The organism is Methanobrevibacter sp. (genome assembly GCF_045112895.1).
Taxonomy (GTDB): domain Archaea; phylum Methanobacteriota; class Methanobacteria; order Methanobacteriales; family Methanobacteriaceae; genus Methanocatella.
This window is the reverse complement of record NZ_JBGUIH010000055.1, coordinates 1-57,671: the sequence shown is the minus strand read 5'-3', so window position 1 is coordinate 57,671 and position 57,671 is coordinate 1. Positions and strand designations below refer to the sequence as shown.

Annotated in this window: 64 protein-coding genes and 1 pseudogene; 42 read left to right on the top strand and 23 right to left on the bottom strand. The window is 34.0% G+C overall.

Annotation, left to right across the window (positions count from 1 at the left end; translation table 11 throughout):
• Positions 1-236: 236 nt before the first annotated feature.
• A complete protein-coding gene (locus ACJMLD_RS09345; protein ID WP_405270832.1) occupies positions 237-2,159 on the bottom strand; it encodes an IGHMBP2 family helicase in 1,923 nt (640 codons plus the stop codon).
• A gap of 44 nt (positions 2,160-2,203) precedes the next feature.
• On the opposite strand from ACJMLD_RS09345, the gene ACJMLD_RS09340 reads away from it, so the two are divergent.
• The 19 genes from ACJMLD_RS09340 to ACJMLD_RS09250 all read left to right on the top strand — a co-directional run bounded on the left by ACJMLD_RS09340 (position 2,204) and on the right by ACJMLD_RS09250 (position 13,855).
• Positions 2,204-2,944, top strand: a complete 741-nt coding sequence (locus ACJMLD_RS09340) for a succinylglutamate desuccinylase/aspartoacylase family protein (RefSeq protein WP_405270830.1) — start codon at positions 2,204-2,206, stop codon at positions 2,942-2,944.
• Between the two features lie 71 nt (positions 2,945-3,015).
• Positions 3,016-3,738 (top strand): metal-dependent hydrolase, encoded by a 723-nt coding sequence (locus ACJMLD_RS09335; protein WP_405270828.1) that lies wholly within the window; start codon positions 3,016-3,018, stop codon positions 3,736-3,738.
• Between the two features lie 249 nt (positions 3,739-3,987).
• A complete protein-coding gene (locus ACJMLD_RS09330) occupies positions 3,988-4,302 on the top strand; it encodes a monovalent cation/H+ antiporter subunit E (RefSeq protein WP_405270826.1) in 315 nt (104 codons plus the stop codon).
• 45 nt (positions 4,303-4,347) lie between these two features.
• On the top strand, positions 4,348-4,614 hold the full coding sequence (locus ACJMLD_RS09325; RefSeq protein WP_405270824.1) for a hypothetical protein: 267 nt from the start codon (positions 4,348-4,350) through the stop codon (positions 4,612-4,614).
• A 74-nt stretch (positions 4,615-4,688) separates the two neighbouring features.
• Entirely contained in the window at positions 4,689-5,033 is a 345-nt protein-coding gene (locus ACJMLD_RS09320; RefSeq protein WP_405270822.1) for a cation:proton antiporter, read from the top strand.
• The gene (locus ACJMLD_RS09315; RefSeq protein WP_405270820.1) at positions 5,026-5,268 is read left to right on the top strand and encodes a DUF4040 domain-containing protein; all 243 of its coding nucleotides are present in this window, start codon (positions 5,026-5,028) and stop codon (positions 5,266-5,268) included. The genes ACJMLD_RS09320 and ACJMLD_RS09315 overlap by 8 nt, the downstream gene beginning before the upstream one ends.
• Entirely contained in the window at positions 5,268-5,654 is a 387-nt protein-coding gene (locus ACJMLD_RS09310; RefSeq protein WP_405270818.1) for a cation:proton antiporter subunit C, read from the top strand. Before ACJMLD_RS09315 ends, ACJMLD_RS09310 begins: the two co-directional genes overlap by 1 nt.
• Positions 5,647-7,101, top strand: a complete 1,455-nt coding sequence (gene ehbF / locus ACJMLD_RS09305) for an energy conserving hydrogenase EhbF (protein ID WP_405270816.1) — start codon at positions 5,647-5,649, stop codon at positions 7,099-7,101. Before ACJMLD_RS09310 ends, ehbF begins: the two co-directional genes overlap by 8 nt.
• Positions 7,098-7,433: a hydrogenase gene (locus tag ACJMLD_RS09300; protein ID WP_405270814.1), complete on the top strand. Its 336-nt coding sequence runs from the start codon at positions 7,098-7,100 to the stop codon at positions 7,431-7,433. Before ehbF ends, ACJMLD_RS09300 begins: the two co-directional genes overlap by 4 nt.
• On the top strand, positions 7,426-7,707 hold the full coding sequence (locus ACJMLD_RS09295) for an EhbH (RefSeq protein WP_405270812.1): 282 nt from the start codon (positions 7,426-7,428) through the stop codon (positions 7,705-7,707). The genes ACJMLD_RS09300 and ACJMLD_RS09295 overlap by 8 nt, the downstream gene beginning before the upstream one ends.
• On the top strand, positions 7,704-8,180 hold the full coding sequence (locus ACJMLD_RS09290; RefSeq protein ID WP_405270810.1) for an MnhB domain-containing protein: 477 nt from the start codon (positions 7,704-7,706) through the stop codon (positions 8,178-8,180). The genes ACJMLD_RS09295 and ACJMLD_RS09290 overlap by 4 nt, the downstream gene beginning before the upstream one ends.
• Complete coding sequence (locus ACJMLD_RS09285; RefSeq protein WP_405270808.1) at positions 8,177-8,428, top strand: energy-converting hydrogenase B subunit J; 252 nt, start codon at positions 8,177-8,179, stop codon at positions 8,426-8,428. Before ACJMLD_RS09290 ends, ACJMLD_RS09285 begins: the two co-directional genes overlap by 4 nt.
• 12 nt (positions 8,429-8,440) lie before the next feature.
• A complete protein-coding gene (locus ACJMLD_RS09280; RefSeq protein ID WP_405270806.1) occupies positions 8,441-9,847 on the top strand; it encodes a 4Fe-4S binding protein in 1,407 nt (468 codons plus the stop codon).
• Positions 9,848-10,339, top strand: a complete 492-nt coding sequence (locus tag ACJMLD_RS09275; RefSeq protein ID WP_405270804.1) for a 4Fe-4S binding protein — start codon at positions 9,848-9,850, stop codon at positions 10,337-10,339.
• Positions 10,340-10,786 (top strand): NADH-quinone oxidoreductase subunit B family protein, encoded by a 447-nt coding sequence (locus ACJMLD_RS09270; RefSeq protein WP_292752669.1) that lies wholly within the window; start codon positions 10,340-10,342, stop codon positions 10,784-10,786.
• Between the two features lie 11 nt (positions 10,787-10,797).
• Complete coding sequence (locus tag ACJMLD_RS09265; protein ID WP_405270801.1) at positions 10,798-11,925, top strand: nickel-dependent hydrogenase large subunit; 1,128 nt, start codon at positions 10,798-10,800, stop codon at positions 11,923-11,925.
• Between the two features lie 3 nt (positions 11,926-11,928).
• On the top strand, positions 11,929-12,927 hold the full coding sequence (locus ACJMLD_RS09260; protein ID WP_405270798.1) for a respiratory chain complex I subunit 1 family protein: 999 nt from the start codon (positions 11,929-11,931) through the stop codon (positions 12,925-12,927).
• 12 nt (positions 12,928-12,939) lie between these two features.
• Entirely contained in the window at positions 12,940-13,194 is a 255-nt protein-coding gene (locus ACJMLD_RS09255; protein ID WP_405270796.1) for an energy-converting hydrogenase B subunit P, read from the top strand.
• Position 13,195: 1 nt separating this feature from the next.
• Positions 13,196-13,855 (top strand): DUF5612 domain-containing protein, encoded by a 660-nt coding sequence (locus ACJMLD_RS09250; RefSeq protein ID WP_405270794.1) that lies wholly within the window; start codon positions 13,196-13,198, stop codon positions 13,853-13,855.
• Between the two features lie 54 nt (positions 13,856-13,909).
• On the opposite strand, the gene cas4 is transcribed toward ACJMLD_RS09250, so the two are convergent.
• Positions 13,910-14,704: a CRISPR-associated protein Cas4 gene (gene cas4, locus ACJMLD_RS09245; RefSeq protein WP_405270792.1), complete on the bottom strand. Its 795-nt coding sequence runs from the start codon at positions 14,702-14,704 to the stop codon at positions 13,910-13,912.
• Positions 14,705-14,839: 135 nt separating this feature from the next.
• Positions 14,840-16,318 (bottom strand): sodium-dependent transporter, encoded by a 1,479-nt coding sequence (locus ACJMLD_RS09240; RefSeq protein ID WP_405270789.1) that lies wholly within the window; start codon positions 16,316-16,318, stop codon positions 14,840-14,842.
• A gap of 86 nt (positions 16,319-16,404) precedes the next feature.
• Here ACJMLD_RS09240 and ACJMLD_RS09235 point away from each other — a divergent pair, with 86 nt between their 5' ends.
• Positions 16,405-16,938 (top strand): GNAT family N-acetyltransferase, encoded by a 534-nt coding sequence (locus ACJMLD_RS09235; RefSeq protein WP_405270787.1) that lies wholly within the window; start codon positions 16,405-16,407, stop codon positions 16,936-16,938.
• Between the two features lie 17 nt (positions 16,939-16,955).
• On the opposite strand, the gene ACJMLD_RS09230 is transcribed toward ACJMLD_RS09235, so the two are convergent.
• Entirely contained in the window at positions 16,956-18,029 is a 1,074-nt protein-coding gene (locus ACJMLD_RS09230; RefSeq protein ID WP_405270782.1) for a DNA polymerase subunit beta, read from the bottom strand.
• A 96-nt stretch (positions 18,030-18,125) separates the two neighbouring features.
• Between ACJMLD_RS09230 and ACJMLD_RS09225 the strand changes: the two genes are divergently transcribed.
• The 10 genes from ACJMLD_RS09225 (at position 18,126) to ACJMLD_RS09180 (ending at position 25,113) form a co-directional block, all read left to right on the top strand.
• Positions 18,126-18,716 carry a DUF366 family protein gene (locus ACJMLD_RS09225; protein WP_405270779.1) on the top strand — a complete coding sequence of 197 codons (591 nt, stop codon included), beginning with the start codon at positions 18,126-18,128 and terminating at the stop codon, positions 18,714-18,716.
• Positions 18,716-19,234 (top strand): 6-pyruvoyl trahydropterin synthase family protein, encoded by a 519-nt coding sequence (locus ACJMLD_RS09220; protein WP_405270777.1) that lies wholly within the window; start codon positions 18,716-18,718, stop codon positions 19,232-19,234. Before ACJMLD_RS09225 ends, ACJMLD_RS09220 begins: the two co-directional genes overlap by 1 nt.
• On the top strand, positions 19,231-19,929 hold the full coding sequence (locus ACJMLD_RS09215) for a 7-carboxy-7-deazaguanine synthase QueE (RefSeq protein WP_405270775.1): 699 nt from the start codon (positions 19,231-19,233) through the stop codon (positions 19,927-19,929). The genes ACJMLD_RS09220 and ACJMLD_RS09215 overlap by 4 nt, the downstream gene beginning before the upstream one ends.
• A 62-nt stretch (positions 19,930-19,991) precedes the next feature.
• Entirely contained in the window at positions 19,992-20,927 is a 936-nt protein-coding gene (locus tag ACJMLD_RS09210) for a CBS domain-containing protein (protein WP_405270773.1), read from the top strand.
• 23 nt (positions 20,928-20,950) lie between these two features.
• Positions 20,951-21,751: a CBS domain-containing protein gene (locus ACJMLD_RS09205; RefSeq protein ID WP_405270770.1), complete on the top strand. Its 801-nt coding sequence runs from the start codon at positions 20,951-20,953 to the stop codon at positions 21,749-21,751.
• A 33-nt stretch (positions 21,752-21,784) separates the two neighbouring features.
• Positions 21,785-22,588: a prephenate dehydratase gene (gene pheA, locus ACJMLD_RS09200; protein WP_405270768.1), complete on the top strand. Its 804-nt coding sequence runs from the start codon at positions 21,785-21,787 to the stop codon at positions 22,586-22,588.
• A 60-nt stretch (positions 22,589-22,648) separates the two neighbouring features.
• A complete protein-coding gene (locus ACJMLD_RS09195) occupies positions 22,649-23,347 on the top strand; it encodes an endoglucanase (RefSeq protein ID WP_405270766.1) in 699 nt (232 codons plus the stop codon).
• A 29-nt stretch (positions 23,348-23,376) separates the two neighbouring features.
• Positions 23,377-23,928 (top strand): hypothetical protein, encoded by a 552-nt coding sequence (locus ACJMLD_RS09190; RefSeq protein ID WP_405270764.1) that lies wholly within the window; start codon positions 23,377-23,379, stop codon positions 23,926-23,928.
• Positions 23,929-23,954: 26 nt separating this feature from the next.
• On the top strand, positions 23,955-24,467 hold the full coding sequence (locus ACJMLD_RS09185) for a flavoprotein (RefSeq protein ID WP_405270762.1): 513 nt from the start codon (positions 23,955-23,957) through the stop codon (positions 24,465-24,467).
• A gap of 25 nt (positions 24,468-24,492) precedes the next feature.
• Complete coding sequence (locus ACJMLD_RS09180; protein WP_405270864.1) at positions 24,493-25,113, top strand: phosphopantothenoylcysteine decarboxylase; 621 nt, start codon at positions 24,493-24,495, stop codon at positions 25,111-25,113.
• A gap of 653 nt (positions 25,114-25,766) precedes the next feature.
• Here ACJMLD_RS09180 and ACJMLD_RS09175 read toward each other — a convergent pair.
• A complete protein-coding gene (locus tag ACJMLD_RS09175; RefSeq protein WP_405270760.1) occupies positions 25,767-26,408 on the bottom strand; it encodes a fibrillarin-like rRNA/tRNA 2'-O-methyltransferase in 642 nt (213 codons plus the stop codon).
• 3 nt (positions 26,409-26,411) lie between these two features.
• A complete protein-coding gene (locus ACJMLD_RS09170) occupies positions 26,412-27,563 on the bottom strand; it encodes an NOP5/NOP56 family protein (RefSeq protein ID WP_405270757.1) in 1,152 nt (383 codons plus the stop codon).
• A gap of 112 nt (positions 27,564-27,675) precedes the next feature.
• On the opposite strand from ACJMLD_RS09170, the gene ACJMLD_RS09165 reads away from it, so the two are divergent.
• The 5 genes from ACJMLD_RS09165 to ACJMLD_RS09145 are packed head-to-tail and all read left to right on the top strand — an operon-like array spanning position 27,676 to position 32,782.
• Positions 27,676-28,215 (top strand): glycosyl transferase, encoded by a 540-nt coding sequence (locus ACJMLD_RS09165; RefSeq protein WP_405270755.1) that lies wholly within the window; start codon positions 27,676-27,678, stop codon positions 28,213-28,215.
• Between the two features lie 24 nt (positions 28,216-28,239).
• Positions 28,240-29,151: a dihydroorotate dehydrogenase gene (locus tag ACJMLD_RS09160; RefSeq protein WP_405270753.1), complete on the top strand. Its 912-nt coding sequence runs from the start codon at positions 28,240-28,242 to the stop codon at positions 29,149-29,151.
• Between the two features lie 2 nt (positions 29,152-29,153).
• On the top strand, positions 29,154-29,954 hold the full coding sequence (locus tag ACJMLD_RS09155; protein ID WP_405270751.1) for a dihydroorotate dehydrogenase electron transfer subunit: 801 nt from the start codon (positions 29,154-29,156) through the stop codon (positions 29,952-29,954).
• Between the two features lie 14 nt (positions 29,955-29,968).
• Positions 29,969-30,991, top strand: coding sequence for an AI-2E family transporter (locus ACJMLD_RS09150; protein WP_405270748.1), 1,023 nt, complete (start codon positions 29,969-29,971; stop codon positions 30,989-30,991).
• Positions 30,992-32,782, top strand: coding sequence for a DNA polymerase domain-containing protein (locus ACJMLD_RS09145; protein WP_405270745.1), 1,791 nt, complete (start codon positions 30,992-30,994; stop codon positions 32,780-32,782). It abuts the gene before it with no gap.
• A gap of 23 nt (positions 32,783-32,805) precedes the next feature.
• On the opposite strand, the gene ACJMLD_RS09140 is transcribed toward ACJMLD_RS09145, so the two are convergent.
• From ACJMLD_RS09140 to psmB, 5 genes are all read right to left on the bottom strand, one after another.
• Complete coding sequence (locus ACJMLD_RS09140; RefSeq protein ID WP_405270743.1) at positions 32,806-35,106, bottom strand: hypothetical protein; 2,301 nt, start codon at positions 35,104-35,106, stop codon at positions 32,806-32,808.
• Positions 35,107-35,284: 178 nt separating this feature from the next.
• Entirely contained in the window at positions 35,285-36,313 is a 1,029-nt protein-coding gene (gene comC / locus ACJMLD_RS09135) for an L-sulfolactate dehydrogenase (protein WP_405270741.1), read from the bottom strand.
• Between the two features lie 27 nt (positions 36,314-36,340).
• Positions 36,341-37,360 (bottom strand): phosphoribosylformylglycinamidine cyclo-ligase, encoded by a 1,020-nt coding sequence (gene purM / locus ACJMLD_RS09130; RefSeq protein ID WP_405270738.1) that lies wholly within the window; start codon positions 37,358-37,360, stop codon positions 36,341-36,343.
• Positions 37,361-37,449: 89 nt separating this feature from the next.
• The gene (locus ACJMLD_RS09125; protein ID WP_405270736.1) at positions 37,450-39,363 is read right to left on the bottom strand and encodes a beta-CASP ribonuclease aCPSF1; all 1,914 of its coding nucleotides are present in this window, start codon (positions 39,361-39,363) and stop codon (positions 37,450-37,452) included.
• A 131-nt stretch (positions 39,364-39,494) separates the two neighbouring features.
• Positions 39,495-40,109, bottom strand: a complete 615-nt coding sequence (psmB, locus tag ACJMLD_RS09120; protein WP_405270733.1) for an archaeal proteasome endopeptidase complex subunit beta — start codon at positions 40,107-40,109, stop codon at positions 39,495-39,497.
• A 183-nt stretch (positions 40,110-40,292) separates the two neighbouring features.
• Here psmB and ACJMLD_RS09115 point away from each other — a divergent pair, with 183 nt between their 5' ends.
• Entirely contained in the window at positions 40,293-41,021 is a 729-nt protein-coding gene (locus tag ACJMLD_RS09115) for a class I SAM-dependent methyltransferase (protein ID WP_405270731.1), read from the top strand.
• On the opposite strand, the gene cofG is transcribed toward ACJMLD_RS09115, so the two are convergent.
• The 5 genes from cofG to ACJMLD_RS09090 form a co-directional block, all read right to left on the bottom strand.
• Positions 40,999-42,099, bottom strand: coding sequence for a 7,8-didemethyl-8-hydroxy-5-deazariboflavin synthase subunit CofG (gene cofG, locus ACJMLD_RS09110; RefSeq protein ID WP_405270729.1), 1,101 nt, complete (start codon positions 42,097-42,099; stop codon positions 40,999-41,001). The genes ACJMLD_RS09115 and cofG overlap by 23 nt on opposite strands.
• Before the next feature lie 2 nt (positions 42,100-42,101).
• Positions 42,102-42,542, bottom strand: coding sequence for a DUF2120 family protein (locus ACJMLD_RS09105; RefSeq protein ID WP_405270727.1), 441 nt, complete (start codon positions 42,540-42,542; stop codon positions 42,102-42,104).
• A gap of 11 nt (positions 42,543-42,553) precedes the next feature.
• On the bottom strand, positions 42,554-43,495 hold the full coding sequence (mptA, locus tag ACJMLD_RS09100; RefSeq protein WP_405270725.1) for a GTP cyclohydrolase MptA: 942 nt from the start codon (positions 43,493-43,495) through the stop codon (positions 42,554-42,556).
• Positions 43,496-43,702: 207 nt separating this feature from the next.
• A complete protein-coding gene (locus ACJMLD_RS09095; protein ID WP_405270723.1) occupies positions 43,703-44,179 on the bottom strand; it encodes an Lrp/AsnC family transcriptional regulator in 477 nt (158 codons plus the stop codon).
• A gap of 247 nt (positions 44,180-44,426) precedes the next feature.
• Positions 44,427-45,587 carry a tRNA (guanine(10)-N(2))-dimethyltransferase gene (locus ACJMLD_RS09090; protein ID WP_405270721.1) on the bottom strand — a complete coding sequence of 387 codons (1,161 nt, stop codon included), beginning with the start codon at positions 45,585-45,587 and terminating at the stop codon, positions 44,427-44,429.
• Positions 45,588-45,695: 108 nt separating this feature from the next.
• Here ACJMLD_RS09090 and ACJMLD_RS09085 point away from each other — a divergent pair, with 108 nt between their 5' ends.
• Positions 45,696-46,802, top strand: coding sequence for a DegT/DnrJ/EryC1/StrS family aminotransferase (locus ACJMLD_RS09085; protein ID WP_405270719.1), 1,107 nt, complete (start codon positions 45,696-45,698; stop codon positions 46,800-46,802).
• 17 nt (positions 46,803-46,819) lie between these two features.
• On the opposite strand, the gene ACJMLD_RS09080 is transcribed toward ACJMLD_RS09085, so the two are convergent.
• On the bottom strand, positions 46,820-47,125 hold the full coding sequence (locus tag ACJMLD_RS09080) for an MTH1187 family thiamine-binding protein (RefSeq protein ID WP_405270717.1): 306 nt from the start codon (positions 47,123-47,125) through the stop codon (positions 46,820-46,822).
• A gap of 50 nt (positions 47,126-47,175) precedes the next feature.
• On the opposite strand from ACJMLD_RS09080, the gene ACJMLD_RS09075 reads away from it, so the two are divergent.
• Together ACJMLD_RS09075 and sstT are read left to right on the top strand one after the other, a co-directional pair.
• A complete protein-coding gene (locus tag ACJMLD_RS09075; RefSeq protein WP_405270715.1) occupies positions 47,176-48,030 on the top strand; it encodes a TIGR00269 family protein in 855 nt (284 codons plus the stop codon).
• Positions 48,031-48,052: 22 nt separating this feature from the next.
• On the top strand, positions 48,053-49,294 hold the full coding sequence (gene sstT / locus ACJMLD_RS09070; RefSeq protein WP_405270713.1) for a serine/threonine transporter SstT: 1,242 nt from the start codon (positions 48,053-48,055) through the stop codon (positions 49,292-49,294).
• A 53-nt stretch (positions 49,295-49,347) separates the two neighbouring features.
• Here sstT and ACJMLD_RS09065 read toward each other — a convergent pair whose 3' ends face one another.
• The 5 genes from ACJMLD_RS09065 to comB all read right to left on the bottom strand — a co-directional run bounded on the left by ACJMLD_RS09065 (position 49,348) and on the right by comB (position 53,841).
• Positions 49,348-50,292 carry a calcium/sodium antiporter gene (locus ACJMLD_RS09065; RefSeq protein ID WP_405270711.1) on the bottom strand — a complete coding sequence of 315 codons (945 nt, stop codon included), beginning with the start codon at positions 50,290-50,292 and terminating at the stop codon, positions 49,348-49,350.
• 1 nt (position 50,293) lies between these two features.
• Positions 50,294-51,613: a hemolysin family protein gene (locus tag ACJMLD_RS09060; protein ID WP_405270709.1), complete on the bottom strand. Its 1,320-nt coding sequence runs from the start codon at positions 51,611-51,613 to the stop codon at positions 50,294-50,296.
• 22 nt (positions 51,614-51,635) lie between these two features.
• Entirely contained in the window at positions 51,636-51,848 is a 213-nt protein-coding gene (locus tag ACJMLD_RS09055) for a DUF1922 domain-containing protein (RefSeq protein ID WP_405270707.1), read from the bottom strand.
• 70 nt (positions 51,849-51,918) lie between these two features.
• Positions 51,919-53,088, bottom strand: coding sequence for a TraB/GumN family protein (locus ACJMLD_RS09050; RefSeq protein WP_405270705.1), 1,170 nt, complete (start codon positions 53,086-53,088; stop codon positions 51,919-51,921).
• 63 nt (positions 53,089-53,151) lie between these two features.
• Positions 53,152-53,841, bottom strand: a complete 690-nt coding sequence (comB, locus tag ACJMLD_RS09045) for a 2-phosphosulfolactate phosphatase (RefSeq protein WP_405270703.1) — start codon at positions 53,839-53,841, stop codon at positions 53,152-53,154.
• 39 nt (positions 53,842-53,880) lie between these two features.
• On the opposite strand from comB, the gene ACJMLD_RS09040 reads away from it, so the two are divergent.
• Both ACJMLD_RS09040 and ACJMLD_RS09035 read left to right on the top strand, forming a co-directional pair.
• Positions 53,881-54,399: a hypothetical protein gene (locus ACJMLD_RS09040; RefSeq protein ID WP_405270701.1), complete on the top strand. Its 519-nt coding sequence runs from the start codon at positions 53,881-53,883 to the stop codon at positions 54,397-54,399.
• 53 nt (positions 54,400-54,452) lie between these two features.
• On the top strand, positions 54,453-55,376 hold the full coding sequence (locus ACJMLD_RS09035) for a methanogenesis marker 7 protein (protein WP_405270699.1): 924 nt from the start codon (positions 54,453-54,455) through the stop codon (positions 55,374-55,376).
• Positions 55,377-55,389: 13 nt separating this feature from the next.
• Here the strand turns inward: ACJMLD_RS09035 and mmp10 are convergent, their stop codons facing one another.
• Positions 55,390-56,634, bottom strand: coding sequence for a methyl coenzyme M reductase-arginine methyltransferase Mmp10 (mmp10, locus tag ACJMLD_RS09030; RefSeq protein ID WP_405270697.1), 1,245 nt, complete (start codon positions 56,632-56,634; stop codon positions 55,390-55,392).
• Positions 56,635-57,119: 485 nt separating this feature from the next.
• Here mmp10 and ACJMLD_RS09025 point away from each other — a divergent pair.
• Positions 57,120-57,671 (top strand): annotated as a pseudogene (locus tag ACJMLD_RS09025) (methyl-coenzyme M reductase subunit beta); the annotation flags it as partial.

Here is a 57,671-nt window from a genome sequence, read left to right as displayed (position 1 = left end):
ATCACCGTTAAATAATTTTAAATAAGAATAAGTATTCAATAATAGTTTTATATTTTTAATACTATTTATAATTTTAAAAATAGTTGGCAGAAGAAGAACTCTTAATTGAGGGGTTAATTGAGGTTGAAAGTTATATGGAGTTTAGAAAAATTCACCTCAATTAAGAGTTATGGACTAAGTATATTTCATACTTATTTAATAGTTGGTCTTCATAGTATATAAAAGTTTAGGTATACCTAAATTTTAATCAATAAGTTCTCATTTTCAACAAATTCGATAAGTCTGGCATAGGTGGGGTTTGTTCTTAAAGTGTTTTTATTGCCGATTATTATCAATTTCCTCTTCGCTCGTGTTATTGCAACATTCAATCTTCTCAAGTCTTTCAAAAATCCTATATTTCCATTGTCATTGCTTCTTACGGTTGAGATTATAATTATTTCTTTTTCCCTTCCCTGAAATCCGTCTACCGTTTTAACTTCGACAGGTGTTCTTTCCTGAATCAGTTTGACCTGGTCGGCATATGGGCTTATTATTCCGATATCTTCTGCATCAATTCCGGCTTGCAGGTAATCATTAGCAACACTGACGGAGATATTAGCTTCTAGTTTATTTATAATTGATTTGGAATCTTTCAAATGATTTTCCTTATTGTCGTCAACATCGGACGTATCAATGAAGAGCAATGCTTTTTCATCATAGTCGCAGCCAAGAATATCGTTAATTGTTATATCATCAACGCTGGAATCACTTTTCAAACCGTTATTGTAGAATTCCTTGTTTGGAAACTTCATAAGCAAGCTGTTCATTCTATACTGGATGTTCAATAATTGGGATTTAAACGGATACCTTTTAATTAGTTCTTCGAATAACGTTTTTTCCAAATCTCCCGCTTTTTCACTAATGATTGTTGGAGGAAGTTGCTTGTGGTCTCCCGCAAGTATAAACCTACGCGCTTTAGCAATTGGAATTAAAATACTTGGAATTGTAGCTTGTGAAGCTTCATCAATGATTACAACATCAAAATTTACTCTGGCAATTGATTCTAAGGCTGAAGAGGAGTTTGTTGCAAGAATAACATCACTGTTATTTACAATATCTTTTATCATCCTATTTTCAATTCTCTTAATTTCATCGTGCGCCTCATCAATTTCCTGATTAATTTGAATCCACATGGCCATGGATTTCATTTTATCAGGACTTATTCCTCGCCCGCCTTTTCCTTTAGAAGCATTATACAGGATATCATAGTCTTTCAGACCTCTTCTGAATTGGGGAGTTGGTTTTGTATGGACACTTCTTTTTTCTATCAACTTGTCAATTTTTTTATGAAGCTTCTTGATTTTTTCATTCAGGTCATGATTTTCAACCTTATAAGCTAGAGTCTGTGTGATATTGTGTTTTGAAACTCTTTGGGGATGTCCAAGTCTTGTCAAGTTTAACTTTTTATTTTCCATTAATCTTTCCAGAATATTGTCCACGGCGGCATTGCTTTCGGCTGTTGCAAGCACTTTATGATTCTGTCTTGTTTCCTGTGATATCAACTCAACCAATGTTCTTGTCTTGCCGGTACCGAATGGGCCGTGAATCAAAAAGAAGTTTTCGCATGAAAGCGCATTTTCAACAGCTGATTTTTGTGATTTGTTTAAGGATTGATCAATGTAAGAAATGTAGGGGGTGGACCTGTTTTTCTTTGGATTCCTATCACTTAACATGTATTCAAGAGCATTTTTTCCCTGTAGGCTTAAATGATTTAAATTATCCTCCATCCTTCTAAATGTGATGTCATTTGCATATAAATCGAGTCGAACTTTCTTTTTCAAAGCCCACTTTGGAACTTTCTTGTCAAAAGCCACTTTTATGAATCGGGCTCCTTTTTCGGTAACAGTTCCAGTCAAATCACTTCTTAAAGGATTGTCTGTGCTTACTAAAATCATGTCTCCGACTGAAATTTCAGTATCGATTGTTTCTGACCTTCCGAATTGAACAATCTGCAGACCCAATTCCTTACCGACGTATTTCCCTTTGACCTTATTGATGGCTCTTCCAAGCTCTTCCCTTTTTTGACCTGACATTGTGCTTATTTCATGGGTCATTAGGTCAATCTCGGCATCCCTTTCATAATTAACAAGCCTGATTAAATTTTTAATATATTTTTTCATTTTCATACTTATTTTTAAATAAGAGTTTTAATGTATAATTAATTATGGTTTTTAAAAAAATTGAGGGGTTTGACAATTTAGAATTTGATTATATCTCTAATTTTTCTGGAGGATATATTTCCAGAAATGCCAATCTCCTTGAACAATTGGAGTTGAATGGTCTCACTCAATTAATCTTAGAAAAATCTGTTTTTGGAACACCAATCTTCAAATTGGGAACTGGTGGCAATAAAATCTTGATTTTATCGGGCATTCATGGAAATGAGTTGCCTCCTCAAATTGCAAATGTGAAATTATTGAATAATCTAATCAATGCATATTTGTTTAATACAATATATTTTATACCTTTTGCAGCTCCAAAATCTACAATGATGAATGAAAGGACTTTCAATTCAATGGATTTGAACAGGTCAGCTCATATTAAAAATTCATTAAGCAACTTGATAATTCAAAAAATCGAAGAGCTAGACATTAATTTCGTCGGTGATTTTCATTCGACCGCTCGCAACAGCACTCCCGGATTCGAATCTATTTTTTCATCTAAATCTCCAAGCCCTGAAAGTTTTTTAATGGCCAATTATGTATCTAGGGATGTTGGTTCCAAATTAATCCCATTTGATTATGCGGGTTCCTCTTATAAAGGGGCCATTGAGGATGTTTGTAATCTGAAAGGCATTCCATCAATTACCGCTGAAGTTTTATGTCCTTTTGCTAGTGTTGGTAAAGGCACTGTTGAGAAATCGTATCTGCAGATGGAAAGTTTCTTGTCTTATTTTGGAATTTGATTACTTTTCAAATGCTCTCGGATTAGCTATTTTTATTAATTAATGTTAATACTTTAAATAAGGTGATTTAAGTGTCGTCTTACAAGGGACATTCGATATTTGCATTCATACTCGCGTGCATGTTTTTTCAAAATCCTCTGTTGATTGCTTTAACCTTAATTGGTGCAAATATTCCCGATTTTGATCATGAATTCAAAACGGAAAATGTCTATAAGATGATTATCTTGGGGTTATTATTGTTCATTTCGCTTTATATACTTAAATTGCCTTATTACGTAGGGTTGATTATTGTATTTCTAGGTGTCACGTTCTATTTTTCGGAACATCGTAGTTTTACACATTCGCTTTTTGGGGTTTTAACACTAACTTCGGCAGTTAGCCTAGTATTAATCTGGGCTCTGGAGTTAATTCTTGGCGTGACGCCTCTCAATAATCAATATTTGTTAATGGCGATACTAATCGCACTTATAAGCTTTTTGTTTTTAAATAGGAAACTTTTAATGATTTTTCTCCCAATATTCTTCATAAGCTTATTTATAATTCCAAATGCTGATTTTTCATATATTGAAATTGTTTTAGGATTATTGTTAGGGGTATTTTCACATATTGTTCTTGATTCATTTACGCCAGCTGGAATTAAGATATTTGCCCCAATTTCTTCAAAAAAGGTCTATAAAAACTTTGGATTAACCATAACATTTGTATTAATTGTTTTGGCTATAATAATCCATACGCCAGTTCTTTTTAATCTATTTGAAAAGTATGTGTATGTCACTTTAAGTAGTATTGTTTAGGTTATTTTTTTATTTATCAACATTTTTATCTAATTTTAATTTAAAGTTTAAATTTTTCTTTATTTTCATTATTTCGATACAGGACTGTTCATTTAATTTTTTTGGAAATTTTTTTAATAAAAATTTGCTAATTAATCATATTTTTTAAAAAAATGCATACATTTATAATAAATAATCATGATAAATAATAATATTATTATATAGTCAATTTTTTGACTGTTATTAAAATAATGAAATGGAGCTTGTTTAATGTTTTTGACTAGAATTGGTTATGGAATTATTTATTTCTTAGACCTTATTTATGAAATCATTAAATCAACAATAGATGTTGCATTTAATGGGATTATGGGGAGAAATATTGATCCTATAGTTGTTGACATTGAAACCGTTTTAGAGAGACCGGTTTCACAGACAATTTTAGCAAATAGTATTTCTTTAACTCCTGGTACTTTGTCTGTTGATTTGGACAGTGAAAATAACATTATCAAAGTAGCTGCTATTTCTCCAAGAAGTAAAGAGGATATCATTCCTTTTGAAAAGTATATAAAGAAAATGTTGGAATAGAGAGACTCCACATTTTCTCAAGTAAAAAAATTCGAGTGAGATAGTATGGATATATTGATTATTTCAGAATATATTGTGGTTTTTGCATTAATGATAATGATGCTGGCTGCTTTAAGGGCAAGTGCATATAAATCCACATCAATGGGGCTTTTGGGAAGCTCTGTTGTAGTCAACGCTTTTGCTGTAGCATTGCTGCTTGTCGGTGATTTGTATAATCTTGAATTCTTTAGAGATATATCATTAGCTTTAATATTCTTTGGTTTTGTAGGTACAATTGCTTTCGCTGTTGTTTTGGGAGGTGATGATGAATGATAGAATATATTCAATCAGCCCTTCTTATTATAGCGGCTATTTTAACCATAATTTCTGCAATTGGTTTCCTTAGTTTGGGAAAAGACACAAAGAATGTTGTTTATGCAAGAATCCACATTGTAGGTATTTTTGATGTTGCATGCATTATTGCAATGATTGCAATAGGACAATATTTGCTTGCCGGAATTTATTTCGTTCTAGCGCCATTTATAGCACATGCAATAGCTAATGCTTATTGGAAAAAAGAAGATAGGGAAAATAATTTAGATTTACAGAATGTTGAAGTAGAAGTAGATGAAAATCATCCGTTTTTCCATCCGAAAGAGAAAATGCAAGCTTTAGAGAGCGAAAATTCAGAGAAACTTAAAGCGGATGAAAGATTTTCAGTTACTACATTAGAGATTGACGAGGATGAGTAAGATGTTAGAGTTTGTATTATGTTTGATTATAGTTTTAAGTGCAATTCTTGCTCTTATTCAGAAAGATTTACTAAAGACAGCAATCTTGACAGGATTTTCAGGCGGAGCTCTTGCAGTTCTCTTCCAGATATTGCTGGCGCCGGATGTGGCTCTAACTCAGGCAATTGTGGGTGCGGCAATCATTCCTGTATTTATTGCTTTGGCTGTACAGAAAACTCAGAGGGAGGATAGCTAATGGCACAAACACAACTTGCGATATTGTTAACTTCAGCTGCTTTAGTCGTTATTGGGCTTTACTCAGCAATTTTCGTTGATAATATCATAAAAAAGATAATTGGTATTAGTTTTATTGAAGAAGGTGCTAATCTGTTCATTGTTGCCATTGGTTACAAACCTGGAGGTGTTGTACCTATTATAATGCCTGGAATGGACACATCATGGTTTGCCGCAAATGCCGCTTACCCATTGCCTTTCGGATTAGTACTTACCAGTATTGTAATCGGTGCAAGTACTTTGGCCGTTATGCTTGCTTTAGTAATGGTTCTTTATAGAAGATATGGTACTTTAAGCACAAAAGTAATGTTGGCAGATACATCAAAACAGGAGGAATACAATGAATGAATTAATTCCGCTTATGGTTATTGTTCCTTTGATGGCTGCATTAATAATTAGTGCATTTTCAAAGTTCAATAAGGCAACAAAGATTTTTGCATTTGTTGTAGCAATTTGTCTTCCGTTGATTCCGTTGTTATCTAATTATGGATTGCATTACTTTGGCGGATATGAGCCTATTTTGGATAATGTGACAAGTTTCGTATATCATCCTGCAATTACATATTCATTTACTTTCCTACAACAGATATTCATAGCAATGGTGGGTCTTTTAACATTTTTAGTTATATTCATTTATTTAACTAAATATAAGGAAGTTTCAGGACCATATTTATTCTTATTGTTCTTAGGTACGGCTGCAGTTACTGCAATGCTATTGACTGATGATATATTCCACATGTTTGTATTTTTCGAGATATTAGCACTTGCGCAGGTAGGTATTGTTGCAGCTTCTTCAATTGATTACAGTTATGAAATGGCTTTAAAATATATGATTTTAGGGTCAATCGGTTCTCCAATAATGCTTTTAGGAATCGGATTCCTATTGGCTTTGACTGGTAGTGTAAACGTTACTGATATTGCCGCTGCGGTTCATAGGGGTTTTGTTGATGCTACCTCTCCAGTATTTTTAACTTCACTCGGATTAATATTCTTTGGTTGGTTATATGCCTCCGGGCTACCTCCTTTCCATACTATAAAATCTGGAATCTATTCAAAGGCAGAACCTCATGGAGCAGCATTGCTTCAATCATTTACAGTCATATCCATGATTTCAATCGTATTGATTATGCATAGAATCTATTCTGCATTGCCAATATTTGAAGTTCTCATAGTATTCTTCTCTATCTTGGCTATGATATTGGGCGTCTCTCTTGCACTTACCCAAACAGACTTCAGAAGAATGATTGGATTTTTAGCTGTTGGTGAACTTGGTTTCATCGGTTTAGGTATAGGTCTTGGAACTAACTATGCAATAACCGCAGGTCTGTTCCAAGCGTTAAACGAAATAATTATCACTGCATTGTTATTCATCGGTTTTGGTGCAATAGTTAATGCGACAAATGAAGTGGATACACGCAAGCTCGGAGGGCTTTTAGCATATCATCCAAAAGTAAGCATTATGCTTTTGATTGCTGGTCTGGCGATGGCAGGAGTGCCTCCATTAAGCGGATTCCAATCTAAATTAATGCTTGTTCAAGCATCTTTAAGCTGCGGATTCCCTGAAATATCTATTTTGGCCATTATGGTAAGTATTGCTACATTTGTAGTATTTGTAAAAACATTCTATGTGATGTTTTTAAGACCAAAACCAAAAGAATTGGAAGTGGAAGGTAAAGAAGTTCCTCGTGCAATGATTTTTGCAATGGGAATATTGCTGATTCTTGTCATAGGTTTAGGTTTATTCCCAGATGTGGTCGTAAATGGAATTTCTAACTTTGTAGGAGGGATATTATGAAGCTATATGATCAGATATTTGATGTTGTAAAGCAATTCAAAAAATTGTTTTCACCAGGTCCTGTAACCAATGCGGATGTTTCTGGCAGTATTACAGCTGAAATATTCCTGATTGTGTCATTAGTTCTATCAGCAATATTGCTAAGGCACGTTAATGTTTTGCTTGCAGGTTTGGTGACATTCATATTGGCAATTGTTCTGATTTCTAATATTCCACTTATTCCTAAATTTAAAATCGAACAGGAAGATTCATTGGAAAAGATGATATTTTATGCAGTTATAACACTTTCAATTATTGTTGTATTCATGTACTGGGGTGGTAATCTTGTCTGATAAAGCAACAATTCGCAGTTTAATTGCAGCAGTGCTCGCAGCAATATTTTCTGTTACTTTGTTTGATGCAGTATTTCATTTAAGTAACATGATTAACCCTGGTGTAAGTAATATTTATAATGCTTTGGGAACTCAGATAGCTCCAAACCTTGTAACTGTGGTTATTTTTGATTTCAGAGCATATGATACATTAGGTGAGTCAATTATATTGCTAACTGCTGGTTTAGTGGTTTTACTTATATTTGGTAGAGGATTATTGGGGGATAAACAATGAGTCAGGGAAGTGTAATTTTAAAATTGATATCTTTACCAATTTCAATCCTTTTAATTTGTTTAGGTATAATGACTATCCTTGGAGGACACATCACTCCTGGTGGAGGCTTCCAAGGAGGGGCAATGATAGCCAGTGGAATCATATTGTCCGTTATTGTTTATGGATTAGGCAACTCTCCATTGGAATTGTCCCATTTGTATATTGAAGTCTTTGAATCTATAGGTGCGTTAGGATTCGTAATCTTTGGATTGATTGGTTTGTTTGTTGGTGGATTTTACTTATACAATTTCGGAACAGACTTGTTGAATGTGGTTCCGGCAGCAATTCAAACTGTTTTCCACTATCCTGATGTAACAAATGCAGGTATTATTCCATACCTCAATATATTTGTAGGTTTAAAGGTATTTGCAGGTTTATCCTCAATTGTTATTGCATTTGCAGGATTTAAGAAACTAGTCGAGGAGGGTGAATGATGATAAGTTTAGGACCAATAATATTCGGATTGATATTAGGTTTAATTATTGGATCTCAGATTAGACTTAATGTTAGTGATGCAAAATTCACTACTGCGTCATTTGCCGTGATATTTATTGCAGTAATTCTCGTAGCATGGCAATCTGGCAATTTTCCATTTTACACAGATGTGCCAATTTCTACAGCATTTTTATCTGCAGCAATAGGAATTTTTGTAGGTCAACTACTATTTGCAAGGAGTAAATAAGGAGTTTTTATAATGTTTTTAACAACTAATACATGTGAAGGAAAAAGAGATTGTATAAAACAATGTCCTACAAAAGCTATTAAATTCATCAATGGTAGAGCTTTCAGCTGTCTTACTTGTGGAATATGTTATAAAAACTGTCCTAATGGAGCAATATTCCAAAACAGCTATGGAGGATATGTTGTAGACAGAGCCAAATGTAATGGCTGTGGAATGTGTATGTACAATTGTCCTACAAACAACATTACAATTGAAGATGGAATTGTTTATGGTATCTGTTCCCGCTGTGGCGTATGTGCTGAAACCTGTCCGAATCGTGTTGATGGATATGAAATGGAAAAGGATAAACAACTTAATTTGATTGAGTCCTTGAAAATATTATATCCTCCTTTAGATGATGTTCCGCACAAAACTGAAAGCAAAGTCAAAGAGGTTACAAGAAGTTACTTCGGAACTGACATAGAGAAATGTATTTTCTGTGGAAGATGCCAGGAATATTGTCCAACAGGCGCCATTCATGTTAAAATTGATAGAGATGAAGGAATTTGTAGGGAATGTAGGATTTGTAGCGATGTTTGTCCAAATGAGTCAATGAACAAATATCAAATCGTAAATAAGACCTCATGTACACTTTGTCTTAATTGTATGAAGGCATGTCCTAACAATGCAATTTCTGTCGAGGACTTTGAGATTATTATCAATAAATTAAATCAGAAACCTAACGGTTCAATCGTTTCATGTCTAAATTGCGGATTATGTGCAGATTTATGTGAAAATGATTCACATAAAAACGTCGATGGTAAATTAAGATATGACCCTTCATGCGATACTGAAAATACAACTCACGAAATTGCAGTCAGCTCATGTCCAGTTCACACATTACGCGAAGACGATGAGATGTTTATCTATGACGAGTTTAATGATGAGGAATTGCCTACATTGGCAGGATTCTGCGTATCCTGCGGTAAGTGTGCGCAAGTTTGTGATGAAGTTGGTGCACGCCAATACATGACACGCACATGGGATGGAAAAGTCACTGATGATTGCATAAGCTGTGGAATTTGTGTTGAAGTCTGTCAGGAAGAGGCAATTACATTGCATAGGGGAACAATATCCGTTGATTTGGATAAATGTATCTTATGTGAAAATTGCGCAGTACACTGTCCAGTTGATGCTATTCCAAAATCAACAATGTATAAGAATGAGATTAAAGATGGATTTAATTTCATTGAGCAGCAATTGTGTATGCACTGCGGATTGTGTCACAAGACCTGTTCATATGATGCAATCGATGAAGTTGATGGTCAATTCATAGTTAATGAAGAAAAATGTACCTACTGCGGAGCATGTAAAAACGCATGTCCTGCAAGAGCATTTTTATTCGAGAGAAATTTTAAAGATTCAATAGAGGGTATTTAAATGAGAAATTTAATTAGAATAGCTTTGGAAGGAGCTTTCACCAACTTTAAAAGAATCTTTTTTGCAGCTGATAGGGTTACGGATATGGAACTTAGAAGACAGATATCCACACTTTCAGTTGAGGTAGATGATAGAGTTGATGAAAAAGCTTGCATTGGGTGTTCTGGTTGCGCTAATGTTTGTCCGACAGGGGCAATTGAGATGAAACCATTAGCAAATCCTGTTAAATTAACAGATAATTGGACTAAAGATAAAGTACCCGAAATTAATCTTGAAAAATGCGTGGTATGTTATTATTGTCATGATTTCTGCCCAATATTTTCATTGTATGGGCAAAAAGGAACTGTACACCCAAGCTGTGTTGGCGATCAGGAAGTTGAAATTTCCGAATTCCTTGATCAACCATTTAAGATATCTGATGATAAACTTAAGATTATTGCACAGTATTTGTCAGACAATACTGTATTAAAAAATAGAGAGGAAGGTGATTAGATGGGAATTAAGTCATTTTCAAGAGCAAGAGCAATACATGTCATGCTGGTTTATACCGGTGGGTGCAATGGATGCGACATTGAAATTGTAAACTCCATATTATCACCTAGATTTGATGCTGAGCAATATAATGTGTTCTTAACTTGGAATCCTCGTGAAGCCGATGTTTTGGTTGTAACAGGGCCAGTTACACATTTGAACAGGAAACCATTAGAGAAAATTTATGAAGCTATACCTAATCCGAAATTGGTTGTAGCTGCAGGAAGTTGTGCTTTAATGGGTGGTGTTTATAAGAATTGTTATGGTGACATTCCTTCCGAAGAGATTGAAGGACCAGTTGAAAATATTATACCGGTTGCCGCAAAGGTTCCTGGTTGTGCCGTAAGGCCTCAAGATGTTTTGGCTGGAGTTGTATCACTTTTACCTACATTATTAGATGCGGACTGAGAGGGGATTAAATGGATAAGAAAGTACCAAGAAGCGATATTATTGAAACTGAAATTCCAATGGGTACAGTTCACCCCGCTGCATTGGAGCCATATAGGGTAAGGTTTTTTGTAGAAGATGAGATAGTTCAAGAAGCTGAAATAACTATTGGTGTTAATCATAGGGGTATTGAAAGGATCATGGAAGGACTTCCAGTTCAAAAGGCTAATTCACTTACAGAAAAAATATGCGGAATCTGTTCTAATGCACATATATGGAATTCATGCAGAACTGCCGAAATGGGTTTAGGCATTGAAATTCCAGAAAGGGCTATGTATATTCGTGTAATCATGAGTGAACTTGAACGTTTGCATTCACATTTCTTGTATTTGGCTCACGGCTGTGAAGTGTTGTCTCATGAAACCTTTTCAATGAGAATGTTCTACTTAAGAGAGATAGTGATGGAACTGCTTGCAATGATTGGGGGAAACAGAGTACAATATGGCTGTTCAGTCTTGGGAGGAGTAAGGCCAAGATGTGAATTGGATGAAGCAAAAATATTAAGGCTTAAAGAGGATATGGATAAAATAGAAGAAGGCCTTACAGATTTTGCCAACAGATTTACAGCAGACCCAATCGTAATGTCAAGGATTGCCGGAATTGGTGTATTGCCACAAAAGCAAGCTATCGAATTGGCAGTTACCGGACCAACCTTGAGGGCTACCGGTGTTGCAAGAGATTTAAGAACAACCATGTTTGAATATGATAATTTTGATTTTAATGTAGTCACCCAACCTGATGGCGATGTAAAATCTAATTTATTGATGAGAGCATTAGAGTCTTTTGAATCAATAAAACTCATTAGACAAGCTATTGCGAATATTCCGGAAGGTAAACTGGTCAATCATGACTGGGAAATGGTTGATACAGATATAACTGAAAGTTACATTGAAGTTCCAAGAGGAACTTTGTATCATTCCTATGCGCTTGAAAGCGGAAGAGTAAGGCACTGTGTAATAAGAACTCCATCAATGGCAAATATTGGTGCAATGCAATATGCATGTATTGGAGATCAAATCACAGATGCCCAATTATGTATTGTACAATGTGACCCTTGTTTTACTTGTACAGACAGAGCAATTGAAATAATCAGGAGGTAAATCATGTTTGAAAGTACAGCAATAAATTCAGTTCTTGCAGTAATTCTTACAGTGATAGTCTGTTTTGTAATTTCAACATTGCTTCCAGGAATTGAGAGAAAATATATTCATGCTAGAATTCAGCAAAGAATCGGACCGCTTGTAATTTCTCCAGGAATTATGGCTCCATTGAAATTCATGTTTAAGGAAAATGTAGAGATTTCATCTCCTGTTCCTAAATTATACAAAGCATTGCCAATCATCTGTTTTATTGTGGTTTTATGTGTTTTTGTTACATTAACTCCGCAAGCTTATCAAATTCCGGCACTTGCAAGTTTAGTGGCTATTGTTGGATTCTTGAAAGTGGAAGAAATCTGTTATGTGTTAATGGGTTCATTGTCCAAGTCCGTAATGTCTTTAAGAATGCCGTTCCCGGACCTTGTAAAAGGTGGAGCGCATTTGAATGTTCAAAGGTCATTTGTTGAAGATATAAGTGCAAAAAGATCTCTTAGAATGATTACATACGGTTCTTTCCCATTGTATCTGGCATTATTTGCTCCGGTAACTGCGGCTAGAAGCATTTACTTAAAAGATATTGTTGCATATCAACAATTGCATGGACCATTCTTGTTTACCGTAGCCGGTGGAATCGCAGCTATTGTATTCTTCATCGGATATATGATTATACTGAATGAATATCCATTTTCAATAATCAAAGCAAAGTCCGATGTGATTGAAGGACCGTATATGGAATATGCTGCAAAATACAGATCAATTGTCTATCTTACAAGAGGATTTTTCATGTTCGTACTTGGATGTGTCTTTTCAGTATTGTTCATTGGAATTCCACCAAACATATTCTCAGTGGGAATTTTAGTAAATATTGCCGTTGCATTGATATTCGTATTCCTGATGGGAATCTTATCAGCATTCAGCCCGGTATTTACAAATAGACAGTTGTTGCCTACAATATTAGGCGCTACATTACTTGGAGTATTAGCAATCGTACTTGGATTATTATAGGAGGAATTATTTATGAAATTTGTTATGAGACCGTATCACATGGTGAGTCTTGGAGGATACATTGTTGAGTGGGATTTTCCTTACAGAAATTTAATAGTTGTAAATAAAACCTCCGAACCAATAAAAATTGAAATACCTGTATTTCATGAAGAGTGGATTCAAGAACATAGGGAATTAGGTCTTGAAGTAATCCCTGTTACTAAAGAGGATAATTATTTGAGCATGTGGAAAAGGGCACATGCAGAATTAGATAAAGTAAGGCCATAAAATGAGTGATTATACATTAACTATTAAAGCTGATGAGAAAAAAGGCGTATTGGATGATATTACTGATGTTATCACCAATCATGGTGCCAACATTAGTTATGTTCATCTTTTCGTTGAAAAGAATAATGTCGGCTCCATTAATCTGGAACTTGAACATGTTGAAGACATCGATGAATTGGTTTCAGATTTGAAGGGAATTCCTGAAATAAAATCGGTTGAACTACATGGTTCACAGCTTGACATTTATGGAAAACGTATTATCATCATTGGTGGCGGAGCGCAGGTGTCTCAGGTGGCGATGGGTGCAATTACCGAAGCAGATAGGCATAATATACGTGGTGAGCGTATTAGTATAGACACAATTCCATTGGTCGGCGAAAAGAATTTAGCCGAGGCAATTGAAGCCATTTCAAGATTGCCTCGTGTAAGCGCTTTGGTTTTGGCAGGTTCGCTCATGGGCGGAGAGATTACCGAAGCCGTCAAAAAAGTTAAAAATGAAAGCAATTTGATTGTGATTTCCCTTAATATGCCTGGAAGTGTAACCAAATATGCTGATTTGATTATCACTGATCCAACTCAAGCAGGTGTTCTGGCAGTAATGGCAATCGCGGATACCGCTGTTTTTGACATCGAAAGATTAGGCGATAATATTAAATTTTAAATAATGTTTATGGACATATAGGGGAGTTATTTTAATAACTCCCTTCTATTTTTATTAATTTTTTATACAAATATCTTTGTATTCACATTTTCCACATTTTTTCTCATTCATTTTAACATTAGGAAGTCTCTTATTGTCAGTTATTTCTTTGACTTCACGAATCACATCAAACAATGCTTTTCTGAGATTGACATCCATCACAACAGGTCTTCTGTCGCCTATTTTTTCATAATCAACAAATCCAACAAAGACTTCTGTGTCAAACTCCTCTTCAAGAAGTATTGCATATGCCACTAACTCAACTGCATCTTGATCCCAAACTCCTTTAATTGGAGGATTTGAACTTTTAATGGCTACAGGATAGTATTTGCCGTCAATAATCTCAATCTTATCGCACATTCCAATCAATTCAAGCCCTGAATCTTTTAACAGGTAGGAATACATGCAGTTTGGAAAGAACATGTCAATTATCTCGAAAGCATTCTTATCCAATATTGCCATTGCCCGTTTTACTTTAGCTGCTCTGATTTTGATGTTGAAATAGGTGTCATCAATTATCTCATTAATCTTGTCATCTCCAATCATCAATCTCATTGATTTGATTGCATCTGTTGTACTTTCAATATATGAGTCGATGTTCTCTGATAGGATATTTTCAATTTCAGTCAAACTCATTTCCTTTTTGATTTTACGCATGTTTTTCTGAATCAAATCCTGAATGTCTATTTTTAACTTTTTAATCTCAATTGAAAGCTGATAATCTTTGTTTTCTTCTACATCAATATGATTTTGGATGTAGAGTTTCATCGGACAGTACATATGTGTTTTTATTGAAGATATAGTCATCATGTAATAACCTCTAAAATTAACTAATATTACTTTAAAATTAATGATATAAATATTTAGAAGTTATAAAAGGCGTAAATTCTTTTAAATAAAATAAAAAAAGTAAATAGCTAGTAATTTAGCTATTTAAAGTAAATTTTAAGCATCGTAGTAATGTTCATTTATTGCAGGCAATTTTGCAAAGATAATAGGAACCACTATCAACACGACTGTCAATATCAACATGATTGTAGCACTTAAGCTATCTACAGTTGAAATTGTGGATAACACTCCCTGAATCCAAAGGCCAGCGATACAGATAGGTAAAATGTATTTGATGACTGTTTTCCAGGTTTTGCCGACTTTTATTGTCGAATTGTTGTTCAATGTTTCAATCAAGTCATCAAATTTGTAAATCCAACCAAAGATTATACATTCAAGAAGTATTGCGAACAGCAATGCGAAATTGTTTAAGTAGGCATCGAACACTCCTAGGATTGTACTTCCAGCACTTGTGGTAAATAGGATTGAAATTAAAAATCCAACAATACAAACTGCTGTAGCGGTCTTTTTACGTTCAATGAGGAATTTTTCAGAAATTGAATAACAAACTCCTTCAAGAAGTGCAATTAGTGATGTAATTCCAGCAAATAGTATGCATATGAAGAATAATGGTCCAATAATGTATGCAACATCTCCCATTATATTAAATACTTGTGGGAAAACAACAAATGCAAGTCCTGTTCCTTCAGTTACAAGGTCGTTAAATGGAATTCCTGTAGTCAGTGCCATAAATCCTAAAATAGAGAATGTTCCAATTGAATTGAATACTTCAAATCCGGAATTTGAAAATGCTACGATTATTGCATTGTCAACCAATTTAGAGCCTTCCGGCAAATAGCTGGCATAGGTCATAGCAATAGCCATACCTAAGCTTAAGGAGAATATGATTTGCCCAAATGCCGCCAGCCACACATCCAAATTGGTTAATGCTGACCAATCTGGAGTGAATATTTGTGTATATCCAGTTGATGCGCCAGGCAATGTCAAGGAAAATGCAACAATACCAACAACAATTAAACAGAGCACAGGTAATAAAACTTTACTTACATTACCAATACCGTCATTCAAATCTCTTTTAATAATAAACCAAGCCATAAACCAAATTGCAAAAACGGATACAAATACCATCGGAACTATTGTAAATATTCCGGATATTGAATCTGTTGCTTGCAGGACATTATTTGCAAAGAATAAATCTGGATTTGATCCCCAAGCTTTTGTCAAGCTCAAGAATATGTAAATCAAGTCCCATCCAACAACACAAACGTAATATGTCGCAATCAGGAATACAATCAATAGAATGAACCATGCTACGGGCTCCAGCTTTTTGTTTACTGCAAACAATATTCTTGCAAGTGACCTTTTGAATTTGAATCCGACAGCATATTCCACCAAAACAAATGAAATTCCTAAAAGGAATAATGAAACGATATAAGGAATCATGAATGATCCTCCTCCGTTAGAGTATAGGACATTCGGGAAACGCCAAATGTTTCCAAGACCCACAGCGGAACCAATCATCGCCATCATAAATGCAAAATTACTATTCCATTCTGATTTTTTAGTCTCTGTCATTTTATCACATTATTTAATATTACTATATTTGTGTTTAAGGTTTAAATAATATTACTTTATATGCCATTAATTTAAGAGTATATTTGATGTTATTGAATGAAAAAATGGAAATCATCGAATTGAGGGATGAAGATATATTCTTGTTTAAAGAATATCTGCAGGAGGCCTTTCAGCAGGGATATGAGTCAGTGTACGGCAAATGTGAAGAATTGGTTTTACCTGAAAATGACATTGATGAATGTTTGGAAAGAGAGGATAGTCATGCTTTCGAACTCATTAATCAAAACAATGAAATTCTCGGTGGGGCTGTTGTCACAATTAATGAAAAAACAAATCATAATCATTTAGATTTCTTATTTGTAAAAGCAGGTATTCAAAATCAAGGATTAGGACAGTTAATTTGGGATGAATTAGAAAAAATATATCCTAACACTGAAATATGGGAAACTTGCACTCCCTATTTTGATAAAAGGAATATTCATTTCTATTTAAATAAATTAGGATTTCATATTATAGAGTTTTTCAATGATAAACATCAAGATTTAGAAAATCCAATAGATAATTTCTCACTAGAAGAAGGAATGTTCAGATTTGAAAAAATAATAAAAAAAGGAAATTAATCCTTTATTCAAAAATATTAAGCAGGGCTTTCCTTAAGTTTCAAATACTCGTCAATAGCTTCACGGGTAGTTCCAACCACCAATCTATAATGATCATCTTTACCATTGATAATGACTTTTTCCACTTTTCCCTTAGCTATTACATGTTCGCCGTCAATAACTTCGCCGGCATAAGTGTGTGTGAATGAAACTACTTCAGTCAAAGGAAATTCAACACCGTCTAGGACTTTTACATTCTCAATTGTATAAAGTGAAGGATTGTCAAATGCTCCAAGTGCACTTACAATGTCACATTCGATTTGGGCGATTCCTTGAGGTTCGTATACGGTATCTCCCCAGGTTCCTTCAATCTCATTGTAGTCCTTAGTGGCCAGAATATCAAAGAGGGTGCCGTTGATTGTTCCTCTGTTCGCTTTCCTGTTTTCATACCATCTGAATTCCTCTTTGGTAAGGCTTTCATCAAACATCCTTTTGTCGTATACGAAATCCCAGTAGTCGTTGGTGATTCCTTCAACGGTAATGTGTTTGTCAACTTCTTTGATATAAACCTCTTTTCCTCTGTGTTCCTTAAATGCAGCTATTGCCCTTCTGTGGTTGTCAAGACCATATACGACAAAGTCAAGGTCGGATACATCACTTTTTTGAAGGCCCGGCAGGATGGATCCTGAAATTCCAAGATGGTCATATGGAATGTCTGCCATGAAATGGAAAAAGTCAGCAACATCCATCAGTTTTGCAATCAGTTCTGGGTTTTTGACTTCTCCTCCGCTTTCAAAGGTCTCCTTAAGGCCTAAAAGTCTCATTTCAGGTTTGATTATTCTTACGACCTTATCCAATGGAACGCCCATCATTTCAACGTTAGTCACATCGCTGAAGTATAAGTAATCAGGGTGGTTTTCCCTCAGATATGAATAAGCTTCTTCAGAGCCCACTTTCCTGTATCTTTTACCGTCCTTTTCACGGTCTCCATTAGGGTCGGGCACATATCTTAAAAATGAAATCACTCGGTTTTCTGGGTGAATGTAATTTGTTGATGCGAAGTATAAATCATCGCTTGTGTAAATAAAGTCTCTTGTTCTTACTTGTTCCATGGTATTGTCTCCTTGAATAGTATTTTAATTTACATCTTAAATTAATTTTTGATTTTAAATTAATTATTTATATTAAGTAGTATCTAATAATAACTTATGACTATAACTCATAAGCATGTTGATGAAATATTTGAATATGATGGAAGTCAAATCAATCCGTCATGGGCTTTCCAGGAGTTTGGAATTTACGGTTCTTCAATCATTACTTGGATTGGTCCGGTTAACATTACTCCAGATAACTTAAAAGATTTTGCAGATGTGGGTTTAGAAATCAAATCCAATTATATGGTCAATTTCATTTGCGAATTCTTTGACCAGCAGCCTCCGAATATGAGGATTGCCTATTTAAGACAAAGGCTTCTCGTAATGATTTTTAGAGAAATCTTAACTGAATATGGAATTCAGACTAAAAGGGAAGGTGATGATATCTTTGTTGAAGATAGAAAGTTATCCATTTCAATAGCCAGTGTTTCATTAAGCTCTGCAAAAATCCATTTTGCGCTTAACATAGAGGATAAGGGCACTCCTGATGATGTGGATACAATAGGATTATTTGATATTAAAGCAAATGATAGGCAAATATTCAACAAGGATAATTTGCTGGATTTAATCAACGAAACTGTAACTATATTTATCGATGAATTGGAAACAATTGAAAATGATATAAGTAAAACCAAGGTGTTATAATGAAAATATTAATTAACGGTATTCAATCTAATTTAAGGTTCTCCTCAGCTCACATTATCCCGGGCCATGAGTCTTGCGGATATATTCACGGTCATTCTTATTTTGTCGATGTTGAAATTGAAGGTGAGCGAGCCGGAGATTTTGATTTTGTAGTCGATTTCAAAGATGTTAAAAAATACACTAAAGCGATGTGCGACGAATTGGACCACAGAATGCTGATTCCTGTCTACAATGAACTGATTGACATTAAAAACTTTGATAAGAGTAAAGATTCGATTTTTGATTTGAAAAAGGAATTGACAGTATATTTGAAGATTGACGGTAAGGGATATTCCCTGCCTTCAGTAGATTGTGTATTTTTGCCTCTTCCCTATACTTCAGCAGAAGAGTTATCCAAATTCTTTGCTGAATCATTAGCCAGGAAGCTATCAGAAGATTATGACAATCTTGAATATGTTTCCATTTGCGTTAATGAGGGAATTGGTCAAGGAGCGATGTACAGGGCAGATATAAAATGAAAGCTCCAGTCATTGAAATCTTTTCATCTTTTCAAGGTGAAGGATTATTAGTCGGCGAAAGACAGATTTTTGTACGTTTTGCAGGATGTAACTTAAACTGCAATTATTGCGACACCAATGATAGTAAATCCGAAAGATCAGGAAAGTTAATGACCCCCGAAAAAGTTTCAGAAGAAATTAACAGAATTTTAACTCCTGATTGCAAGACCATTTCATTTACTGGAGGTGAACCGAGTTTATATCCTGACTTCATTAATGAAGTCAGCAAAAACTTTAATTTGAATATCATGCTTGAAACCAATGGGACTTTACCGGACAATATTGATTTGATTGATAAATTAGACATTGTTTCTTTAGATATTAAGTTGCCAGAGCATTTTGATGGCGATTTTAATCAAGAAATTTTTTTAAATGAGATTAAATCACTAAATTTATTAATGGCGAAGTCCATAAATGTATATTGTAAAGTAGTTATATTGCCATCAACAAAAATAAAGTCATTTAAAGGGGTAGTTGAAAAATTATCAGAGAATATTTCAAGCAAAAGCAACCTTAAAATAATTATCCAACCTTCTAGTCCGTTAGGAGAATGGAAAAACATTAATTATAAATTATTCGAGTTTTCCGAAGTTGTTGGGCAATATTTTGAAGTTTCCACCATTCCTCAAATCCATAAAATTTTGGATATTGAGTAATTTTGTTTTTAATATTTTTGATTTTATTTTTTTGATAGCGATTGTAAATTAGAGGTGTGAAAATGAAAGATAAAACATCCATTAATAGAAAATCAAATACAGGTGCAGTTGAACACGAAACAAAAGTTCACGATAGAGAAGGGGACATAATGGCTATCGCAACCAAAGATGTTGTGTCAATCCCTCCAACCAAATCTATCAAGGATACTGCAAAAGTAATGATGGAACATGAATTCAGAAGATTACCAATCACAGATCCTGGTTCTGGTAAATTGTTGGGTATTGTAACAGTAATGGATATATTAGATTTCTTTGGTGGAGGAAAAAAATTCAACATTATTGAGAAAAAATATGAAGATAATTTCCTAGCAGCTATTAATGAACCAGTTAAAGAGATTATGACCCGTGATTTAATCACTCTATCTACTAAAGCTTCTATTGGTGAAACTATTGAATGTATGTTAGACCACCAATTAGGTGCTATACCTCTTATTGATGCTGATGATAAACTCGCAGGTATTGTAACTGAAAGAGATATTGCTTTATCCTTAGCGGGTATGGCTGGTAAAGAAACTGTACAAGATTACATGAGTGCTAAAGTATTCACTACCACACCAGGAACTCCTCTTGAAGGTGCATGCAAAATCATGGTAAGAAACGGTTTAAGAAGAATTCCAATTGTCGGTGGTGAAGCAGACATTTCTAAAGCAGCTAAAAAATTATTAGGTATCTTAACCTCTACTGATGTTATCAGATTCTTAAATGCAAAAGAACTATTCGATCATTTAAATTCAAATTTAGCAACCGACGTGTTAAAAACAACAATTTCTGAAATCATGGTCAAAGACCCAATAACCGTTGAACCGAATATGGTCATTGGTGACTTGTGCGAATTGTTCGCAGAAAAAAATATTGGTGGAGTGCCTGTTGTTAAAAACGATGCTGTTGTTGGAATTATAACTGAAAGAGATATTTTAAGAGCAGTTAAAAGAATCTAAACACATAATAAGGAGATGATAATATGCAAATTAAGAATTTGATGTCTGAAGATTTAATTACTGTAGACAAAGATCAAAATCTTTCTGATGCATTGAAGTTGTTTCGTAAACACAATGTTTCTCGTTTACCTGTAACTAATCATAAAGAATTGGTTGGCATTATTTCTGAAAGGGACATAGCAAACAAGCTAGGGTCTTCAAAAGCCGAAAATATGCCTGCATCAAGATTCCATATTTCATCTGTAATGGTTAAAGATGTAATTACAGTACCTGAAACAATGCAATTGGCAGAGGTAGCAAAAATAATGCTGGAAAAAGGAATAGGTTCTGTTCCAGTCATGAGGGATGATGAAATGGTTGGAATTGTTTCAAAAGCCGATTTCGTTACTCTAGCTGTTGGAATTGCATTTGATAAGATTGCTGTAAAAGAAATAATGTCAAAAGAGGTAATTGAAGCTTATCCAACTGATAGGCTTGTTCATGCAAGAAGAAAAATGTTGGATAATAATGTTGGAAGATTGCCTGTTGTCGATGACGACAAGCTTGTAGGAATGATTACTTCAAAAGATTTGATGAGAGCATTCATTGACTTTAGAAAAAATGTTCCTGAAAAATATCAAAAATCTCAAATCAAAGAGGTTTTAGTTGAAGACATCATGTCTTCCAATCCGTGTTATGTTTCAAAAGAAATGTCAATATCTGAGGTTTCTAAAATAATGATGGAAACCGGATTCAATGGACTGCCAGTTCTTGAAGATGGCAAACTTGTTGGAATCATAACACAAACTGATATATTAAGACTAATTGAAAAATTAGAATCTTAATTATCTTTTTTTTATTTTTTTGAAGGTATTACCATGCCATTAATCTCATTTTTAGGACCAAAGGGAACTTTCACCCATGAAGCTGCCAATATCATGGGGGATAATCTAATTTCCTACTGTACAATTCCAGCAGTTATGGAAAGTGTTGTAAATGGAAAATCTTCATATGGTGTTGTTCCAATTGAAAACTCAATCGAAGGGCCTGTTGGAATTACATTGGATTCTTTAGCCCATAAATTTGATTTAAAGATTTTTAAAGAAATCATTATTCCAATTAATCAAAATTTAATTGTAAATCCCGGTACTGAAATGGAAGATATCGAAGATGTTTACTCTCACTCACAGGCTATAGCTCAATGTCAGGAGTTCATTAGCCATAATAAAATTCAGCCGCATTATGCCATCAGTACTGCAAATGCCGCCAAAAGCATTATTGGAGATAAGACCAAAGCAGCCATTGGTAACTCAAAAGCAGCGGAAATATATGATTTGGAAATTCTCAAGCATAATATCCAAGATACTGATAATAATGAAACAAGGTTTGTCGTGGTTTCAAAAGAAGACCACGAGCCAACAGGTGCTGATAAGACTTCCATTATCTTTTCCATATATGAGGATAAGCCTGGAGCGTTATATGATGTTTTGGGAATTTTTCAAAAGAATGGGATTAACTTAACAAAAATTGAATCCCGGCCTTCTAAGAAGGGTTTGGGGAAATACTTATTTTTCATTGATTATATTGGCCATAGAAAGGATGCTATTTTTGAAGATATTATAAATGAAATCGATGAAAAAACTTATTTTTTAAAAGTTTTAGGTTCTTACCCACAACTTTAAGTAAACTTTAAATTAATGTTATAGTATAAATTATATTATAATAATTCAGGGAGGGCAGGCATGCCAAATGATAGAGACAAACTTCTACAAATTATGGATAGTTTAGAATCTGATTATGAGAATGGTAAAATTTCTCCAGAAAAATATAGTTATTTTAGATCTAAATATGAAGATAAACTTAATTCTATCGATGCAAATGAAGCGACTAGAAGAATAAGGTCTATGCAAGGAAAATCCCCTTCTAGTGAATCTAAAAAGAAAAAAACAAAAAAACCTATCAGAAATAAAAAAAATAAAGAACAGGATTTGGTTCAGAAATATATTATTAATCCCAAAAAATCTGATGCCAAATACAACAAGAAGAAGAAATCCATGGATAGCAGCACTTTTAAGCTATTGTTATTGTTGGTATTGGTTTTAGGTTTCACTGTGGGCGTAGGTTATGGTGTTTTTAATTTAGATTTTGATAATATATCAGAAACAAAAACTGTTGCTATTGTTACAGATACTGCATTCCCTGATATTACTGAGGATGTTGTCGTAGATACAACTAAAACTAATTCCTATGACTACTCCTATTATGATGATTCTGATAATGATGTTGAAACTACACAGGATTCGTCATATAGTTCGGATTACTCGTCAAGTAGTTCTTCAAGTAGCTATGAAAGCGATTATGGTTCCTATGATAGCAGTTCATCAAGTAGTTCCTCAAGCAGTGATTATGAATCAAGTGACTCCGGAGGCAGTGAAGAATAGTTTAACTATTCGTTAATGAAGGTGATTTTATGAAAAGTAATTTGAAAAAGTTTATTTTAATACTTTCACTCATAATTGTCATTATTGGTGTTGTTTCATGCGTCAATGCTGCAGATAGCACAGATTCCTCAGAAGTTACCATGTTGACTTTATCAAAAGGAGGTTTACTTATTCATTACCCTTCCAACTGGGGATATTCAGAGTCAACTTCTAATTATTCCATCATGGCGATATCTAAACTGGATTCAATAGATTCATCTGATGTGGGTCAAGTCAATATCAACTTTGAGAAAAAGCCTATTGAAGGGGAATTTTATACTTATGTAAATGATACCTACAAATCAATGCAAAAGGATTCTTCTTTTGAGTTGATATCATCAGGTGGGGTCATGGTTGGAAATATTAATGCGGTTGAATATATCTACTCTTCCAACCAAGACGGTGTTGAAAAGGAACATAAGGCGGTTTGGTTTGAAAAAGGTGGACAGGCATATGTTCTATTATACAGTGCGCCGCCTAAAGATTTTGAAGATAGTTTGTATATCTTTGATTATATCTTATCAGATATTCAAGTTACATAATCTTTTTTAATAATAGGGGTTTTATCATGATTATATTATGTGTGACAGGCAGTATTGCAGCTACTGAATCTATTAAATTGGCCCGTGAGCTTAGACGTAATGATGTTGAAGTGAAATGCTTCATGAGTGATGCGGCATGTGAAATTATACATCCTAATGCTATGGAGTTTGCAACAGGAAACGAAGTTGTAACCAAACTGACAGGCAAAATTGAACATGTTAAATATTCGCAGGAGGACCTGATATTGGTTGCTCCCGCTACTGCTAATATAATCTCTAAGTTTGCACATAAAATAGCTGACGATCCAATATCCACATTATTAATTACAGCTTATGGTCATGATACGCCAATTTTATTCGTGCCATCAATGCATGATTCAATGTATAAAGCAATTAGGGAGAATATTGATAAGATCAAGAATGAAAACTCAGCTAATTTTATCAAACCAAGAATGGATGAAGGAAAAGCAAAATTCCCGTCTAAGGAAGACATAGTCCTTGAATCGTTAAGAACAATTAATTTAAATAAGAAGGATTGATTATATTAAAGGAAAAAAAGTTTTAATTAGTCTCGGTGGGACATATGAGCCTATCGATTCAGTTAGGGGAATTACCAATAAATCTTCTGGAAAAATGGGTTTGGCACTTGCAAAAGAGGCGTATATTAGAGGTGCTGATTTAACTTTGGTGGTCGCAAATGTTAGTGTTGAAATCCCTTCGGTTTTTGATGTCATTCATGTTGAAACCAGCAGTGAAATGAATGAGGTTATTCTAGGTTTGGTTCCTGATTTTGATATTTTTATAGCTACTGCAGCGGTTTCCGATTTTGAATTTAAGGATAAATATGATAAAAAAATAGATTCTGAGAGTTCTTTATTTTTAAATTTAAAACCAACTACCAAAATTATTCGCCAGGTTAAAAAAATCAATCCCGATATATTTTTAGTGGGCTTTAAAGCTGAATTCAATATCTCAAAAGAGGATATAATTTGCTGTGCTAGAAAACAAATTGAACAGGCGGGTACGGATTTGGTCATTGCTAATGATATATCTAAGAGTGATTGTCATTTTGGATCTGACAGCAATGAAGTTCTAATAGTTGATGATGAGGTCCTTTCAGTTCCTTTGGCATCAAAAAGGGAGATTGCAAAAATAATTTTTGACGTAATTTCCAAAAAGATATAAGTTCATGTATACTGGCAGATTATTTAGATGTTTTCCATACGCATAGTTGCACCATCTTTATTTTTTGATACATAATTTTTAGGGATGTCCTGTTAATCTTATTTTTAATTTGTTACAAAATCAAAATTTATGGTAGTGTTTGTTTTTTGTATTGTCATTCATCTTCAAAAAATTGAGGTTTGACAAAAGTCTTTTCTATGGGGTTAATTTTATCAGAACTTTTTGGCATTAATTTTATTTTGAAGTTGTAATATTGTATTCGGTTGAAAATTAATTTCATTGTTCCACTTCAAATGATTTAAAATTTTGATTTTATATCTAATTCTATATTGAAATATAAGCTCATTTGAGTAATACTTTTTAGAATAAAATAAGCAAAATCGTCTAAAAAAATAAATCTTCTAAAAAACAGTATTTTAATAAAATAAGTTCATGCCTTTAGGCTTTAGTTAAATGGAGTGATTAATAGAGTGAATCAACCTAAAGGACGCTTAAATGAACTTTTATTTTATTTGCATTAGCATATGTAATATTTAATTTTCTAGTATAAAAAGGTATCTAAGTATTACTTTTTTGGTGTTTCAGTAGTAATTTTTTAATTTTCTTAGAGCTATTTTTTTGCCCGTTATCTAGTGAAAATTTGTTATTTTTTTTTAAAAATTTTTTTCTACTAATAATGCAATATGGTCTTTCTCGTATGGTTCCAGTTTTACTTTTTCAATAATCTTAAAACCTTTTTCTTTCAATTTCTTTTCTTGTTCCTTGAAAATCTTTTTAGGTTTTTGTACTACATCGATACTTCTAGCTTTAATCATTAAAAGTCCAACACCATCATCCTTTGAAAATATGTTCATATTTCTCATAAACAATTCACTTTGTGTTGGTTGGGCCACATCACAGTACACTAAGTCGACCTTTTCGACTATGTTGAGATATCCTTTGGGTTTGGTTGCATCACCTAAAATCGGAGCAATATTAAGCCTTTGTCTTGAAAGCTGAACTAGTTTTTTTGCTGTTGTTGGTGAAAATTCAACGGCATATATTCTCCCATCAATCACAATATCAGAAATATGTGAAACTGTTGTTCCAGTTGATGCACCAAGATATAATACTTTTGAAGTCTTCTCGAGCTCTAAATTTTTTAACCCGTTTAAAAGAGCTGCAGATAATTTTGAACGTCTAGGATTCCAGATTCTATATTCAACATCTTCTTTAATTAATTCTTCACCATAAACTGATACTCCAGGATTTAAATTTTTAGTAGTGATGTTTCCATCCTTAAAATAAACATTCATGCCTTATCTCCTCTTTTTATTTTTCTTGCCTTTTTTCCTACTTTTTTTGGATTTGGACTTTTCTTCTTTCCTTTTTTTAGCTGTTTTTGTTGGAAATGGATTATTTTTTTCTATTTCTTCTACTCTTAATTTAAATTCCTCAGCAATATTCTCATCAAAAGTTTTAGTGAACACGTCTCTTCTAACGGCTAGGGATATCATTCCTGCAAGCATTCTTGCAATTTTTCCACGATTCCACCATTTAGCGCCCCTTACTTGGGGGTGTTGATAGATCAATCCATATTTAGGGGGTCTGTCTCCACTTTTTAAATGTCTGAACAATGCCTTTTCAGCGCCCATTATCTGAACGGTGCTTGAAGGGTACATTGCAAGTCTTTTGAGCCCTCCTGCATGGGAAATTAATTTAGCTCCTAGTGAAGAACCAACCAATAGTCTTAAGTTTGGAGCAATTGATTCCATTTTCAAATCAACATATTCTTCAAGGTTTTTCCTAGATTTTTGAAGTTCATAAATTGCATTTGCGTAATTGTTCATTATTTCCAGGTCATTTGGATCAATGTCTTCATCTATGTCAATTATTTCACTTGGGAATGCGTCTGGCTTTGATTCGATAATCTTGTCTTTTGTTTTATTTTGTGAAATCAATTTGATGTAGGTTTCATTGTTCTTGATTGTGTCCATTTCAGGGAAATATAATGCATACCACTCTCTGATTCTTTCAATTAGTTTGGAAATGCTCTCATCAATCTCATCAATCGAATTAATGGCTTGGATTAAATGTTTGTCTTCTGAAGCGGATGCTTTTTTAATATTGTATATTGCCAGATTCCTATAAATTTCAGTAATCTCTTCAGGATTTAATCCGAATTCATCATAGTTTTCTCGTAAATAGTCTCCGCCCTGATTTGGTGTTTTGATGATGATCTTTTCATTATCATAATCGGATAATCTTTTGTTTGACTCAATAAAGATTTCATCGTAATCTGATGATAACTCTTTAATTATTTCCAATTCTTCTTCAACAATTTTTTTATCATTAATTTCAGCTAATTTTCGGATAATTTCATTACTTGGAAATAATTTCTCACAAATTAATTCATTTTCATTATTAAAGGCATAAAATCCTTTAACACTGTAAGTAATATAGCATTCCATAGAATTAAATATTTTTTTCATTTCTAATAAGTATTGCCATGATGAAAAGATTTAATTTATTTAAAAATTAAATTAAATTCATTGAATTATTTCTATTTTTGGATTTGTAATCATGTCAGAACAAAGCTTTAAGGATTTAGAATATGAATTGGAATTAAAGAATGCTGAAATCGATGAGCTCAATATGGAACTTCAGGATAAAATTGAGCAAATCAATAAGCTAAAATTATATTCCACCAAATTAAAATATGCAAATAAGAATTTAGAGGATAAACTAGATACCAAAATAGATTACGATAAGGCCAGAGTTAAAGAACTCGATGATTTATCAGAAAAGATTAAAGAGAAGGAGGAAATCATTGAGGATAAACAGGACCAAGTCAGATATTTGAGGTCTTTGATTGATGATTATAAGTCTCAGTTGAATTCCAACACTGAAAATTTAGACTCTCAGCTTAAAAGAATCGCAAAAACTTATGAAGATTTATTGAAGCAAAAAGATGCAATAATTGAAAAACAGGATGAAGAGATTGCAAATTTAATCAAATCCAAAGAAGAAATAATTAAATCTAATAAAACTAATGTAATAAGTTTAAAATTACAAAACGAAAAATATCAGGAAATCATTGAAAAATTAACAAAAACTAATTAAATAATTAATTACAAAGTTGATATTATGTTGAAAACAAATGTTTGTGGAGTGGAATTTAGAAATCCTTTGATGTTGGCTGCAGGAATTATGGGGAGCAATGCTTCATCAATGAACTGGATTTTAAAATCAGGTGCTGGTGGTGTTGTTTCAAAATCATTTTCCTTAAATCCTCATCCGGGATATCCAAATCCAACAACAGTTGCAGTTGAAGGAGGCATTTTGAATGCAATTGGACTTTCTAATCCTGGTGTAGAGAACTTTAAAGAAGAATTAAAAAGGATTGAAAGGCAAAACAATGTAGTTATAGCTTCAATTTATGGGGCAAATCCCGATGAATTTTCCACATTGGTTAATGAAGTTCAAGATCATGTTGATATGATCGAGTTGAATATTTCATGCCCTCATGCAATGGAAGGCTACGGAGCATCAATAGGTCAGGATTGTAATTTAAGCCATACTATTGTTTCAGCTGCAAAGGATGCTGCTAATGTTCCGATCATCGCTAAATTAACACCTAATGTAACTGACATTACTGAAATTGCGAAAACCTGTGAGGATGCAGGTGCTGACTGCATATCATTAATCAACACATTGGGTCCTGGAATGAAAATCAATATTGACGTGGCCCGTCCGGTTTTATTCCATAAGTCTGGGGGAATGAGTGGTCGTGCAATCAAGCCAATTGCAATCAGTAATGTTTATTCAGTTTATGAAGCTGTAGATATCCCATTAATTGGTGTTGGTGGAATCTACACTTGGGAGGATGTTGTCGAATTCATTTTTGCCGGCGCAAGAGCAGTTCAAATAGGAACAGCCATTATGGATGAAGGAGTAGAAGTATTTAGCCGTATTAATGAAGGATTAGAAAAGTTCATGGCCGAAAAGGGTTATTCTTCTATCGATGAGATGGTTGGACTTGCACATAGGGAGTTGTAATTATGATTAACGAACCAAAAATTGTTGAAATAAAAGAGATTATTGATGAAACTCCTACAATTAAAACTTTTAAATTTGATTGGGATATGGATGCATTGGGAAGGTCAAATCCTGGCGAATTTGTAATGGTTTGGAATTTTAAAAATGAAAAGCCCATGTCAATTGCACAAATCAACGATAATGAATTAGCTATCACCGTTAAAAATATCGGTGAATTTACATCACAATTGCATGATTTAAAAATTGGCGACCAGATAGGCATTAGAGGCAGCTATGGCAATGGCTTTAATAATTCTTTTGAAGGAAAAAACATTTTGGCAATTGGTGGCGGTGTTGGAATGGCACCGGTCAATGCTATTGCTTCTGATTTGCTTAAAAAAGGAAATAATGTTGATGTTGTCTCAGCAGCCGTTACTAAAGACGAATTGCTTTATGGTGATGCACTTGAAGAGTTAGGTGCAAATGTACATTATTGCACTGATGACGGAAGTTTTGGCTTTAAAGGATTTGCAACCGACTGCACTATCGAATTGCTTAAGGGTTCCGATTATGATTATGCATTTGTCTGTGGTCCTGAAATAATGATGAAGGGAATATTTGATATTCTCGAAGCATCATCCATACCTGCGCAGTATTCTCTTGAAAGATATATGAAATGTGCTCTTGGAGTATGCGGCCAGTGCTGTGTTGATGGTGAAGGCTGGAGAATATGCGTTGAAGGACCGGTTTTTGAAAATGATAAAATAAACCAAATCACTGAATTTGGAAAATATAGAAGAGACGCTTCCGGCGTGAAATACTAAATAAGGTTGATAATATGGCATTGGACATTAAACAATATTTCACTCCACCTGTTTTGTTAATTATCCTACTGTTAGTTATTTCATTAATGTTTATTTTTCCTGTTTTAAACATGGTTCTATTAGGCGCTGTTTTAGCTTACATAGTAAAGCCCATTTCCTGTAAAATCCAATCAAAGTTAAATTATTCATCCATTTCTATTATAATCGGAATGATTATTGTTCTAATTCCATTAATTTTGTTATTTGGATATATTACTTATGAAATTTCATCAGTTATTACTTCAATTCTTGCAGATAGTTCTTATAGTGGTGTAAATTCATCAATTTCTCATTTATTATCTTATTTGCCACTAAATATTGATCCAGATTCTCTTACTTCATCACTTGATTCATCTTTCAAGGATATTGCAACATTTATCTTAAATTATCTTGTCAGTTTTCTCGGTAAATTTGCAAATATCATTTTGGACTTATTTATTCTTGTCTGTTCAGTATTCTATTTCGTTCGTGATGGAGATAAATGCTTAAGCTTTATTAAGGACTTTGTGCCTGATGATTCCAAGGGATTTTTTGATGATACTGTAGAATCCGTTAAGGACGTATTGAAAAGCATATTTTTTGGTCACTTTTTAACTTCAATAATAATAGGCATATTCGGATGCATTGGATATACAATTTTGGGATATCCTTATGGAATATTCCTAGGGGTCATAACAGGTATTTTGCAATTGATTCCGGTTTTCGGGCCATGGCCAATTTATTGGGGATTATTCTTTATAGACATCGCTTCCGGAAACTATCCGAGAGCTGTTATTGTATTGATTTTTGGATTCTTCCTCAGTACTGTGGATATGTATATCAGGCCCGCTCTTTCAAGCCACTATGCCGATATCCATCCGTTAATCTTATTAATTGGATTCTTATCCGGTCCTTTGGTTTATGGAGTTGTTGGATTTATCATTGGTCCATTGATTCTGGGAATAACCTATGCAGTATTGGATAGCTTTAGAAAAGAATATCTTCTTGGGGATGGCTGAATGCAGAGAAACGTTGTTATTTTGGACATCGATTATGTTACTAAGGATGAAAAACCAGTGATTAGGCTGTTTTCAAAAGATAGGGATAAAAACGTAGTTTTGATAGATGACACCTTTGAACCATACTTGTATGTCTTATCTGATGATTTGGATGATTGCATAAAAGAAATTCAGGATAATATAGAGGATGTTCTCATTGAGAAAGTCCTTAAAAAGGATTTTCAAATTGAAACAGAATTTTTGAAAGTCACATTTAAACATCCGCAGGAACTTGCAAAAAAGAGAGACAGTCTGAGGGATCTTGAAAGCGTTATCCAAATCAGGGAGTTCGACATTCCATTTTATAGAAGGTATTTGATGGATAGGGATGTCATCCCAATGACTGAAGTAACGGCTATTGGAGAAGAATTAGATTCATTTTTAGATTTGGATTCATCAAAGCATGATGTTGAAATAATAAAACTAACAGAAAGCTTAAAACGGACAGAAAATTATCCTCAAAATTTCCGTATTTTGAGTTTTGATTTGGAAGTCAGAAACCCTCATGGGATGCCTGATTCCGAAGAGGATGAAATTATCATGATTGGTGTGGCAAGCAATTTTGGCATTAATCAGGTCATTTCAACCAAAACAAACTCTCCTGATAGAAAAGACTTTGTAAAGCAAGTTGCATCCGAAAAGGAAATGATTGAAGAGTTTGTAAATATTATTAAGGATAATAATGTCGATATTATTGTCGGATATAACTCAGACAATTTTGATTTCCCGTATCTTAAAGACAGGGCCAAAATATTCGGAATCGATTTGGATATCGGGATGGACGAATCGGATGTCAGATTTATAAGAAGGGGCTATGCGAATGCCGCTTCCTTTAAAGGGCTGATTCATGTTGACTTATATCTTGTCATGAGAAGATACATGACTCTTGAGAGATACACTTTAGAAAGGGTATACTATGAGCTGTTTGGTGAAGAAAAGATTGATGTTCCCGGCGATAGAATTTGGGAATTTTGGGACAATGAGGGAGAAGAATTGGACAATCTGTTTGATTATTCTCTTGACGATGTTGTTTCCACTTTAAAAATAGCCGAACAAACCTTACCTCTTAATTTGGAACTCACTCGTATTATCGGCCAGCCATTATTTGATGTTTCCCGTATGGCAACAGGTCAGCAGGCGGAATGGTTTTTGGTAAAGCAAGCATATTTCGATGAGGAGATTGTTCCAAACAAGCAGGGATCCAACTTTGCCGACAGGGCATCAGCAGAGGATAATGAAGGAGGATATGTAAGGGAGCCTGAAAAGGGATTGCATGAAAATCTCGTCCAATTCGACTTCAGAAGCCTGTACCCTAGCATCATCATCTCAAAAAACATATCTCCCGATGTAATGTTTTTGGGAGATGTGGAAAATGAAGAGGAGTACAATATCGCTCCTGAACATGGCATTAAATTTAAAAAGGAACCTCAAGGATTTATCCCGTCCGTCATAGATAAGATTTTGCAGGAACGTTTCAGAATCAAACGTGAGATGAAGGCCTGTGATGATGAAACAGAAAGAAAAGCTTTGGATGTACAGCAGCAGGCCATTAAAAGATTGGCAAATACAATGTATGGTATCTATGGATTTCCTCGCTTCAGATGGTACTCATTTGAATGCGCAAAGGCGATTACTTCTTGGGGAAGACAATATATTAAATCATCAATCAAAAAAGCGGAAAAATTCGGTTTCTATACAATATATGCTGATACAGATGGCTTTTATGCGAAATATGTAAAAGAAAAAAAGTAAGAGAAAATTAATTCTCTTTAAATTTATTTTTTGGTTATTTTTATAGTTGATTTAGCAGCTTTTGCTGTAACGTATTTGTTTCCAGAGCTGACTACTACCTTATGGGTTCCAACTTTCAAGGATTTGACATTAAGATTTGCAATTCCTTTTGCGTTAGTTTTTACAGTGTAAGTTTTGTATTTTTTGCCTGTGTAAACTTTAATTTTTACTTTAACCCCTTTGATTACCTTTTTGGTTTTTGTGTTTTTCACGGTAACCTTAAAGTATTTTTTTGCTCCTTTTTTGGTAGTTAACTTTTTAGGAGTTAATTTAGCCGGTGCCTTTTTAATAACAATTTTTGTTGTAACTTTTTTGAGTGCAAAGTTTTTAGTGTCTCCGCTTGTGATTACAACTTTGTATGTTCCAGGGTTTAAGCTTTCTAGTGATAATCTGATTTGACCGTCTACACCAGTCGCTCCTTTGTATGGGTAATATTTGTTAGAAGTTGTGAATAACTTAATGTCAAGTTTCGCATCATATATTGGGTCTTTTTTACTGTTGGTTAATTTCACAGTAAAGACTTTATCCCCTTTGTAATAGGTAATTACTTTAGGAGCACTACATTTTGCAGTTATTTTGTTATTTGTAATGGTTTTAGTAACATCTGCACCATAATAACGGAGATCGTTATTGCTTACAGTAATTTTATGTTTTCCAACAGTTTTTATTTTTATAGTTCCATCATTATCTGCTTGACCATAAAATGATTTATTTTTATTTTTATCATATTTAATTATGACATAAGCTCCAGCTACTTTTTTACCAGTTAATTTATTTTTCACTGTAATAATTCCAGTTTTACTAATTGTGTATTTTACAGGAGTTCCTATTGTTACAGTTACTTTAGTATTATTTTTATAATTATTTGAGCTAGCATTTACTAAAGCATAAACAGAATATTTTCCACTTCTTAAACCGCTCATTGGAAGTTCAACAGTACCTTTGTCATTTGTGGTTAATGTATTGACTTTTACTGTAGTATTGTTGCTGCCGGTTGTTGTGAAAACAACTTCCTTTTTGTTGGAATCGGTCATGTTAAAGAACACGGTAGCTCCACTTATAGGTTTTCCAGTTTTCTCATTTACAACAGTGATTGTAAGCTTTTTGGTAGTCCCATAATTCTCATTAAATGGATTGACTGTAATCTTTGAGTTAATTTTTTTGATTTTAATATTTGTTTTATATGCACCTTTAAGGTCATCCATTCCTGAGAAAGTTAATTCATAAGTTCCTACTGGAGAATAAATGGTGTTTGATGTGAATATCACATTAGGGTTAAAATTGACGTTTGGGATTCTTATAACTCCATTTGAATCAGTAGTGAGTTTTTTACTGGTACTTAAACTAATTTTGCCGCCAGATTGTTGTATGTCCCAATAAATGCTTGAGTTACCATATTTTCCGCTGACACTAATATTTTTATTTGCAAGTATTTCATTTGTCTTATTGTCCACGATTACAAATGAAAAATTACCGTCCTGATAATCAGCTTCAGTAACTAATGGAATAAGTTTAATTGCTGTTAATCTGATTAATTTACTGGATGAGGATACTTTAGTTTCATTATCCTTGTAAGTAATTTTCATGTTGTAATTTTTTACATTATCAACTAGTTGCGCATTGAATATTAATTTTTCAGTTTTATAATCAAATTCTGAGATATTAATATACTTGGTTTTTCCATCAGTGTCTTTGTAGCTTATTGTAACATTAAAGTTATCTTTGCTTGGTTTTTTAGTATCCACTCCATTTGTAACTTTAATAGGAAGTTCAACTTTGGTAGTATCTGGGTTTACATAAGTTGGAGATTTTAAATCAAAGTTGTAATCCCCAAATACGGATAAAACTATTTTTTTTGTTGAATTTTTATAAACATCATTTCCTAAATAATTGATATTTAAAGTATGTTTTCCTTTCGCTAATGGATTAGAAAGGGTTATTGCAGAATTTTTATAAGTGAAATTAAGTTTTGTTGTTCCTTCAGTAACTGTTAGATTTTTATTAGTTATTTTAATGGCTTTTGATTCGTTATCTTTTACAGTTACGTCAATCTTCTGTGTTGCATTCTCTTTAATTTTAACATCTTGAGAAACGATTTCTGTTGTGATCTTTTCTTTTTCAGTAAATGTAGTTGCATCTTCATCAGCTAAAACTACATCGGATCCATCGTCTGCTAACTTCATATCGGCATCGGTTGCATTTTCGCTAGCGCAAACAGACCCTATGCTTACTAATAGGAATAGTGTCATTACTATTAATAAGATGTGAGAGTTCTTAAGTTTCATAGCTTATTTTCCTCCTTTAAAATAAAATCATATAGTATCAAAATAATAATTTCTAATAATAAAATATGTATTTTTAACATTTATATTTTAGTGATATACATATATAATCATTTTTATTTTAAAAATTTTCAATGTAAATTTTAATAAAATAAATAAAAAAAGAATTGAAGAATAAGATTTATTCTTCCAAGTAGGAATCCAAATCAACGTCAAGTTCATCGCAGATTCCTTTTAATTGCTCATATAATTTTTCATCAATGCTTATGCCGTTAGCTTCAGCTTCAGCAATTCTTTTAACTTCTAAATCCCCAGGGATTGCTACATTTTCACCTGTGGCCCTGACTTGTGAAATGAAGTTTTCAGTATTGCTTACGAATTCTCCAAAGTCGACAAATTTAGTTGGGTCGATTACAACATATAAGTCTCCTTTGGTACAGTCCTTATCAGGTGAAGCGGTACCGGTTACTCCATGGCCATATCCTGCCTGCACTAACGGTCCGGTTAAAATTTCAATTAACAATGATAATGCATATCCTTTAAATCCTCCAAACGGCAAGATTGATCCTTCAAGCGCCGCATCAGGGTCATTTGTTGGGTTTCCATCTTTATCCAATGCCCATCCATCAGGCAAATCCAATCCTTTTCTTTTGGATTCAATGATTTTTCCACGTGCGGTAATGGAAGTTGCCATATCTACAGTAATGTAGGATTCAGATGGAATGCCTAATGCAAGAGGATTGGTTCCAATCAAAGGCTCTTTACCACCTAAAGGTGCAATAGCAGGGTCAGTATTTGCAAGTACCAAGCCAATGCAATTTTCTCTTAATGCCAAATCAGAATAAAATCCAGTAACTCCAAAGTGATTGGTATTGTGAACGCCAACACATGCAATACCCACATCTTTTGCTTTTTTAATTGCAATTTGCATAGCTTTATAGGATACCGCTTGTCCAAATCCGCTGTTACCGTTGATTAATGCAATTGCAGGAGTTTCTTTTTCAATGGTAATATTGTCTTTTAAGTTGATTGTTCCTGATTTAATACTAATGAGGTATTGTGGGAATCTGCCGAGTCCATGTGATGTAAATCCTTTCAAATCTGCGTCAATAGTAGCTTCCGCCACTAATTCTTGATCTTCTTCACTAGCTCCTAATTTCTTTAAAATTTCTTTAACAAGAGCTATTTCATTATCTTTCATTATCTTCATTCTATCACTCCTTATTAGTTAATTAAATCAGTATTCAATTTCAGATCCTTCAAATGCTTTGACTGTGATTTTTTCATCATCAGTTACGGTACCGATGATTTGACAGCTGCAATATTCATTTAAAGTTTCCATTATTTTATCTGCTTCACTTTCATCACAGATAACAACAAAGCCAACACCCATATTGAAAACTCTGTACATTTCTTTGATGTCAACATTTTGTTCGTAAATAAGTTTGAATATTTCCGGAACTTCCGGAAGGTCAGTAATGTTATAACCAATGCCTTTTTTCAAACGTCTAAGGTTGGTGAAACCCCCTCCGGTAATATGTGCAAGACCATTAATATTATATTCTTTTTCAAATAGTGCAACAATAGGTTTAACGTAAAGTTCAGTTGGTCTAATTAACTCTTCTCCAATTGTGGTTTCGCCGTTAGGCATTTTATCATTCACAGTATAACCTGCATCATCAAACAATGCTTTTCTAGCTAAACTGTATCCGTTGGAATGAATTCCATTACTTTCGATACCGATTAAAACATTTCCAGGCTGAATATTTTCACCTGTAATGATTTTATCAATATCAACAAATCCAATACCTGTTCCCGCAAGGTCAAAATCTTTGATGATTCCTGGAAGTGATGCGGTTTCTCCTCCAATAATTGCAATTCTTGATTCATTAGCTCCTTTAACAAGACCTTCAGCAATTTCAGCAGCTCTCTCAGGGTCAGGTTTTTCAACGGCAAGATAATCAACTAAAGCTATTGGTTCGGCTCCGACACACAGAATGTCATTAACTACCATAGCAATGCAATCAATACCTACAGTATCGTATTTGTTCATCATTTCAGCAATTAAAATTTTACTTCCTACACCATCAGTACTCATTGCAATAGCTTTATCACCTAATTTTACTAAAGCAGCATAATGACCACTGTCAGTAATAATATCTCTACATTCTAATGTTGATTTAAGTTTATCTGCTAATTTTGAAACAGTAACAGCTTCTAAATCAATATCCACACCGGATTCTGAATAAGTAACCATTTTTACACCCATTGTTTTAAAAATAATATAATATTGTGATATTTACAACATTTTTCTAGTATTACTTTGTTTTAATTAGTATTTAATTATTAATGTATCCTCACGCAATCTAAATTAATTGGAGTTTTAGTCTCAATTTTATAACTTCTATGAATTGAAGATGCAAGGTCTACGGTCTTATAAGGATCTCCGTGACATGTAATGACTTTTTCAGGTCTTGGATTAAGTCTTTTCACGTATTCCATTAATTGTCTTCTGTTTGAATGTCCACTGAAACCATTAATGGTTTTAACGTCCATTTTTACATTGAATACCCTTGTTCTTCCGTCGTCATCTTCAAGAGGAATTTCCTTCCAACCTTTTTGCACTCTTCTTCCCATGGAACCTTCAGATTGATATCCTACAAAGATTAATGTATTTCTTTCATCTTCACATAGCCATTTGAAGTATTCAACAGAGTTTCCACCGGTCAACATACCAGAAGTTGATAAGATGATTGCTGGTTGTCTGCTTTCAACAATTTCTTTTCTTTGATCGTAATTTTGAACTTTTTCAAACATTTCTGAGACGAATGGGTTTCTGCCCATGTGGAATATTTGGTCTCTTAAATCCTTACTCAAGTATTCTGGCCTTGCAGTATGGATTGCAGTTGCTTCCCAAATCATTCCGTCGATGAATATTGGCACTTCTTCAATTAATCCATGTCTCATATATTCTTCTAAAACGACCATGAGTTCTTGCGCTCTTCCTACGGCAAATACCGGAACCAACACTTTTCCTCCACGTTTAAGTGTTCTATAGATGGTTTTCATCATTTCTTTTTCAGCATTGTTTCTTGAAGGTTGAACATCTTCCTTTCCACCATAAGTACTTTCCATAATCACTGTCTCGGCACGTGGGAAACGAATGGTTGCAGGTTCCAATAATCTGGAAGGTTCATATTTGAAATCTCCGGTATATACCAGGTTGTGAGCTCCGTCTCCAATGTGCATATGGGAGATTGCTGAACCGAGGATATGTCCTGCATTATGCAAAGTCAATCTTATATCCGGGGAAATGTCAGTTACTTCACCATAATCTAATGTTATGGTATGTTTAATGGCTTCTTTAACATGTTTTGAAGTAAATGGGAGAGGATTCCCTTCTCTGTGAGCAATATCTAAGTGATCAAATTGTAAAAGAGTTGTCAAATCTCTAGTTGGAGTTGTACAATAAATAGGACCGTCGTATCCGTAATGGTAGAGGTATGGTACAAATCCGCAATGATCTAAATGAGCGTGAGAAATAATGACTGCATCCAATTCTTCAATTGAAAATTCAGGTGCATTCAAATAAGGGAATGCAGTTTTATTATCTGATGCAGCGACATTAACACCACAATCTAATAATACGCGACTGTTAGGTGTTTGTAAAAGCATGGATGAACGTCCAACTTCCTTAAATCCGCCCATTGAGGTAACTCTTGCCCAGTCATTTGGGTATTTGCTTCCCTGGTGGATTTGTTTTCCAAGACGTTGCAACATTTTTTTTCTGTCTTTACTGTTATTTTTTTGGATTGTTCTAATTTTTCCAATAATGTCGGAACTTATTGGTGGGGTTCTTAGGATTTTAGGTGCCCATCCAGTATTTTTAACTATATTTCTTGAGGTAACACCATATTTTCCAATAACAAGTCCTGGTTTTTTAGCTGTAATAACCACTTCACAGGTAACTGTATCAAAATAAATGTCTGTAATTTCAGCACCTTCCGGAACGATTTCATGAATCTTGTTTATTGTTTCTTCCGGTTCGAGTAAAGCGCTTTTGTCAGATCTAATGATTATCCTCTTTCTTAAATCTTTTGCAAGTGATCTTATTAAATCACCGTTTTCTGTTATAATTTCCGGATTTTTGGTATAAACTACTACTTCAGGCCCTTCAAATTCAACTTTCGAAACCTGAATTTCATTAGGTAGTTTTTGCAAAATCTCTTTTTTAATTCCATCTAAAATATCTGAAGTCATATAATCCCTTCAAAAAAAGTTTGTGTAATTATAATAGTTTATGAAAAGCTTTTAGCTATAATTAGTAAAATTTCATAAACTATCTACACATTTTATATAAAAAATAGTTAGTTATGAAAAATTAGTTTTGCTTATAATTTATCCAAAATCTCTTTTACTTTTTCATTATCTAACATTTCAAAGCCGTCTTTGTCCACTTTAGCAACCAAATATCCATTGCCGGAATATGTGTCACGTTCAGCAGCAGCTCTGATAGCTCTTATAGCTATTTCAATTCCTTCGTCAGTTGTCAAATCATCTCTGAATCTGTCTTCAAGAACTCCGTAAGCTACGATAGAACCTGATCCAGTTGAGATGTAAGTGTCTTCAATCATACCACCTGCTGCGTCTAATGAGTAAAGAGATGGTTTGTCTCCGTCCATTCCGCCAAGCAATGTTTGAACATACATTGGTCCGGAACGTAGGATGTTTGCAGTTAATGATGCTGCAGCTTTGACACTGATTGAATCATTGTTTCTCATTTGATATAATGACACTTCAGCTTCAATAACTTTCATTAAACTTTGTGCATCTCCAACAGAACCAGCAATGGTTGTTACGATGTGATCGTCAATTTTAAATATTTTTTCTGCAACTTTATGAGCTACAAGGTTTCCCATACTAGCTCTTCTTTCGCTTGCAAATACAACTCCGTCTTTACAAGTGATTCCAACGGTGGTTGTACCTTCTAGTATTTTTTCATCCATTTAAATACACCTCATATAAGTATTTAAAATATCTAATTTCAACTACTCATAGGTTAATATAACAAAATATAAACTAATTTAGTTAATTAATTTTATTTAAAATCAGAATCAATAATTAGTATAAACTAACAATATTAATATTAGCTATTTGCATATATAAAGTTTTCTTTTGATGGTGAACAAATGAAATATAAAAAAATTGGCGACATTCTTATTTTGGATAAAGATGACTCATACGATGATTTTGAGGATTTGTCTAAAAGACATAATGTAAAGACCATAATGAAAATAGACCACATCCAAGGGACCAAAAGGGAGCCCGTTTACAAGATTCTTTATGGCAGTGAAACTGAAACTATTCATAAAGAAAACGGATGTCTGTTTAAATTAGACCTGGCAAAAGTAATGTGGTCAAAAGGAAATAATAATGAGAGATTAAGGATTGCAAAGCTAGTTAATGATGATGAAACTGTCATTGACATGTTTGCTGGCATCGGTTATTTTTCCATTCCTATCGGTGTCCACTCAAATGCGAAAGAAGTAGTTTCCATTGAAATAAATCCTAATTCCTATAATTTTTTATGTGATAATGTCAAGTTGAACAAATTAAATAATGTAACTCCAATTTTAGGGGATTGCATGGTTGAAACCCCTAACTTTAAAGCGGATCGCATTGTTATGGGTTATGTCAAGACAACTCATCATTACCTGAAAGTGGCAATCGACAGTCTAAACGAAGGGGGAATTCTGCATTATCATGAAACGGTGCCCGAAAAGCTAATTGACACACGACCAATTGAGAGGATTATTTCACAAGCTGGCGGGCGAGATGTGGAGTTGCTTAAAATAAATAAAATAAAGAAATATGCTCCAGGTGTAGAGCATGTCGTCATTGATGCTCGGATAAATTAGCTATTTTTTCCAGAAGGGTGTCATTCAACCATTCATCGTTAATGTACTTTTCATACACGCATAGCCTTTCAATCAATTCAAATCCTGCATCAATTGTCAATTTCTCAAGTTCATCAATGCCCGGCCAAGGGGATGTTATGTTCACGTAATCAGGACTTACTGGTGAAACTCCGCCCCAGTCATCTGCACCACACAATAAAAATATCTGGGCAGTATCATTGTTTAGGTTAGGCGGGACTTGGATACTAACATCGGTATCTCCAAATAGCAATGTTCCGGCTATAACTGTCCTAACCATGTCTAAAAAAGTGGGTTCGGGCCAATTTTCCATTTCAATTCCAGGTATTGGTGTGAAATTTTGAATGATTACCTCTTGAATATGACCATAATTATCATAAAGTTCTCTAATGGCTAATAATGATTCAGCCACTTCCTCTTTTGTTTCGCCGATACCAATTAGAATGCCTGTAGTATATGGAATTTTAAGTTTACCCGCATTTGAAATGGTTTCCAATCTCAACTTGGGATTTTTACCCGGACTTTTTTTATGTGCAGGCAATTCCATTAGTCTATGGGATGAATTTTCAAGCATAAGTCCCAATGATGCATTGACTTCTTTTAGCCTTTTTAAATCATCAAAGCTAAAGTTTCCGCCATTGGTGTGGGGCAGCAATGTTGTTTCATCTAGTGTCATCTGACAGATGTCAACAATGTAATCAATCATCGAATCGTAGCCATATTCGGCCAATTTCAAACGAACGATTTCTTCCTCATCAGCATCCTCGCCAAAAGTAAAAAGCGCTTCTTTGCAGCCATATTGTTCCGCTTCCTTTAGGCTTTCCAATATTTCCTCTTTGGTCTTGAGAATAATTGCTTCGGGATCATCGGGATTCTTTTTAAAATTACAGTATCCACAATCATTCCTGCAAATCTCAGTCAACGGTATGAATACGTTTTTAGAATAAGTAATAAGATTATTCTCCCTATATTGCACAGTTTGTGACATATAATTTATTATTTCACTATCCGTAGCATTTAATATGTGGAGAATATCTTCTTTTGTTAAATTTGACGGCATTTTTAACCTTCACGTTCAGAAACAGTAACTTCCACATAAAGTGGAGGAATCTCATTTTTGTCTTCCCATATGGCGATAACAACATCAAAACTTGGAAGTTCGAATATTTTATATCCGACAACAAGCCCCATTGATTCAAGTTCCTCTTTCATTCTGATGAAACCATGTTCGTCAACGGATCCGGTTGTTCTTTCACTTTCTTTGATATGTTTATCTCCAGATTTTAGGATTTTAGCTACTTTTTCTGAAGTTGCTTCTAGCTCAGTTCCACCAAGAATCTCTCCGATTTCACTAAGTTTAGATTCAAACTCATTAAGTGGAATAACAGTTCTTGATCTTCCTCTTACAATTAAGATTTTTTCATTATCGATTGCAGGCCTGGATCCTTTGAATGAATCAAAAAATCCCATTACTTGTCCCGCTATTTCATAGGTTTTTCTCATTAAATCAAATCCTATTCAATATTTAATTCTTCTTTAAGTTCGCCTAAGGTAGTTACCTTTTCAGCAAATGCATTGTGCCTGTGAATACTTTCCTGATTTTCTTGACGTGCTGTAATTAGGACGTCATCAGGCAAATCAGAATATTTGTTTGCAATTTTCTCCATCATGTTTCTAACACAATCTTCAACAAAAACTGGTTTTCTGTGCGCATTCATAACGGTTGCATTTTCATCAGGCCTTTTAAGTAACTCACAAACTGGTGAGCTCATGGAACTTTCGATAATGTCAATCAAATCTTCAGCTTTGATAATGCTATGTTCAGGAACTTCAATCAATAATGTTCCAACTCCCCTTTGGTTATGGGATGCAAAAGTAACAGTATCTAAAACTTTTTGTGTAGTCTCTTCATCTAAAAATTCTAATAATTTGTTTTTATCAGATTCTTTAACAGACTCCTGTGCACAAGGACAAACAGTCATACCAATAACTTCGGCGCCAATGCTTTTTCTAATATCAATAGTGCCATCATCATCTCTTACTCCAATGGCTTTAGCTATTAGCTTAGCCATTTCTTGAGTCTTGTTTTTAGTTACTGGTGACTCTTTCATGAACATGAAGTCGGTTGTCATTGATATTTCAACGCGTTTTGCATATTCATGTTTGGTCATCATTTTTTCAACAATTTTTGCACATAATGATTCGATGTCTACTGTAGAATCTTTAGCAACAGTTTCGAGAACTTCACTAATTGCTTCCGGGTTCCTAGACATGTGTACCCCTTTTTGATCATTTGGCAAGTCTACAAATGCATCAAATGTAGGTAACAATATTATTGGTCTTTTATTTGTTCTTTCTAGTTGTAATAACTTCTTAACTCCAGTCACGCCCACTCTTGTTAATTTTATAGGTATGCTTGGAGCATCGTCTTGAGTATCGGGTAAGCAAACTGCCAATTTCATAACCTCTATTTAATTAAATATTATTATTTTTTGTTTCTTTTTATTTATATATTTAAATGTAAATTTATTTCATTTCGTAAGAAAATTATTACTTGGAAAATCATTTTTCATATATAAAATTAAAAAAAGTTGTTTAAAATTTAGAAAAATGTTAGTTAAAAAGTAAAAGGATAAGTAGTTTGTATAAAACTACTTTTAGAATTATAAGATGTTTGAAGAGCCCATATCTTCTTTAATCACGTCTAAGACTGTTTGGGTGTAAGTTCTTTCTATGATTGGATCTTTTAATAGTTCTTTAATAAATGCATTTAATTCATTTGTGTTTCTGAATTTTGCAATTAAAAATGCATCGTATTCGCCGGTAACGTCGTAGATACCAACTACATTTTTATTAAAGAATGTTTTTTCTTCCCAATTTTTGAGTTTTCCACCTTTAACTCTTACACCGATGATTGTAGTTAAAACAAATCCTAATTTTTCATGGTCTATAATTGGTGAGAACTTTTTGATAACCCCAGATTTGACCATTTTATCGATACGATTATGAACAGTACCTACAGATACGTCTAAACTGCGAGATATTTGCCTATAAGAGGTTCTTACATCTTCATTGATTATCTTAAGAATGTTTATATCAGTATCGTCTAACTTTATAACATTGTCTTTTGTTTTTACCATATTCGTCTCCTCTCATTAATTGGGTTAATGGATTAACCTTTATATCATATAGTAACTTTTTCATAATATTTAAAAGTTTTTGTATTTTATTTATTTTTTTTTATTTTTTTTTAGAAAATTAACAATAGAACTCATTTTTTCATAAATCTTTTTAATAAATTTCCCCAACATATGTGAAAAATCTTTTTATTTGCGTATGGTTTTAACATTTTATTAAATTATTTGAATTGTTTTAAAAAAATTAGAATTATTCTGTTAATCCTACAATAATTTTTTGAATATCCTTAATATTTGCATTAGTTTTAATCCCTAAAGGGTTATAATGTGTTTTTATTGCGATAAATCCTTCTTTTTTCATTTGATTTATAATCAAATCAAATTTAGGCGCACTAATCTTTAAAGATTTGCATATTGCGTGGATGTCGAAGAATGTTGCAGGGGCATCAGATTCGTCCAGACATTTGTTCAATAACTTTAAGGCTTCTTTTTCACTGTTAATCTTTTTATTTGATGATTCATCAATCATTTTTTGGATGAATTCTTTATTCTGGATATCTCCTAACCATAATGGTCCGGCGTGGATTAGCTTTTCGCCACAAACGGGACATACATCTTCAATTGGGCTTGCTAGACCTTCGGCTGTTTGTCTATGCAAACAATTTTTACAATGGCTGATATAACCGATATTGTTTAAAGATTTGTCTGTTTTTTGTGAGCCTTTTTTAATTTCCAGGTATAATCTCATATAATGTTCAGTGCTGTGGGATAATTTTACTTCAATGCATTTTGCATATTTTGCAAGGGTGAGTGCAACAAAACCGGCTAAGATTCTAATGCCTGTTTCATGACAATATTCGCTTTTATAGGGTTTTGCATTATATTTGCGAATGCATGGCTCTTTATAGGTTCCGCATAATGCGGAAGTGTCAGTTGCAGTAACGCATAACAGGGAATTTCTGCGAGCGCAATATCCTGCCGAATCTAGGAATGGTGAAGGTGTTCCAAACGGATCGATGTCGATTACATCAAATTCTCCACGCTTCATCCTTAAAAACATGCTTGCATCATGCTGGTAAACTTCAATATCTTCTAAATTGTTCAGTTCAATGTTATGCTTTTCATATTGGTTGGCCAATTCGCTTATGTCATTAATGGAGACTTCTCCAACGCCATCTATTTCATTTTTATAACGAATTCCACGAATTCCGCTGCCGCCAAACAAGTCGCATATATCAATTTCTCTATCTTGTTCTTTTTGGAATACCTGGATTGCAAGTATTGATAAATCTCTATTTAATTCCATGTGAGGGTTATAAAATACGGGTGCATCAGATGAAATTTTATCAAATTCCGGAAATTCTATTTTTGTCAGTCCTTCTTCAATACTTTTAATTTTATATTCATCCATTAATTCTCACTCTTAATTCTTTTTATTTTGTTAAGTAATGTTTTAAATATTATTAGATTTAAATATTAGTATAAGAAATTTAATTAATTTTATAAATTGGTGATGAATATGTCAAATATTAAAGTCCCTATTGCAAAACCAATAATCGGAGAAGAAGAAATTGAAAATGTAGTTGAGGTTCTAAAATCAGGAATGATTGCTCAAGGGCCAAAAGTAGCAGAATTTGAAGAAAAATATGCTGAATGGATTGGGGCAGATTATGCCATTGCTGTAAATTCAGGAACAGCTGCATTACATGTCGCATTGCTCTCCTGCGGTATTGGCGAAGGTGATGAAGTCATTACAACTCCATTTACTTTTATTGCAAGCGGAAATTCAATCTTATATACTGGCGCTAAACCAGTCTTTGCCGATATTAACCTAGATACTTATACAATGGATCCAAATTCAATTGAAGCATTGATTACTGAAAATACCAAAGCTATTTTGCCAGTTCAGTTATATGGTCAATCAGCAGATATGGAAAAAATCAATGAAATTGCCGAAAGGCATGGTTTGATTGTCATTGAAGATGCGGCACAGGCTCATGGTGCTGAATTTGATGGTGAAAATGTCGGTACCTTAGGTGACATGTCCTGTTTCAGTTTTTATCCAACAAAAAACATGACAACTTCTGAAGGAGGAATAATCACAACTAATGATGAGGATTTGGCCGATAATGCAAAGATGTTTAGAGCTCATGGTGCTAGTGTAAGATATCATCACGATGAAATTGGTTATAATTTTAGGATGACAGATATTTCAGCTGCAATCGGTCTTGCCCAATTAGATAAAATTGATGAATTTAACAATAAAAGAATTAGAAATGCAGCTTATTTAAATGATGGCTTAAAGGATGTTGACGGTGTAGTTACTCCTCATTGTGCTGATAAGGCAAAACATGTATATCACCAATACACAATTAGAGTTGAAAAAGGCAATAGGGATGATTGGGTAGATATTATTAATGATTGTGGTGTAGGAACTGGTATTCATTATCCAATTCCATTATACAATCAGCCAATTTATAAAGCGTTAGGAATTGATGGGGGTTGTCCAAATGCAGAACTTGCAGCGGACAATGTTATTTCTCTTCCAGTGCATCCTTCACTTACAAAAGAAGATTTAGATAGAGTGATTTGTGCTGTAAAGACAGCATCCAACAAGTTAGATTAAATTCTAACTTTCTTTTTTTATTTTAACATTTTTTCTACTGTATCAACTTTAGCGTTTAAAGTCCTGTTTTCCAAATCTCTTCTGTCATCTATTTTTATTACAGTATAAACTCTGCCGATTCCAAGTTCAAAAATGGATTCTTGGGCGGCAGCTATTGCAGAATAAAGTTCTTCCAGATTATCTGCCTCAATTTGAGTTCCCATTCCAGTCAATTGATAGTTCAAACCTGAATCTTTTATTGATTGGACAGCAGCAGTTACGTAATCTTTACATTCAGTGGTTTCAGTTCCGACAGGCAATATTGCAAAATCACATGTTATCATTTTTTCACCTGGTAAAATTATTTATTTAACTTTCTATAAATCAATTTGTAATGGTAAAATTAAACAAAGATGAATTTAATGAGCATATTTTTGCAAGAATCAATAATTTAATTCACGATTATGAACTAATCAAGGAAGGGGAATTGATAGCGGTTGCACTATCCGGCGGCAAGGATAGCGTTTTGACATTGCACGCACTGAAGAATTATCAAAATTTTCTGGATTTTGATTTGGTTGCCATCAGCGTTGATGAAGGCATTGAAGGCTACAGGCAACATGGCATTGACTCTGCCATCAAAAATGCCAATGATTTAAATGTAGAACTTGTCCAGAAATCCTTTAAAGATGAGGAAGGTTTCGCCTTAGATGACATTTATCAGGATTTTAAAAGTGCCTGCATTCCATGTGGTGTTTTCAGAAGGAATATTTTAAATAAAACCGCTTATGAGTTAGGGGCTAAAAAAATAGCTACTGGCCACAACTTAGACGATGAAATCCAATCATTCTTGATGAGTTTTGCAAGGGGAGATACCATTAAATTCTCAAAATTCGGCCCGGAACTTGATGTTATCCATCCAAAATTGGTTCCAAGGATTAAACCGTTATGGAACACTCCTGAAAAGGAGGTGGGAATGTGGGCTGTGTTAAATGGTATTGATATTCATTTGGATGAGTGTCCTTATTCTCATCTATCCTTAAGAGCTAAAATTAAAGAATTTTTAAATGTCAGTGAAGATCAATATCCTGGTGTAAAGAATAACGTGATGGAATCATTTAAAAAGATATTGACATTTGAAAATGACATATCCACAAGCCTTAATGAATGTGAAGTCTGCGGCGAACCAACTTCATCAAACGTTTGCAAGGCCTGTGAACTAAAGGAATTAATTAATTCCAATGAGTGATGGAATTTAAGGGGATATCAAATTGGATATTATAAATAAATGGACGGAATCCAGCTTTATTCTTAAGATTTTAATAGGAGTGATCATTGGTGCGATTTTAGGGATTATTGTTCATGAATGGTCCATTATTGGATTTCCAGGAGAAATATTTGTAGAAGCTCTTAAAGCTATTGCCCCGATTTTAGTTTTTATTTTAGTGGCTTCAGCTATTTCTAAAGCAAAATCAGGGATTGGCTCTAAATATGGAATGATTATTATAATATTCTTAGCAACGAATTTTATTGCGGCAATGGTGGCTGTAATTGCTTGTTATTTTTATCCGATAAACATTCACTTCTCCTCTGTTAGCAATGCCGCCGCTCCAGGAGGGCTTGGAGAGATATTATATGATATGGTTTTGAGTATTTTTTCAAATCCAATAAAATCTCTATCTGAAGGAGAATATCTTAGCATTTTATTTTGGTCTGTCATCATCGGATTTGCTTTGAGAATGGTTGCAAACGATACAACAAAAGACGTTATAGAAGATATCTCTGATGCTTTAACAAAAGTTGTTGGCATTATTATTCAGTTTGCACCAATAGGTGTTTTGGGTTTGGTTTTCACAGCCGTTTCTGAAAATGGCCTAAGCATCTTCTCACAATATGGCCAATTAATATTTTTGATTGTTATTTGTATGGCAGTTGTTGGGTTTATTGTCAATCCATTTATATCATTCTTGTTTTTAAGGCGCAATCCTTATCCATTGGTATTGACATGTTTTAGAGAAAGTGGAGTCACCGCATTTTTTTCAAGAAGTTCTGCAGCGAATATTCCAATTAATATGCATCTATGCGAGAGACTTGGTCTTGAAAAGGATTTCTTTTCCGTTAGCATACCATTAGGTTCTACAATCAACACAAATGGTGCCGCTATCACCATTACAGTCATGACTCTTGTAACCTGCCACACTCTTGGAATATCCGTTTCACTGCCGATTGCTATTGTTTTATGTTTTATTTCTACATTGGCTGCATGTGGTGCTTCAGGTGTTGTTGGAGGATCTTTATTGCTCATACCTATGGCCTGTTCAATATTTGGAATTAGTCCTGATGTGTCTATGCAGGCTGTTGCTGTTGGATTTGTAATAAGCATTATTCAGGATTCCTGTGAAACCGCACTTAATTCCGCATGCGACGTTCTGTTTACTTCAACTGTAGAATATTATAATAGGGCAAAAAATGGTGAACCTGTAAATTATATGGGTGAATTCGCTAAAAAATAATAATTGGGTATTATTAAAAAAATTAAGGTAAGATGATGGTTTCGTTAAAAAAATTAATTTCTCAAAATTGCGAAGACCATATATGCAATAAATAATGCAACTAAAATGGCTCCTTCCCTTTTATCATATTTTTCTTGTGTTTTACCGAATATGAAACATAGTATTGTAACGCCTAGCATAAAGAGAACGTCTATCAATAAACTTGAGTCGAGAGGTATTGCACTTATGGCACTGCTCGCACCAAGCACGAATAGAATGTTGAAGATGTTTGATCCGATAACATTTCCTATGACCAGCTGATTTTCCCCTTTCTTTAAAGCGGTGATTGATGTCACAAGTTCAGGTAAAGATGTGCCGATCGCCACAATGGTCAAACCTACTAATGTTTCACTCATTCCAAGGGCTATTGCTATAGCTGAAGCACTGTCAACAACTAAATCTCCACCGATTATAATTCCTGCAAGACCTACAAGTATGAAAATTATACTTTTTGGCAGTGTAAATTTCGGTTCTTCAACTTCTGCCGCTTCACTTGATTTTCTAGCATCGCGAACTAAATAGAAAATGTAAGCTATTAGAATTATGAGTAATATTATCCCTTCAATGTTTGTTATGTCCCATCCGATTATTATGAAAACCGCCCATAATACGGTAATTCCAACAAGGAATGGCAAATCCTTTTCCAAAACACTTTTTTCCATCAATAAGTTACTTAATAATGCCGCTATACCAATTACCATTAACATGTTAAAGAGATTACTACCTATAACATTACTGACAGCCAATGCATTGCTGCCAGTCAAGGATGAAGTAATAGATACGGCCGCTTCAGGAGCACTGGTTCCAAGTGCAACGATTGTCAAACCAACAATGATTGTTGGAATTTTCAATAGAGATGCAATACTGCTGGCCCCATCAACAAAAAAGTCAGATCCTTTAATCAAGAATACAAATCCAACAAGCAATAAAACAACTTGAATAATTATTCCAGCATCCATATTATTCCTCTTTAATTTCTTCTTGAGGTCCTAAATCAGTAACAAGGACTTTATCAATTTGGTGACCATCAATATCAATAATCTCAAAGATAAATCTACCACATTCATATTTATCTTCCTCATCTGGAATAGTTCCACTTATACTGAGAATAAATCCGGCTAATGTGGTATAGTTATCTTCCTCTTCATCAGGCAAGGAATCTTTAAAGTCAAACAATTTTTTGAATTTATCAATAGGGTATCTTCCATCAATTAACCAGGTGCCGTCTTCCCTTTGGACAGCTTCTGGCTCATCCTCTTCATCAATTCCTGGAATATCTCCCACAATACCTTCAAGCAAATCGTTTAATGTGATTAAACCTTCAACACTTCCAAATTCATCAACAACAAGAGACATGTGAACATATTCTTGGTTTTCTTTGAATTCTTTCAATAATTCTAATGTTTCTAAGTGCTCTGATACCACTAAAGGTTCTTTCACGATTTTATAAACATCAAACTCTTCATCAGTAAACATTACAGAAAGAATGTCCTTTGCTTGAACTACTCCAATGAAGTCATCTAATTCTCCTTTTGCTATTGGGAAAATTGACCTTTTACTTTCAATAATCTTAACCTTATTTATGTCCCTATCGTCTTCAAGGTCAATCCAAATGATTTCATTACGAGGGGTCATAATACTTTCAACTTTTTGGTCGTCAAGTTTGAAAACCCTTTTAATAATGTCTTCCTCTTCTTTTTCTATAGTTCCGTCCTCTCTTCCTTCTTTAATCATTAATGTAATTTCCTCTTCGGTAACAACATCATCGCTTTTATCTTCGATTCTGAGCAACCATAGAAGGAATCTGCTTGATTTTGCAAGTATGAAACTAACAGGTTTTGAAACTCTTTCAAGGACTACCATGCTTTTAGCAACTTTAAGGGCGATTCTCTCAGGGTCGTTTAAAGCAATTACCTTAGGCACGATTTCTCCGATAACCAAAGTCAGATAAGTAGTGACAATAACAACTATAGCTACGCTAATTGGTTCACTGTATGGGATAAATGAGATTAAGTTAGAAAGCGGTTTTGCTAATGTTACTCCACCGAAGGCCCCAGTTAAGACACCAATAAGTGAAATTCCAATTTGCACAGTAGATAAAAATTCATTTGGGTCTTCTAACAAATCAAAAACAATTTGCGCATTCTTATTCCCGTCTTCTAAGTATTTTTGCATTTTTGCTTTTCTTATAGATACAACGGCAAGTTCTGCCATTGACAAATATCCTGTAAGGATAATTAAAATTAATATTATGATTATTTCAAGTGTCGTTCCAATCATTTCTAACAAACCATTAAAAATATTATAAATCACTGGCCTGTATAAAGTCAGTGTTTCCATATATCTTATTTTGCATCTCTTGGACAGCTAAAGATGCTTCTTCCCTTGTAGCCACTTTTTGAAAGATTCTTCTTGATTTAACTTTCAGTGTTTTTCCACACACACATTTGCGTGTAGCCACTCCTTCTTTTGCATATAATGCACGTCCACAGTCGCAACGAAATATAAGATACATGATTATTTTTCCATTTAGAATTAATAGTAATTATAATATTATCAATATATTATTTATAATTAATTGCTATTCAACCAAAAATTTGCATAAATAAAGGTATGAAAACTTGGGAAGGCAATATCACCAAAGTCGCAATGCTGACTCCCAAATTTGTTCCAATCACCACTAATAATATCCTAAATATATTATTTTCCCATAAGTCCCTTAGACTTTCAATTTTGGTTAAGTTCTTGATGTCACTTTGCCTTACTTTTCTGTATTTAGCTTCAGTTAGTCCTGAAAACCATCCGGCGGCAAGCAATGGATGAATTATTGTTAATGGAGCAACCAATCCTCCAACTATTGCGGATTGAATTTTTGAACCGGAAAGAATGGATCCGATAAAACCCATTACCATACTAATCACGATGAATTCATAGATGTTTCCTGTTATGTTTATCCCATTAAAATAAGCCAGAAAAAATATCACCACAAATAATATTGGAATCATTGCTAAAATTATTTTCGCCCATGGAATTCCATTTTTTTCATCAATCTTTTCCAATTCCCTTAGATTAGGCAATGATTCGGGATTGTCCAAGTATCTCTCAATTCCAGGCTTGTGCCCTGCGCCCACAACTGCAACTACTTTGTCATATGGAAGTTGCATCAATCTACCTGCAAGATATGCATCCCTTTCATGTACAAGGACTTCATAAACGCTTGGAGCTTCATCTTTAAACATTTCCATTAAATCATCCAGGTTTTCCGGATTTTTCAGCTCCTCAATATCGATGTCTTCCTCCTCATCATCAAATCCAAAAATTGAAAGAAGCAGTCCATATGCAAATTTGGCCTTTTCCATGAAGCCCATTTTATTTAAAGCTCTTTGCAATGTGGTATTTATGTCTCTATCGATAAGCGCAATCGGAATTTGCAAATCTTCGCTAGCTTCAATAGCGCCAATCATCTCAGAACCGGGTGCAACATCCACATCAGCTCCAATTTTGGATTGGAAGTATCCGAGAAGGGTGCTTGTAAAGAACAATCCTACCTTATTTTCCTTAATTATTCGAGTAACGGATATGGGTTCGTCATCTTCAATGCCCATCATTTGCTTTTTTATCTTTGTGTATCTGCCTCTATCAAGTTCAATAGCCACTACGTCAGGGTGCTGTTCATAAATAGCATCTTTGACTTCATTAACGCTTTCTTCAGATACATGAGCCGTACCGATTATTGTTAAACATTCTCTTCTCATTAAAAAAACACTTCTTTGTAAATTATGTTATCTAATATTATTATTAAATGAAAATATATAAACTTAATCTTTTATAAGTCTCAATTGATGGTTTTCATAAATCGCAACATTTTCTGTGATGTTTTTCAGGCAGCATAGTTCAACGTCACTGCCGTAACCCAGCTCGGTCAATCTCTTTGCAGTTCTTGAGTTCAAAAATGATTCTTTTAAGGATTCATAGTCTCTTGTTGCCAAAATTGCTGTTTGAGCATATTCGCTTATCTCACAATCATTTGATTTGCTTTTTATCCAGTATAGAATCTCACCGGCGGCCAGATAATCCTCTATTGCAAATTGGCCTTTGACTCCGGCCATCACGACATCAATGTGATTTTGTGCCAGTTCAACACTTTTAGACGCTACGCTTTTTGCATTTACCATTGATCCTACAAGAACCGTCGATTGCATATTCTCCAAAATTCTGGTGCCGTTGGTTGTGGTTAAAATAAGGATTTCTTCTGCAGTTTCATAATCTTTAAGTGCTGATGGAGAATTGCCTAAATCACATCCTTCGATTTTTTTTCCATTCCTTTCGCCGGCAATTACTCCCCCAAACGCATCTTTTAATTTAAATGCTTCTTCAGGAGTAAAGCATGGAATTATTTTTTCAAAATTGTTTAATGCAAGCGTGATTGTAGTGCTGGCTCTAAGCGCATCAACCATTATGGAAACATCCGAACTTTCACTTTCCTCAAAACTCAATGTCATTTTCATGAATTAATTTATATTCAATGTTAATATATAATTTATATCATGAAGATTATCACAACGCCGATGTGTGAAGAAATTGTAAGATTGGCAGGAGTTTCCGATTATATTGTAAATAAGAATCCTGATGAGGAAGAGGGCGATTTGGCCATTCTGTTATCTGAAAGCAAAGTCAAGATGAACAGCTTGCCCATTAAGATAAATACTCCATCCCAAGTCTTTGAAAGCATAAAAAAAGTAGCCGAAATAGTCGAAAATGACCTGTTTGATGAGGATGTAACCGCATTTTTCGATGATTTTGAAATGTGCAAGAAGTACTTGAATTCAGATTTCAAAAGGGATATCGATGTCAAAGTATACTCCAATTTCCTAAAGGATATCGTTTTGGATATGGGTTTCAATATAGTCGGTGAAAACTTTGATTATGTGATTTTCCCCGATTATTTGAAAGATAAAGTAATTGAAACAGATAATTTGGTTGAAATACCTTCACACAACAGCATTTCAAAAAACCCATTCGAAAAAATTGAGATGCGATATTCGCTTTTAGAAAATTTAATATAATTAAATATTGAAAACTAATATCATATAATTGCATTTTTAAAAGAGTTGTTAATATGTATGAAACATTAACATTTACTGGTGGAGTTCACAAAAGTGAAGAAATTAGAGAACTAATTGAGGATTTAGGAGGATTCATTCTTCAAGACAGCATTCAACAAATGGAACTGGTTTTGAATATCGCGGTTCCTTTGGAGGATGTTGACAAAATTGAAAAGAAAGCTGAAGAACTTTTGGGAAAAATATCCATTGCACCTATGGCAGGTTCAGAAATAGCTATTGTCTCACCAACACTTGCAAGACACCATTTGCCTCATGCTGCATGTGACATTTCAGAATATTTGCGTGAATATGGTGCAAAGGACAACATGATTGGTCTTGCCCGTGGTGACGGTAAAGGCACTTCTGGAATTACCGAAGAAGAAAAAAGCCTAATTGAAGAGCATGACATTGCTATTTTTGCATTAGGCAGTTTTGAAAATTGTATTAAGGAAAAAGCTTTCTTATATGATGATATTGATATTCCAGTTATCGTAACTGGTGCTCCAGAAATTCCTATTGAAGAGCTTCCGGGTGCAGATGCATATGTGGGAGACCTCGGCAGAATCCCAAGAAGATTGAGAAGAGGTCCTGATGTACGTGCACTTGACAGATTGGTTGAAACCACTGAAAGGATTTTGAACGAGAAAAAACGTGAGATGGCTCTTGATGCACCATTAGTTCCGTCCATTGTTGTAAAAAATGCAATTGAAAACCAAGTCAGAGAAATTAAGGATGTTATTTCTCCAGCACCAGTAACCTCTCAATTGGATGGAGTGCGCGTAAAATTAAATTATGATGATTATGCGGATGTCATAGCCAATGTGGTTATTGACGGCAAAAAATTATCCGAGCTTGCTGAGATAAAAAAATCATTCATGTATGATTATATCCTGGTAAAAATTAATAGTGAGAGTTCTCTTGTTGAGGATTCTGACTAATCTTCTTTTTTTTTTAAAGCAATCTCATTCCGAAGAAATTGATGGCATCCACTAAATCGTTAAATTGCTCCAGCTCTCTTTCTATAACGTTTTCATCGGTCATGTCTATGCTCAGTTCCCCGTCTACACTTAATGTGTCAGGTCCTCTGCCGACGATTCTTTCAAGCCCGTCAGCACTTAAGATTCTCTCGGCATCAAGCTGATGCACAAATGCCCTTCCGGGGATGATTACCGCTTGCTTTATTTCGCTCAAATCAAGCTTTTCCAAATCTTCCTTTGTAATCAAGCAGGCTATTTCCTTTTCAACTGCAACGACATTAACGCTGTTGGCTTCTAATTTGTTGAATATTTTAGAAATGAACGGTTCAGCAATTTTGGACGTGATTAGTGTTGCTTCACCTGTTATAGGTTTAATGAATTGCAAAAATATTTCGTTTTCATCTTTCGCTATTGCAAAAGGACCGCCAGTTTCAGGATCGCACAATGGTGTTCCGCTGACTCTGAATTTGTATTCTGAATTGATTTGGCGAACGAGCTCTGCAAATTCTTCGACAGGTTGGGATTCAATGCCTTTAAGTATTGGTTCATTGCCTAAAATGAGTCCTTCATTAAATGTATTTCCAAATCTCATTAAAAGCATCCCTTTTGCACCCCACTCTTCTAGGGTATTGCAGGTTTCACGCAAAACATCACCATCATTCACCCCTGGAATGATTACTGCAGCTCCAGTTAATTTAATGTTTTCACAAAATATTTTGCAGGCTTCCAGAGCTTCTTCCGGATGTTTGTCTTTTACCCATTCTCTTCTAAGTTTGGGATCAGATGAAAAAACAGTAAATGAAACTTCGTTAACGCCATTATTTATTAATCTCGTAGCCATGTCGCTGTCTGAAATGCCCTTTCCGCATGTGTACCCTAATATTGAAGGTATTGAAAATTGATTTAAATTGGCCGTTAATGTTTCAAGATAAGGATAGCAGCTTATATCTCCTCCACCACTTATATATGCGCTTATATCTCCTCTGCGCATATTCATCATCAGTGCAGTCTGAACTTCGTTCATTACTTCAAAAGGTGATTTAAATGCACCTTGAGTTTCGCTTATCCCTTTACTGCATCTTTCACAGCCTATTTTGTTGGGAAGACAATGTGCACAGCCAAAACTTTTAATTTCCTTTACCTTTCTGAAGTAACAGTATTTGCAAAAACCGTTACAATCTTTTCCAGGTATTCCTCCAACATCAGCTACAAGTTGCATAACATTAATTATTTTTTATTTCATTTTATTTATAAATTGAGCATTATTTTTTTTCTAAATCTTTGTATTACTTTTAGTATTATTTATTACTATAAAGGTTAAAAGTAATAATTTTTTATTTTCGCTTAAATTTTGTTTTAACTGGTGTTTTTTCGTTAATTTATTTAATAAATTTTTTAAATAAAATATTTTTAATTTTATTTATCAATAAATGAGTTTAATTAAAAAAAGTGTATTTTAAAAAGAGATAAAAAGTAATACTTTTTACTTTCTTTTTCTTAAATAAAAAATGTTTTATTATACTTTATAAAGTTTTCTAAAATATCTCATAGGTAATCTTTATATTATATCTTTTATAAAATAAAATTTGTATACCATATGGCTGGCTATTGCAAAGACTTGCTTTGTAGCTATATGCTCGATTTGGTAAAATTACCATTGAGAGCGGTATATTAGTTAAACTCTATTTATTTAGGAGGGAAAAAATGGCAAAGTTTGATGATAAAATCGATTTATTCGATGATAGAGGCAACGAAATTGCATCTGACGTACCAATCGAAGCTATCAGTCCACTTAGGAACCCTGCAATCCAAAAAATTGTTAAAGGTGTTAAAAGAACCGTTGCAGTAAACTTAGAAGGACTCGAAAAATCCGTTAAAACAGCATCTGTTGGTGGAGACAAATCTAGAATTTTAGGAAGAGAATTAGATCTCGCTATTGTTGACAACGCAGAAGCAATCGCAGACAAAATGAAAGGTATTATCCAAGTATCTGAAGGCGACGATACTGTTGTAACACCTATTTCCGGAGGAAAAAGGTTATTAGTACAAGTACCAACCAGAAGAATCGATGTTGGTGCTGAATACTCCGCAGCTCCATTATCAACCGCTTCAGCTTTAGTACAATCTGTTATTGACATTTGTGACGTTGACATTTACGATGCAAACTTCGTAAAAGCTGCAGTATTAGGTAGATACCCACAATCTGTAGACTACAAAGGATCTAACATTGCAACCATGTTAGACATTCCACAAAAA

Coding starts and splice junctions, on each gene's coding strand:
- ACJMLD_RS09345 (WP_405270832.1), bottom strand. CDS start 2,159: ATGAAAAAATATATTAAAAATTTAATCAGGCTTGTTAATTATGAAAGG.
- ACJMLD_RS09340 (WP_405270830.1), top strand. CDS start 2,204: ATGGTTTTTAAAAAAATTGAGGGGTTTGACAATTTAGAATTTGATTAT.
- ACJMLD_RS09330 (WP_405270826.1), top strand. CDS start 3,988: ATGTTTTTGACTAGAATTGGTTATGGAATTATTTATTTCTTAGACCTT.
- ACJMLD_RS09325 (WP_405270824.1), top strand. CDS start 4,348: ATGGATATATTGATTATTTCAGAATATATTGTGGTTTTTGCATTAATG.
- ACJMLD_RS09315 (WP_405270820.1), top strand. CDS start 5,026: ATGAGTAAGATGTTAGAGTTTGTATTATGTTTGATTATAGTTTTAAGT.
- ACJMLD_RS09310 (WP_405270818.1), top strand. CDS start 5,268: ATGGCACAAACACAACTTGCGATATTGTTAACTTCAGCTGCTTTAGTC.
- ehbF (WP_405270816.1), top strand. CDS start 5,647: ATGAATGAATTAATTCCGCTTATGGTTATTGTTCCTTTGATGGCTGCA.
- ACJMLD_RS09300 (WP_405270814.1), top strand. CDS start 7,098: ATGAAGCTATATGATCAGATATTTGATGTTGTAAAGCAATTCAAAAAA.
- ACJMLD_RS09290 (WP_405270810.1), top strand. CDS start 7,704: ATGAGTCAGGGAAGTGTAATTTTAAAATTGATATCTTTACCAATTTCA.
- ACJMLD_RS09285 (WP_405270808.1), top strand. CDS start 8,177: ATGATGATAAGTTTAGGACCAATAATATTCGGATTGATATTAGGTTTA.
- ACJMLD_RS09280 (WP_405270806.1), top strand. CDS start 8,441: ATGTTTTTAACAACTAATACATGTGAAGGAAAAAGAGATTGTATAAAA.
- ACJMLD_RS09275 (WP_405270804.1), top strand. CDS start 9,848: ATGAGAAATTTAATTAGAATAGCTTTGGAAGGAGCTTTCACCAACTTT.
- ACJMLD_RS09270 (WP_292752669.1), top strand. CDS start 10,340: ATGGGAATTAAGTCATTTTCAAGAGCAAGAGCAATACATGTCATGCTG.
- ACJMLD_RS09265 (WP_405270801.1), top strand. CDS start 10,798: ATGGATAAGAAAGTACCAAGAAGCGATATTATTGAAACTGAAATTCCA.
- ACJMLD_RS09260 (WP_405270798.1), top strand. CDS start 11,929: ATGTTTGAAAGTACAGCAATAAATTCAGTTCTTGCAGTAATTCTTACA.
- ACJMLD_RS09255 (WP_405270796.1), top strand. CDS start 12,940: ATGAAATTTGTTATGAGACCGTATCACATGGTGAGTCTTGGAGGATAC.
- ACJMLD_RS09250 (WP_405270794.1), top strand. CDS start 13,196: ATGAGTGATTATACATTAACTATTAAAGCTGATGAGAAAAAAGGCGTA.
- cas4 (WP_405270792.1), bottom strand. CDS start 14,704: ATGATGACTATATCTTCAATAAAAACACATATGTACTGTCCGATGAAA.
- ACJMLD_RS09240 (WP_405270789.1), bottom strand. CDS start 16,318: ATGACAGAGACTAAAAAATCAGAATGGAATAGTAATTTTGCATTTATG.
- ACJMLD_RS09235 (WP_405270787.1), top strand. CDS start 16,405: ATGTTATTGAATGAAAAAATGGAAATCATCGAATTGAGGGATGAAGAT.
- ACJMLD_RS09230 (WP_405270782.1), bottom strand. CDS start 18,029: ATGGAACAAGTAAGAACAAGAGACTTTATTTACACAAGCGATGATTTA.
- ACJMLD_RS09225 (WP_405270779.1), top strand. CDS start 18,126: ATGACTATAACTCATAAGCATGTTGATGAAATATTTGAATATGATGGA.
- ACJMLD_RS09220 (WP_405270777.1), top strand. CDS start 18,716: ATGAAAATATTAATTAACGGTATTCAATCTAATTTAAGGTTCTCCTCA.
- ACJMLD_RS09215 (WP_405270775.1), top strand. CDS start 19,231: ATGAAAGCTCCAGTCATTGAAATCTTTTCATCTTTTCAAGGTGAAGGA.
- ACJMLD_RS09210 (WP_405270773.1), top strand. CDS start 19,992: ATGAAAGATAAAACATCCATTAATAGAAAATCAAATACAGGTGCAGTT.
- ACJMLD_RS09205 (WP_405270770.1), top strand. CDS start 20,951: ATGCAAATTAAGAATTTGATGTCTGAAGATTTAATTACTGTAGACAAA.
- pheA (WP_405270768.1), top strand. CDS start 21,785: ATGCCATTAATCTCATTTTTAGGACCAAAGGGAACTTTCACCCATGAA.
- ACJMLD_RS09195 (WP_405270766.1), top strand. CDS start 22,649: ATGCCAAATGATAGAGACAAACTTCTACAAATTATGGATAGTTTAGAA.
- ACJMLD_RS09190 (WP_405270764.1), top strand. CDS start 23,377: ATGAAAAGTAATTTGAAAAAGTTTATTTTAATACTTTCACTCATAATT.
- ACJMLD_RS09185 (WP_405270762.1), top strand. CDS start 23,955: ATGATTATATTATGTGTGACAGGCAGTATTGCAGCTACTGAATCTATT.
- ACJMLD_RS09175 (WP_405270760.1), bottom strand. CDS start 26,408: ATGAATGTTTATTTTAAGGATGGAAACATCACTACTAAAAATTTAAAT.
- ACJMLD_RS09170 (WP_405270757.1), bottom strand. CDS start 27,563: ATGGAATGCTATATTACTTACAGTGTTAAAGGATTTTATGCCTTTAAT.
- ACJMLD_RS09165 (WP_405270755.1), top strand. CDS start 27,676: ATGTCAGAACAAAGCTTTAAGGATTTAGAATATGAATTGGAATTAAAG.
- ACJMLD_RS09160 (WP_405270753.1), top strand. CDS start 28,240: ATGTTGAAAACAAATGTTTGTGGAGTGGAATTTAGAAATCCTTTGATG.
- ACJMLD_RS09155 (WP_405270751.1), top strand. CDS start 29,154: ATGATTAACGAACCAAAAATTGTTGAAATAAAAGAGATTATTGATGAA.
- ACJMLD_RS09150 (WP_405270748.1), top strand. CDS start 29,969: ATGGCATTGGACATTAAACAATATTTCACTCCACCTGTTTTGTTAATT.
- ACJMLD_RS09145 (WP_405270745.1), top strand. CDS start 30,992: ATGCAGAGAAACGTTGTTATTTTGGACATCGATTATGTTACTAAGGAT.
- ACJMLD_RS09140 (WP_405270743.1), bottom strand. CDS start 35,106: ATGAAACTTAAGAACTCTCACATCTTATTAATAGTAATGACACTATTC.
- comC (WP_405270741.1), bottom strand. CDS start 36,313: ATGAAGATAATGAAAGATAATGAAATAGCTCTTGTTAAAGAAATTTTA.
- purM (WP_405270738.1), bottom strand. CDS start 37,360: ATGGTTACTTATTCAGAATCCGGTGTGGATATTGATTTAGAAGCTGTT.
- ACJMLD_RS09125 (WP_405270736.1), bottom strand. CDS start 39,363: ATGACTTCAGATATTTTAGATGGAATTAAAAAAGAGATTTTGCAAAAA.
- psmB (WP_405270733.1), bottom strand. CDS start 40,109: ATGGATGAAAAAATACTAGAAGGTACAACCACCGTTGGAATCACTTGT.
- ACJMLD_RS09115 (WP_405270731.1), top strand. CDS start 40,293: ATGAAATATAAAAAAATTGGCGACATTCTTATTTTGGATAAAGATGAC.
- cofG (WP_405270729.1), bottom strand. CDS start 42,099: ATGCCGTCAAATTTAACAAAAGAAGATATTCTCCACATATTAAATGCT.
- ACJMLD_RS09105 (WP_405270727.1), bottom strand. CDS start 42,542: ATGAGAAAAACCTATGAAATAGCGGGACAAGTAATGGGATTTTTTGAT.
- ACJMLD_RS09095 (WP_405270723.1), bottom strand. CDS start 44,179: ATGGTAAAAACAAAAGACAATGTTATAAAGTTAGACGATACTGATATA.
- ACJMLD_RS09090 (WP_405270721.1), bottom strand. CDS start 45,587: ATGGATGAATATAAAATTAAAAGTATTGAAGAAGGACTGACAAAAATA.
- ACJMLD_RS09085 (WP_405270719.1), top strand. CDS start 45,696: ATGTCAAATATTAAAGTCCCTATTGCAAAACCAATAATCGGAGAAGAA.
- ACJMLD_RS09080 (WP_405270717.1), bottom strand. CDS start 47,125: ATGATAACATGTGATTTTGCAATATTGCCTGTCGGAACTGAAACCACT.
- ACJMLD_RS09075 (WP_405270715.1), top strand. CDS start 47,176: ATGGTAAAATTAAACAAAGATGAATTTAATGAGCATATTTTTGCAAGA.
- ACJMLD_RS09065 (WP_405270711.1), bottom strand. CDS start 50,292: ATGGATGCTGGAATAATTATTCAAGTTGTTTTATTGCTTGTTGGATTT.
- ACJMLD_RS09060 (WP_405270709.1), bottom strand. CDS start 51,613: ATGATTGGAACGACACTTGAAATAATCATAATATTAATTTTAATTATC.
- ACJMLD_RS09055 (WP_405270707.1), bottom strand. CDS start 51,848: ATGTATCTTATATTTCGTTGCGACTGTGGACGTGCATTATATGCAAAA.
- ACJMLD_RS09050 (WP_405270705.1), bottom strand. CDS start 53,088: ATGAGAAGAGAATGTTTAACAATAATCGGTACGGCTCATGTATCTGAA.
- comB (WP_405270703.1), bottom strand. CDS start 53,841: ATGAAAATGACATTGAGTTTTGAGGAAAGTGAAAGTTCGGATGTTTCC.
- ACJMLD_RS09040 (WP_405270701.1), top strand. CDS start 53,881: ATGAAGATTATCACAACGCCGATGTGTGAAGAAATTGTAAGATTGGCA.
- ACJMLD_RS09035 (WP_405270699.1), top strand. CDS start 54,453: ATGTATGAAACATTAACATTTACTGGTGGAGTTCACAAAAGTGAAGAA.
- mmp10 (WP_405270697.1), bottom strand. CDS start 56,634: ATGCAACTTGTAGCTGATGTTGGAGGAATACCTGGAAAAGATTGTAAC.